The sequence below is a fragment of the Janthinobacterium violaceinigrum genome, from assembly GCF_009208555.1.
Taxonomy (GTDB): domain Bacteria; phylum Pseudomonadota; class Gammaproteobacteria; order Burkholderiales; family Burkholderiaceae_D; genus Janthinobacterium; species Janthinobacterium violaceinigrum.
The window spans coordinates 1-56,387 of the sequence record NZ_WFLI01000031.1; the positions used below are offsets into that span (position 1 = coordinate 1).

The following is a 56,387-nucleotide window of genomic DNA, read 5'->3' on the forward strand; positions in this document are numbered from 1 at the left end:
TGCCTGCTGCTGTGCGGCCTGCTGGCCTGGCCGCTGGCCGGCCACCTGCGCCAGCCCGGCTTCCAGCACGACTACAGCACGGCGCGCGGCCAGTTCGCCACGCAGATCCTGCCCGATGGCAGCCGCATCGACCTCGATAGCGGCAGCGCCGTCGACGTGGCCCTGTACCGCGACCGGCGCAGCGTGCGCCTGCTGCGCGGCCAGGCCATGTTCCATGTGCACGCCGATGCCGAGCGGCCATTCGAGGTCGTGGCGGGAGCGGCGACGGCGACGGTGCTGGGCACGCATTTTTCCGTGCGCCATGTGGACAGCGCCACGCAAGTCAGCGTGGCGCAAGGCACGGTGCGCGTGGAAGGTGCCAGCGGCGCGCCAGCCGCCATGCTGCAGGCCGGCGACACCGTCACCGTCACGCCGCACGGCATGCAAGCGCCGGCCAGGGTCAATGCGCAAGCCGTGGGCAACTGGCGCACAGGGCGCCTCGATTTCGAGGATGCCACCCTGGCCGAGGCGCTGGCCGAATTCGAGCGCTATGGCGACACGGGCCTCGTGCTCGGCGATCCCGCGCTGGCGGGCCTGCGCCTGAACGGCAGCTTCGACGCCAGGCTGCCCGCGCAATTTGCCGCCGCCCTGCCGCTGGCCCTGCCCGTGCGCCTGCTGCGCCAGGACGGCAAGCTGCATATCCTCGCCCGCTGATTTTTTGAATATGCAAGGAAATAAAATCAATCCGCACGTCAGGGTAAATGATACTCATTCGTTTTAACTATGAATGATCACCACATCACCATAGGAAAAACATGCACATGACTTTACCGCGCCATCGCTTGCACGCCCGCCTCTCTCCCCTGTTCCTGGCCATCGGCCTGGCCTTCGCCACGCCCGCCCTGCATGCCGCCGCCGCGCCGGCGCCGCAGGTGGAATGGCGCATCCCCGCGCAGCCTTTGAGCCGCGCCCTGAATGAACTGGCGCGCCAGGCCGGCATGGTGCTGCTGGCCGATGCGCGCCTGACGGAAGGCCGGCACAGCGCGCCGCTGCAGGGCCGCCATTCGCTGCCCGATGCGCTGCGCCAGCTGCTGGCCGGCAGCGGCCTGCAGGCGCAGCTGCAGGGCGGCACGACCATCATCATCAGCGCCGCCGCGCCCGTCGCTGCCGGCGCCGTACAGATCGGCACCCTGCGCGTGAATGGCCAGGGCGGCAGCGGCACGTTCGAGGCCGATGACACGGACCCGGCCGACCTGCCCTACCTGACGCCGGCCGCCTCCGTGTACATCGGCCGCGAGCAGATCGAGCGCTTCCGCGGTACCTCGCCGGCCGACATCTTCAAGGGCGTGGCCGGCGTGCAGGTGGGCGACAGCCGCAACAGCGGCGCCGTCGACGTCAACGTGCGCGGCATGCAGGGCCAGGGCCGCGTGCCCGTGCTGATCGACGGCAGCCTGCAATCGTCGACCGTCTACCGCGGCTACGCGGGCATCGCCGACCGCAGCTACATCGACCCGGACCTGATCAGTGCCATCCGCATCGACAAGGGCCCGAACCTGTCGGCGCAGGGCGCGGGCGCCATCGGCGGCATGGTCAGCATGCAGACCCTGCGCCCGGAAGATATTTTGCTGGCGGGCCAGCGCACGGGCGTGCGCCTGCGCGGCGGCATCCAGGACAACAGCGTCACGGCGCCCACGGATTTCGGCAGCGCGCCGCGCACGCACCGCAACAAGCTGGGCGACCCGCGCAGCGGCTTTGGCAGCATCGCCGTGGCCACGCGCCAGGACGACTACGACCTGGTGGCCGCCGTCAGCCACCGCAGCATCGGCAATTACTTTTCCGGCACGCAGGGCTTCGAACGCTACCAGCTGCCCAATGCATGGGGCGGCGACGATGGCGTGACGCAGTTCTTCAAGAAGGGCGACGAAGTGCTGAACACGGCCAACCGCACCACCTCGGCCCTGCTGAAGGCCAACCTGCGCCTGCCGCACGAACAGAAACTGGAGCTGGGCTACCGCTATTTCGACAGCAGCTACGGCGAAATCATGCCCTCGCAAATCTACCGCAACAGCACCGGCAGCATTCCCCAATGGGACCCCAGCCAGGTGCGCACGAACGCGCTGACGGCGCGCTACGAATGGAAACCCGAAGGCCAGAACCTGATCGACCTGAAGGCCAACCTGTGGCTGACGGACATGCAGAGCAAGTCGCGCAACGGCGACATCTTCAGCAATCCGCTGGAAGGCAAGCCCAATCCGGGCGACCACGAATGCAAGGAATGTGTGGAAGTGCTGTACCTGGCGAAGAACCAGGCGCGCCGCGTGGGCGCGGACCTGACGAATACCTCGCGCTTCGCCACCGGCATCGGCGCGCTCAAGCTCGACTACGGCCTGTCCCTGCAAAATGAAGATATCGGCCCGGCCGACAGCGTGCGCATCCTCGATGAAGACCTGAACGCCAATCACACGCTGCGCAACGGCAAGCGCCAGGAACAGAGCGTGTTCGCCTCGCTGCAGTGGCAGGCGCGCGACTGGCTGACCGTCGACGCGGGCGGCCGCTTCCAGCGCTTCGAGACGCGCGACCGCAACCGTCGCGCGGAACAGCAATACCACCCGCAGGGCTGGCAATGGGTCACCATGTGGGACAAGGACGGCGAGCAGATCGGCGCGGCGAAGTGGTACCAGGATGCGCAGGGCCAGTTCACGCCCGCCACCAATCCCGCGCTGGTGGGCGGCATGGTGGAAAACTATGGCACCGACCCCGTGCCGCTGGACGTCGCGCGCGTCGACGACTGGAGCGGCAACGGCTATGTCTTCCGCGACGCCATCCCCGGCCAGTTCAAGTACAGCACGCCGATCCGCCGCAAGGACCACGGCTTCTCGCCCACCGTCGCGCTGACGGCGCGCCTGTCCGACAGCGTCAGCCTGTTCCTGCGCGACGCGCGCGGCTTGCGCATGCCCAGCCTGTACGAATCGACGATGGGCTTTTCGGCCACCTATTCGTCGCCGCTCAAGCCCGAGCGCAGCCACAACCGCGAAATCGGCGTCAGCGTGGTCAAGGACGGCGTGTGGAGCGCCAGCGACAAGCTGCGCCTGCGCGTGTCCTACTTCGACAACGTCACGCACGGCTACATCACGCGCCGCCCGATCCCGGACCTGCCGGCCTATGCGCAAAACTTCTCGATGGCGAACACGGACAAATACAGCGTCTCGGGCGTCGAGCTGCAATCGGCATATGACCGCGGCACGGTGTTCGCCGATTTTTCCGGCACCTGGAACCGCAAGACGATGATCTGCGACGCGGCCACGGCAGCCTATCTGCGCAAGGCCAGCAGCTGGAAATCCGATATCTGGAACACGCCAGACTGCTCGCCCATCGGCTTTACCAGTTCCTACGTGAGCAACCACATCCAGCCCAAGCTGAGCGCCAACCTGACCCTGGGCACGCGCTGGCTGCAGGAAAAGCTCACGGTGGGCACGCGCCTGACGCACGTGGGCCATCCGCTGGCGCGCCAGGACGACAAGGCCGTATGGCAGACGTGGACGGGCACCTCGCCGCAGGTGCTGACGCAGGCCTACACCCTGGCCGACCTGTTCGCCAGCTACAAGATCACGCCCAACGCCACCCTCGACGTGGCGGTGGACAACCTGACGGACCGCTACTACCTCGATCCGCTGACCCTGAGCCTGATGCCGGGACCGGGCCGCACGGCACGCGTCACCTTCGGCATGCGATTTTAATGTGATTCATCCTTATAATAGAGAGCAGAAACGACCCATCATGAATGCAGCAAGCGATACCAGCATCACCCATAACGCCATCCCGACCAACCCTGCGCCGACCCGCAGCCAGCGCCTGAAAGCCGACACCATGGCCACCCACGACCTGCTGGACCAGCGCATCATGGCCAGCGCCCCGTTCTCCAGCCGCGCCAGCTACGCGCGCTTCCTGCAGGCGCAGTACGCGTTCTTGCGCGACGTCGATGCGCTGTACGACAACGCGCAGCTGGCCGCCCTGCTGCCGGACCTGGAACAGCGCCGCCGCTACGCCAGCATCGCGGCCGACCTGCACGACCTGGACACGGCCCTGCCGGCCGATGCGGCCACGCCGCCATTCGACGCGCAGCTGGACCTGGCCACGGCGCTGGGCTGGCTGTATGTAAGCGAAGGCTCGAAGCTGGGCGCGGCCATCCTGTACAAGCTGGCCGGCAAGATAGGCCTGGACGAGCATCACGGCGCGCGCCACCTGGCCGGCCATCCGGACGGGCGCGCGCGTCACTGGCGCGAGTTCACGTCCGTGCTCGACACGGCCACCCTCGACAGCGCCGGCGAAGCGCGCATGATCGACGGCGCGCGCGCCGCCTTCCTGCTCATGCATGGCCACGTGGAGGCCTGCGCCTGATGGAAGAGCCAGTGACCCGGGCAGGCGCGGAAGCCCACACGGCACGCCTGCGCCGCTGGGCGTGGACGGCCGCCGGCATGCTGATGGTGGCGCTGGGCGTGATCGGCGCCCTGCTGCCCGTCATGCCGACGACGATCTTCCTGATCCTGGCGCTGGCCTGTTTCAGCCGCGCCTCGCCGCGCCTGGAGCACTGGCTGCTGCACCATCCGCGCTTCGGCGCGCCGCTGCGCCAGTGGCGCGAACACCGCGCCGTGTCGCGGCGCGGCAAGGCCATGGCCTGTCTGGGCATGGCCATCGGCTTTGTCGCCATGTGCCTGGGCCATCCGCCATGGTGGGTGATCGCCATGGTGGGCGCGATGGAAATCGCCGTCATCATCTATCTGCTGCGCCGCCCGAACGGACCGCCGCCAGCGGCCGGCGCAACACCGGCGCCGCCCACGGACTGGCGCCGTCCGCTGACGGTTGCCGCCGTCTTCGCCATGCACGGCGCCCTGCTGGGCTGGGCGCTGTACCAGCGCGCACCCGCCACGCCCGTGCTGGCCATCGTGCCCGACGCCGCGCAGCCGGCCATGCTGCTGTTGCTGCCCGCCGCCCCGCCCCGGCCTTTGGAGCAGAATCTTGCTGAACAGGTCAGCGCGGCCGCGACACCGTCCGCCGCCATTGTCAAAAAAATAGCACCAGCCATCCGCCAATTCGTGCTGCCGCAGCCCGAGGCGGCGCCCATGCCGCCGCAAGCGGAGAGCCTCGCCGCCGTCGCCGAGGTGCGCCATGCGCCCGTGACGCCGGCGCCGGCCGCGGCGCTTTCCGTGGCGGCGGCGCCCCCTTCGCCCGCCCTGCCGCCCGCGCCGCAGGAGCAGCACAGCGGCGTTTCCAGCTGGGAAGGCAAGGTACTGGCGCGCATGGAACGCTTCCGCCGCTATCCGACCGCCTCGCGCGCAAGACAGGAACAGGGCGTGGTGTATCTGCGCTGCCGCATAGACCGCGATGGCCAGGTGCTGGCCGCCGCCATCGAGCACAGTTCCGGTTCCGCGGCGCTGGACCAGGCCGCGCTGGACACCTTGCAGCGCGCCGCGCCGCTGCCGCGCATCCCCAAGGAACGGCCGGATCCGCTCGAATTGTCGATCCCCGTCGAATTTTCTATCGGCTGAGCGCCAAAAATCCGCTTTTGCTCTTGCAAAACATCCGTATAGACATTATTTGCATATTCAAAGCAAGATTCTGTCGTAGGAGTAATAACACGATCGGAGGTATACTACGCAACCGACGTTTCAGGCCGGCCCGATCCATCCCGATCCGGCCCCTTTACCCGCCTGTCACGGTCCAATAAAAAAGGAAACACTGCATGACCACACCACACCGTACGCCGGTGATTCGCATCGATGGCGCAAACAAGACCTTCGCGCTGCCCAAAGGCGAACAATTCCACGCGGTCAAATCGGTCACGCTGGAAGTCTATCCCGGTGATATTTTCGGCCTGATCGGCAAGAGCGGCGCCGGCAAATCGACTTTGCTGCGCCTGATTAACCTGCTCGAACGCCCCGACAGCGGCACCATTACCGTGGCCGGGCGCGAACTGACAAGCCTGAGCAAAAGCGCCTTGCGCGACGCGCGCCAGAATATCGGCATGATTTTCCAGCAATTCAATCTGCTGCAAAACGCCAGCGTCTTCGACAACGTCGCCTTCCCATTGAAAATCCATGGCACGGCCAAGGGCGAGCAGATCGCCGCCAGGGTCGAGGAATGCCTGGCGCTGGTGGGCCTGTCCGACAAGCTGCACAGCTATCCCGCGCAATTATCGGGCGGGCAAAAGCAGCGCGTGGCCATCGCCCGCGCGCTGGCCAGCCACCCGGACGTGCTGCTGTGCGACGAACCGACGTCCGCGCTGGACGCGGAAACGACGCGCGCCCTGCTCGACACCCTGCGCGACATCAACGCGCGTCTGGGCGTGACCATCGTCATCGTCAGCCATGAGCTATCGGTGCTGGGCGCCATCTGCAACCGCGTGGCCGTCGTGGAAAACGGCGCCATCGCCGAACAATTCGACCTGAGCGACACGGCCACCCCGCGCAAGACGGCGCTGGGACGCGAGCTGGCTTACTACGGCACCGAGGCGTTTGAAGCCACCGCATGGAAGGATGCAACACATGTTTGAAGAATCGATCAATAACGTCATCAACCTGCTGCCGGAAATCTGGGTGGCCCTGGGCCAGACCATGACCATGCTGGGCATCGGCCTGACGGCCGCCATCCTGATCGGCGGCCCGCTGGGCATCCTGCTGTTCCTCGTCTCGGAAGGCCAGTCGCTGGAAAACCGCCCCCTGTCGACGATCCTGGGCTGGCTGGTCAATACCGTGCGCAGCTTCCCCTTCATCATCCTGCTCGTCGCCCTGACGCCGTTTACACGCATCATCGCGGGCACTTCGATCGGCCCGCTGGCAGCCAGCGTGCCGCTGTCGTTTGCCGCCATTCCCTACCTGGCGCGCCTGGTGGAACAGAACCTGCGCGAAGTGCCGCGCGGCGTGATCGAGGCGGCGCATGCCATGGGCGCGTCGGAGATGCAGATCATCTTCCGCGTGCTGCTGGTGGAAGCGCGCTCCGGCCTCGTGCTGGCCCTGACCGTGCTGTCGATCAGCTTCCTGTCGTATTCGGCCGTGGCCGGCGTGGTGGGCGGCGGCGGCATCGGCGACCTGGCCATCCGCTACGGCTACTACCGCTTCGAGACGGACATCATGGTCGCCACCGTGGCCATCCTGATCGTGCTGGTGCAAACCATCCAGTTCGCCGGCACGCGCATCGCCAAGCGCCTCGACAAACGTTAATCCCCATTCAGAAACAAGGACATACATGAACCACATACGCCGCAACCTGCTCCTGGCCGCCGCCAGCCTGGCCTTCGCCACCGCCGCCCATGCCAAGGACCAGAAAGAACTCGTCATCGGCACCAGCTCCGGTCCGTATTCCGACCAGCTGAAGCTGGGCATCAAGCCTATCCTGGAAAAACAGGGCTACAAGGTCAAGATCGTGGAATTCAACGACTATGTGCAGCCGAACTACGCGCTGGCCGAAGGTTCGCTGGACGCCAACGTGTTCCAGCACATCGTGTATCTGACCAAGTTCGCCACCGATAACAAGCTGCCATTGAGCTCCTTGATCACCGTGCCGACCATGCCGATCGGCCTGTACGGCGGCAAGCAGAAAACGCTGGCGGACGTCAAGAACGGCGCCACAATCACCATGCCAAACGATCCCACCAACCAGGCGCGCGCGCTGGTGATGCTGGGCAAGATGGGCTGGATCAAGCTGAAACCGAACGTCGACCCGCTGCGCGCATCCGAGCGCGACGTGCTGGAAAACCCGAAGAAGCTGAAACTGGTGCCGCTGGAAGCGGCGCAGCTGCCACGTTCGCTGGCCGACGCCGACTACGCTTTTGTGAACGGTAACTTCGCCCTGGCCGCCGGCATGAAGCTGACGTCCGCCCTGAGCGTGGAAAAGATCTCGGACAGCTACATCAACCTGGTGGCCATCCGCACGGCCGACAAGGCCAAGCCATGGGTCAAGGACCTGGAAGCGGCCTACCGCTCGCGCGCCTTCCTCGACGCGACGAACAAATACCTGCCCGGCTACGAAAAGACGGACTACCAGCTGGCACTGGAAAAGACGCTGAAAAAATAAACCGCTGCATGCCATGCAAAAAGGACGGCCAAGGCCGTCCTTTTTTATTGTCCGCACCGCGCGGGCGCAGTCATGCCATGCTTAGAAGCGGTAGCCGACGCCGACGCCGATCAGCAGCGGATCCACCTTGACTTCGCTGGCCTTGGCGCCGCCGATGAAGACGTCGCTGCGGATCTGCACTTTCTTGATGTCGAAGTTCAGCGACCAGTTTTTATCGAGCTTGTAGTCGACGCCAGCTTGCAGCGCGAAGCCCCAGCTGTCGTGTTCCAGGCGGCCGGCGCCGTTCAGCAATTTCACATCGGAAATATTCGTGTAGTTCACGCCTGCGCCCACGTAAGGGCTGAACTGTTTTTCAGGCATGAAGTGATATTGCAGCGACAGGGTCGGCGGCAGGTGCTTGAACGTGCCGATATTGTTACCGTCGAGCTTGACGTCATGCTTTTGCGGATACGTCAGGATCAGTTCGGCAGCGATATTGGGGGTAAAGAAATACGAGATATCGATTTCAGGAATCGTCTTGCTGCTGACATGCAAACGGTCGGATGCGCCCACGCCGCCGATCGGAGCAGATTTGTCGGCCGGGTCGAGGTGCACGGCGCGTGCACGAACCAGCCATGGGCCTTCCTGTGCCATTGCGTTACCGGCGAATGCGCCAATGGCGGCCAGGACGATTGCTGCTGCAGTTGCGGACTTCTTCATTCTAGTTCCCTCTTTTTGTCGTTAAGTAACGCTGCGAAGTCTAAGAGTGCAGCGCAACAAAAACTTTGATCCACATCAAATAGGGCCAGAAGGGCTGGAAAGAGGGATTTTTTCCTTTGCACAGGTCAAGAAATGCCGCATTGCAAAATTAGTTCGCTGCGATAAACAGGCTGGCGACCCAGTCGGCAAACACGCGCACGCGCGGCGACAATTGCCGGTGATGGGGATACAGCACGGACACGGGCAGCGGGTCGGGCCGCAAGTCGCGCAGCACTTCCACCAGTTCGCCGGCCGCCAGCGCCTGCTCCAGGTGATAGCGGGGCGCCTGGATCAAGCCCATGCCCGCGCGGCAGCAGGCGTGATACGCGTCGGCATTGTTGACAGACACCGTGCCCCCCAAGGCCACGCTGTGGCGCTGCCCCGCCACCTTGAAATCGAAGGGCCAGACCTTGCCCGTCTGGGCGGAAAAGAAATTGACGGCGCGGTGGCCGTCCAGCTGCGCCAGATGCTCCGGCGTGCCGTGCGCGGCCAGGTAGGCGGGGCTGGCGCACGTCACCTGCTCGAGCAGCGCCACGCGGCGCGCCACCATGGACGAGTCGCCCAGTTCGCCCACGCGCAGCACGCAATCGACGCCTTCGCGCACCAAATCGACGAGGCGGTCGCCCATGCCGATTTCCAGTTCGATCAGTGGATAGCGGGCGCAGAAACGGTCCAGCACGGGCATCACGAAATGCATGGCGAGGGTGGCGTGCAAGTCGACGCGCAGCTTGCCGGCCGGCTGCTGCGCCGCCGAGGAAAACACGGCTTCCGTTTCTTCCAGGTCCGCCAGCAGGCGCACGCAGCGCTGGTAGTACGCGTCGCCATCGGGCGTGGGCGTCACTTGCCGCGTGGTCCGCTGCAGCAGGCGCGCTTCGAGTTGCTTGATGGCATGCGTGACGGTGGCCTTCGGATAACCGAGGTCATGCGCCGCCTGCGTGAAACTGCGCAGTTCGACGATGCGCGTAAAAATGCGCATCGCATCAAATCGGTCCATGCCCCGCTCCATTGTTATTGCTTGCTGCACAGTATAGCGATTCGAGCGCGATTTTTTATCCTCAGCCATAGCGCAGGCACAAGTTGCTCCTGGCGCAAGCGCCACTTGCGCCGATGTCACTGGTTGCCAGGCCAGCTAGCCAGCATAATATTTCCACTACGCACAATACAAATGAGAATAGTAATGATTATCATTTGCGATATAATGCACTACCTCGCTCAGGCGACTACAAAAAGGAATGGGAGACATGGATATATTGAGGGAACTGCGTGAATCGGGCTTGAAAGTGACCATCCCCCGCTTGCGGATTCTGCAGCTGTTTCAAGAAGGCACGATCAAGCACCTGAGTGCGGACGATGTCTACAAACTCTTGCTGGCTGAAAAGATCGACGTGGGCCTGGCCACCATCTACCGCGTGCTGATGCAGTTTGCCGAAGCGGGCATCCTGTTTCGCCGGCATTTCGAATCGGGCCACGCCGTCTTTGAATTGAACGAAGGCCAGCACCACGACCACCTGGTCTGCACGGGTTGCGGCAAGGTCGATGAATTCGTCGACGAAGGCATCGAACTGCGCCAGAACGAGATCGCCGCCGAACGGGGCTTCGTGCTGCACGAACACGCGCTGTCGCTGTACGGCACCTGCGCAGAGTGCACGGCCAAGAAAATCCCGCCGCGCCGGGCCTGAGCGCGCCGGGGCGGCGCGGCGTTCCGCCCTGCCCCGTCTTGCGCTACACTGCGCCCGCCCATGCTCAAGAAAGGACAGCCATGTACATCGGAGAAATCGCCCGCCTGACGGGCACCTCGCCCAAGGCCTTGCGCCACTATGAGACCCTGGGCTTGCTGGGCGACGTGCGCCGTTCCGGCGCCTACCGCGTCTATACGCAGCAGGACCTGGCGCAAGTGAGGCTGATACGCCAGGCGCAGACCCTGGGCTTCCGCCTGGCCGAACTGCTCCCCATCCTGGCCGGCGACGATACCGACTGGGCCGCCCTGTCGCGGCACATCGCCGCCAAGCGCGCGCAGGTGCAGCAGGATATCGCCCGCCTGCGCCAGCTCGACGCGGAACTGGCCGGCATCGATACGGAAATCCGCGATTGCCTGGCGCGCCAGCAGCCGCAGGCAGCGTAACACGACGCGCTTGACTCTGCCCCCAGGGGCAGGCTTTAGCATGCAAGCTCTTCTTTAATGGAAAGCCTGCATCATGAGCAAGACGACACCCAAGCGCATTCTCATCCTCCTCGGCCACCCGTCCAGCGACAGTTTCTGCGCCGCCCTCGCCGAGGCCTATGCCGAATCGGCCCGCGCGCAGGGCCACGCGGTGCGCGAACTGCGCCTGGGCCAGCTGGACTTCGACCCCGTCCTGCATGAAGGCTACCGCCAGGTGCAGCCGCTGGAACCGGACTTGCTGGCCGCGCAGGAAGCCATCCGCTGGGCCGAACACCTGGTGTTTGCCTATCCGATCTGGTGGGGCGGCGCGCCGGCCCTGCTGAAAGGCTTTGTCGACCGCGTCTTCCTGCCCGGCTACGCCTTCAAGTACCGCCCCGGCAAGGCGTTCCCGGCGCAGCTGCTGACGGGCCGCACGGCGCAGCTGCTGGTGGCGATGGACACGCCGCCGTGGTATTTCCGCTGGATCTACCGCATGCCCGGCATCCACCAGCTGCGCAAGACGACGCTGGAATTTTGCGGCGTCAAGCCCGTCAGGGTGGCCAGTTTCGGCCCCCTCATCGATTCCACAGAAGCACAAAGACAGCGCTGGCTGGCACAGGCGCAGAGGCTGGCCCGGCGCCCGTGAGGTGCTTGCCATGCAGCCATCTTGCATACGGTTTTGACAAGCTGGTAATCAAGCCGTCATATTCGGCAGCTACCATGATGATATTGCCTGTTTGTCAGTCGCCTTGCCGCCGCGACAACAAGGGTCCGATCGTCATGTAAAGGTAGCCGCTGTGGAGTTCAACGCTTCTCGATTGCATCTTCCCCGTTATCGCACGTCCGTGGCGCTTGACCTGTGCATTCCCACGGAATCGGTGCAGGCCGACGCCAGCAATTTCGCCGTGCTGGAACTGTTCACGGAACGGCGCGACATGATGAGCCTGCCCGTCACGGAACAGCAGCGCCCCATCGGCTTAATCAGCCGCAACATCTTCATGTCGCAGATGTCCAAGCCCTTCTATCACGAGGTGTACGGCAAGAAGAGCTGCATCGCCTTCATGGACAAGGAACCGCTGATCGTCGACGGCGCCATGAGCATCGAAGACCTGACCTTCCGCGCCGTGGAAGCGGGCGAAAAGGCGCTGGCCGACGGCTTCATCATCACCGAGGATGGCGCGCTGGCTGGCGTGGGCTTCGGCTTGCAGCTGATGAACGTGGTGGCCACCATGCAGGCGGAAAAGAACCGGCAGATCATGCACAGCATCGATTACGCCAGCGTGATCCAGCGCGCGCTGCTGCGCACCTCGGACGCGGAATTGCGCGCCACCCTGCCCGACGCGCACCTGGAATGGCAGCCGCGCGACGTGGTCGGCGGCGACTTCTATTTTTTCGAACGCTACGAAGGCGGCTGGTTCGCCGCCATCGCCGACTGCACGGGCCACGGCGTGCCGGGCGCCTTCATGACCCTGATCGCCTCGTCGGCCCTGAGCCAGGCCTTGCGCGAACTGGGCCCGCGCGATCCGGCCGCCCTGATCGGCGCCGTCAGCCGCGCCATCAAGACCTTGCTGGGCCAGGATGCGGGCAGCGGCGAAGCCACGGGCCACGCCGGCTCGAACGACGGCATGGATTGCGCCTTCCTGTGCCATGACGCGGCCAGCGCCAGCCTGCGCTTCGCGGGCGCGAAACTGGCGCTGCATGTGGTCGCGCCAGGCGAAGACGCCGTGCGCGCCATCGACGGCGCGCGCATGGGCGTGGGCTATGTCGACACGCCGGCCGGCTACTGCTGGCACAACGAAACGCTCGACATTCCCGCCGGCAGCCTGCTGTTCATCACCACGGACGGCTTGCTCGACCAGATCGGCGGCGCGCGCGACATCGCCTACGGCAAGCGGCGCATGCGCGAACAGCTGCTGGCGCAGCGCGACGCACCCGCCAGCGACGTGGCGGCGGCGCTGCTGCAGGACAGCGCCGCCTGGCAAGGCAAGCAGCCGCGCCGCGACGACCTGACCTTTTTCTGTTTCCGCCTGTAGTTTTGACGCCATCGAGCCACCTTATCAACAAGAAACCGGGTCACCGGCTAGCCAGGAGCACGGACGTGCTGTACGAAGAATTCAACGAGTTTTGGGATGTGGCGCGCAAGCGCAACATCATCTTTTTTTACGTGGGCTATTTCTCGCAGCACGTGGTCAGCGCCATTTCCGAAACCATCAAGGCGCGCCTCGATACGGCGGGAGCGGCCGGCCCCACGCGGCGGCGCATCTTTTCCTCGTTCATCGAGATGTCGCAAAACATCATGCACTATTCGGCGGACAGCCTGACGCCCGATGCGCAGCTGGACCAGCAGATGCGGCGCGGCTCGTTCTGCATCGGCACGCGCGGCGACAGCTTTTTCCTGCTGTGCGCCAACCCCGTCTCGACGGACAACGTGGCGCAGATCCGCGCCCGGCTGGAACCGCTGCACACCATGACGATGGAGGAAATCCGGCTCGCCTACAAGAAGGCCCTGCGCGAGGAAACGCCGGCCGACAGCAAGGGCGCGGGCCTGGGCTTCCTCACCATGGCGCGCGACGCCAGCGAACCGCTGGAATTCGAATTCGTCCAGGATCCCCAGGAGCCGGGGCACACCATCTTCTGCATCAAAGCCATCATTTGAAAGAGCCGACTCAGGAAAGCATATGCAATTACCGTCACCACTGTTCATCGCCGCGACCCCGAGTTCGCCCGAAATCGACTTCCGTTTCGAGCAGCACACCCTGTCGATCAAGGGCGAGTCGTATCCGGAAAACGCGGCCGCCTTCTACGGCCCGCTGATCGCCGCCGTACGCGCCTACCTGGAAGGCTGCCGCGAGAGCGCCATCACCGTCAACGTCTCGCTGGCCTACTTCAACAGCTCCAGCACGAAGATGCTGTTTACCCTGTTCGACACCCTGAACCAGGCGGCCATGGACGGCAACCAGGTGCGCCTGAACTGGTATCACGACGAGGACGATGACACCATCCTGGAATTCGGCCAGGAGCTGCAGCAGGATTTCACGGCGCTCGATTTCCGCGACCATCCCGTGCAGGGCAGCTAGAGCATGCGCGCCGCCATCTCCGAGGCCGAACTGGAGCCCGACCTGTTCACCGTGGAAGCGGCCGCGCTGGCCGCCGCGCGCCGCATGCACGCCGACGGCCATGCCAGCGGCGAGGCGCAGCGCCGCGTGCTCGGCGAACTGATTGTCCACTACGAGCGGCTGATGCGCGAGACGCGGCGCCTGATCGGCCGCAGCGACCGCGCCGAGCGCGACATGCATTTGCTGAACCGGCAATTGCAGACCCTGGCCGGCCAGCTCGAATACCGCGCCACGCACGACCCGCTGACGGGCGCCCTGAACCGCGGCGCCGTGATCGACCACGCCTCGCGCTGCCTGGCGCAGGGCGACATGGCCTTGATCGTGCTCGACATCGATCTGTTCAAGCAGGTCAACGACGACTTCGGCCACCCGGCCGGCGACGGCGTGATCCAGGCCGTGGTCGACTGCCTGAAGGAGTTGCTGGGACAGGAAACGGCCATCGGCCGCGTGGGCGGCGAAGAATTTTCCGTGGTCTGGCCCACGTCCTCGCGCGACGACGCGGCCGCTATCGCGCAGCGCATCTGCGACACCGTCGGCCGCCAGCGCCATGCGGCGCCCATCACGCGCGCCATCACCGTCAGCGTGGGCCTGAGCTGGAACCGCGCCGGCACGGCGTTCGAGACGGCCTACAGCCATGCCGACCAGGCCCTGTACCAGGCCAAGCGCGAAGGGCGCAACTGCGTGCGCCAGTGGCTGGAGAGCTGAACCGGCGCAGCGGATCAGCGCAGCTGTTCGCGCGCCATGCTGCCGTCGCGGCGCATGGCGGCAGCGGCGCGCTGCATGGCCGCCACCTGCGCCTCGGGCAATTGCTTGTTGCAGGCCAGATAGGTCTGCACGCGGTTAAAGGTCAGCAGCGGCACCACCTTGCCCTCCCACTGCTTGCCGGCAAACGGCTTGCTGCCCACCGCCATGCCCACGGCCCACAGGTCGATGCGCCCGAGCAGCAGCTTTTGCGGATTGAGCCATTCCTGCGTGACGGGCGCCACGCTCAGGCCCCGCTGGCGCAGGTAGTCGTCGCGCGCGTCGCCCAGCACCGTGCCGATCACCAGTCCGCGCGCATCGTCGAGCGTGCGCAGCGCCAGGTGCCGTTCGGCCAGGCCGTACAACACCCATTCCGCTTCGTTCAGCGGGCCGATCCAGCGAAACTGCGCTTCGCGCTCCTGCGTGCGCGTGGTGGAAAAGATGCAGGTGTCCGCTTCGCGCAGCGCCTGCGCATACGCGCGCTTCCACGGCAGCAGTTCGATACCGTAGGAAAGGCCCGCGCGCGCCATGATCTCGCGCACCTTGAGCGTTTCACGTCCGACGACGACATTGCCTTCCATCATGCTCGATGGCGGCAAGTGCTCGCCGACGACGCGCACGTCCGCCGCCGCGGCCAGCGCCGGCATCAGCGCCACCACTGCCAGCAGCCGTGCCATGCTTGCTTGTTTCATGCTTGCTTTCATCTGCTACGGAGGATTCAAGCCGATGTTACCATCGGCCCGCGCCGGCATCGCAGCATATTGCCAATTAAACCATTTATTTTCCGCAACGTGGCAACAGGCCAACGCCGGGACGGTCTGCTTGCGGGGGAAAGGAAGAGAGGAGCAAGTGGCGGAAAACAGTAGGAGTCGAACCTACGGGAGAACGTCTGACGCCCTCCACCGGGTTTGAAGCCCGGCCACATCACCGGATGAGTGTGCTTTCCGCGGTGCCTGAGCTAGCTGCTGGGCAAGGCTGCAGCGTAGGACCACAGCGCCTGCGGGCGTAATAGATGCCCATTGCCAACACGTCGAGTATAACCGACGCGGTCGAAGAACTCCAGAACCTGGATCGCCCGCTTGCGGCCCAGGCCGCTTGCGTCGCGGAAGGTGGCCGCCCCGACGGCGCCGCTGCCGGCTGGCAAGCCGCCATCGTCTTCGGCCTTTTGCGCCAGTTCCCGCACCAGCTGCGCCAGCTCGGCCAGCGCCGCCTGGTGATAAAACAGGTCGTGCACCACCTGGCTGATCTGGCCTGCCTTGGCCAGTTTGCGCAGCAGCCGGCGCGTTTCATCCTCGGCCAGGCCGAAGTGGCGCGCCAGGTCGCGCGTCCAGGGCGGATCGAAGCGCCCTTGCACCAGGGCTGCCAGCAAGGGCTCGGCCATGGCCTGTTCCTGCGGCGTCAGTTCCACGCTGTGGGTGGGCAAGTGCAGGCTGGCGCCGCGCGCCTGCACCTTGTCCTGCGCCAGCAAGCCTTCGACCAGGTGGCTCCACAAGGCGTCTTCCATTTCCGCGTCGACGATGCGCTTCAGGCGCCACAGCTCCGGCCCCGCTTCATCCGGCGCGCGCGCGTGGAACTGGGCCAGCGCGGCCAGCATCCGCTCTTCCAGCACGGCCCGCGCCGCCGGTGCCAGCAGCAGGGCGTCGCCGGCACGCAAGCCGATGCGTTGCGTGTCGGGCGGCAGCGCGATGGCAGCGGCCGGCAGCAGCGACAAACGCACGAGCAGCGACTCGCGCAGGCCCAGCGGGCTTTGCGCCAGCAGGGCCGCATAATCGCCGTGCGCGACGAACACCGCCAGCGCGTCCAGCCAGGCCAGGCGCACGGGGCTGCGCCGCTTGCGCGCGGGGCCGAACGGATCGAGCACCATGCCGCCGCCCACCGTCTGCGTGGCTTGCGCATTGCGCACGACGAAGCGGTCGCCCGGCACGCCGTGCATGGGCGCATCGAACACCAGTTGCACCCTGCCCGTCTGCCCCGGCGACAGGGTCTCGCCATCGAGCATGACGGCGCGCGCCAGCTGGTGCGCCGCGCCCAGGTGCACGTGCAGCGGCGACCAGGCTTTTAATTGCACGCCCGCGTCGGGCAGCAGGGTCAGTTCCACGTCGAGACGCTCGGAACACTGCGCCAGTTCCGGCGCGACGATCCAGTTGCCCCGCTCGATGCGTTCGCGGTCGATGCCGGCCAGGTTCAGCGCCAGGCGCTGGCCCGCCATGCCCGTCTCGGCCGCGCGGTTCTGCGCATGGATGCTGCGCACGCGCGCTTGCGCGCCGCCGGGCGCCAGCTGCAAGGTAGCGCCCACTGTGGCCATGCCGGCCAGCGCCGTGCCGGTGACGATGGTGCCCTGCCCCGACAAGGTGAATACGCGGTCCACGCCCAGGCGGAACAGGCGCCGCTCGTCGCGCCGCGGCAAGCTGCGCGCCACCTGCGTCAAATGCGCGAGCAGGGCCGCCACGCCCGGGTCATGCTCCTGGCTGGCGGCCGTGGGGAAGATGGGACTGCCCGCCAGCGGCGTGCCGGCCAGCAGCGCCTCGATATCGGCTTCCACCTGCGCCACGCGGGCGCCATCGGCGCGGTCGACCTTGGTCAACGCCACGGCGCCCCGCGCCACGCCCAGCAGCTGCAAGATCGCCAGGTGCTCGTGCGTCTGCGGCATGATGCCGTCGTCGGCTGCCACCACCAGCAGGGCGAAGTCGATGCCCGTCACGCCGGAAGCCATGGTGCGGATGAATTTTTCGTGGCCGGGCACGTCGATCACGCCCAGCACCGTGCCGTCAAGCAGCGGCAGGTAGGCATAGCCCAGTTCTATCGAGATGCCGCGCGCCTGCTCTTCCTTCAGGCGGTCCGTGTGCACGCCCGTGAGCGCGCGCGTCAAGGTCGTCTTGCCATGGTCGATATGGCCTGCGGTGCCGACGATCATGCGCGCAACTCGCCGAGCTGCCCGATGAAGGCCGCCTCGTGCGCCGCTTCCAGGCAGCGCAGGTCCAGCCACAGGGTGTCCTGGCCAATGCGCCCGATCACGGGGCACGGCAAGGCACGCAGCCGCTGTTCCAGCGCGCCCAGCGGATTGCTCACGCGCGACGCGGGGGCGCTGCGGATGGCCAGGCCAAAGCTGGGCAGCTGGTCGACGGGCAAGGCGCCGCTACCGATCTGGCTGCGCATCGCTTCGGCCGTCACCACGTAGGAGGCGCCCAGCGCGCCCTGCAGCAGCGGCAGCAGGATCTCCGCCTGCGCGCGCATGGCGGCGGCGGGACGGGTCAGCAGGCGCAAGGTGGTCAGCCGCTCGGCCAGCAAGTCCGGCGCGCGGTACAGCCGCAGCACGGGCTCCAGGGCGGCCAGCGTCAGCTTGCCCACGCGCAGCGCGCGTTTCAGGGGATTGCGCTTGATCTTCGCGATCAGGTCGGCGCGCCCGACGATGACGCCGCATTGGGGGCCGCCCAGCAGCTTGTCGCCGCTGAACGTCACCAGGTCGGCGCCCGCTTCGATGGTTTCGCGTACCGTCGTTTCATGCGGCAGACCGTATTGCGCCAGGTCGACGAGGGTGCCGCTGCCCAGGTCCACGGCCGTGGGCACGCCGTGTTGCGCCGCCAGCGGCACCAGTTCGTCCAGCTCCACGCTTTTCGTGAAACCGGTGATCGCGTAATTGCTGCAATGGACCTTCATCAAGAGGGCCGTATCTGCATTCACGCCGTTCGCGTAATCGGCCAGGTGCGTGCGGTTGGTGCTGCCCACTTCGCGCAGCACGGCCCCGGCGCGCGTCATCACGTCGGGGATGCGGAAGGCGCCGCCGATTTCCACCAGTTCCCCGCGCGAGACGATCACTTCCCTGCCCTGCGCCAGGGTATTGAGCATCAGCAGCACGGCGGCCGCGTTGTTGTTGACGATGGTGGCCGCTTCGGCCCCCGTCAGTTCGCGCAGCAGTTCCTCGACCAGGTCGTCGCGGTCGCCCCGCTTGCCCGTCTCCAGGTCGAATTCCAGGTTCATCGGCCATTGCAGCGCTTCCACCACGGCTTGCACGGCGGCGTCGGGCAGCAACGCCCGGCCCAGGTTCGTGTGCAGCACCGTGCCCGTCAGGTTGAAGACGGCGCGCAGCGGCGAGCGCGATTGCGCCTGCAGGCGTTCGTCCATCTGCGCGGCGATGGCGGCAATCGATGCGCCCTCCTCGCACACTGCGCCCGCCAGCATGGCCGTGCGCAGTTCGGCCAGCACGGCGCGCGCGCAGGCCAGCGTCTGCACGCGTCCATGCCGGACGATCAAATCAAGGCAAACCGCGTCGCCCAGGATGCGATCCACCGACGGCAGGCGCACGGTTTGCCCGGCCGTCATGCTGGCTGGCCCTCGCTGCTTTCGCTCTTCCCCAGCCACAGCAGCGGATTGCCGCTGGCGCGCTGGTAGCCCGCCTCGCCCACCAGCAGGTCGAGCATCAGGCTGGCCAGGTCGTCGGCCAGCGGCTCGACGTTGTAATCGTGCTCCTGGTTGAAGACCTTGCGGTAGGTGTGGCAGTCGTCGCAGGTTTCCGCGCGCGCCACCTTCTTCGGATCGTTGGCCTTGTTCGGCAATTTGTCGTCCTTCGCCGTCACGGGGTCGAACGGCGCCGCGTCGGCTGCGTCCAGGCCCTGGTAGGCGATCTTGCCATTCTGTTCGCACGTCGAGCACTTCACGCGCACCATATGCCATTCGCTTTCGCAGATGCCGCAGTGCAGATAGCGGTAGCCCTGCGAGCCGCCGCCGATGCGGATCACGCTGGCGACGGGGTGCGAGCCGCAGACGGGGCACAGGGTGCCCGTTTCCAGGTCCGGCACGCGCGTGGCGCGCAGCTGGCTGGCCGACGTCGACCACAGCACTTGCAGGGCGGCGGCGACGAACGGCGCATGCATGGGATTGAGGTTGTCGCCGTTCTCGTCGAGCACGGCATCGGCGCAGGCATCGAGCGCCGTGTCATCGAGCGCGCGCAGCTGCGCCAGCACCTGGTTCAAGCCGCCGGACAGGGCCGGCTGGCGGGCTGCCGTGGCGGCCAGTTCATCGAGCAGGCTGGCGAAAATAGCGCGCCACACGGGTGGCCGGGCGCCGTTGACGGGCAGCACGGGCATGCGGTGGGCCATGGCGCGGCGCAGCACTTCGGCGTCGGCCACGGGCACGGTGCCGGGCGGCAGCCTGGCGACGACAGCGGCCTGCGCATCGGCCAGCGCGGCCATCAGCACCAGGTAGCCCTGCATGCCCGCATCGACGGGGATGCCCTTGATCTTGCCCTGCGCCAGTTCGCGCAAGCGCAAGGCGCGCGCCGTAAACAGGCTGTCAGGCTGCGGCAGCAGCAGGCGCGGAATCGCGTTATGGTCCAGGCCTTCGATTTCGCCTGGCTGGAGTATGCGTTGTACCAATGGAGTTTTCCCATCAAAAAAGGCCGAGTACATTCGGCGAGCCCATCCGACGGATGCGGCTGTGTTTCGAAACTATTTTAATCGATAAAGAGAAAGGGGCCGATCCTGTGGGACCGGCCCCGGCTGTCGCTGGCATGCAAAAAATCCGCCGGCGAAGCATGTCGGCTTACGCAAAGCTAAGCCGACCTACCCTACGGCCTACTTTTCCGTATTGCGCATCTCCGCCTCAAACCACTTCGGATGGTGCTTGCGCGCCCAGCCGTAGGTGACGGTGCCGCGCACCATGGCGCCGATCGAGCCCTTGACCCACAGGGCCGCGTAGATGTGCACGATGATGGCGCAGATGATGCCGAACGCGCACACGGCATGCAGCAAGGCGGCCGCGCGGATGACGGGGATCGGGAAATAGAACGCGAAATACGCGCGCCAGATCACGATGCCCGACAACAGCAAACCGCACATGCATGCCAGCAAGGCGAAGAACAGCATCTTCTGGCCCGCATTGTACTTGCCGATCTTCGGCAGCTTTTCTTCGCGGTTGTTGAGCACGTCATCCATCTGTTTCAGCCACTGCTTGTCGCCGTCCTCGAACTTGTTGTGGTGCCAGAAGCGCACCACGAGGATTGCGAACGAAACAAACATCACCAGGCCGGCAAACGGATGCAGGATGCGCGTCCATTGCCCGCCGCCGAACAGGTTGGCCAGCCACGCCATCGACGGATGGAACATGGCCAGGCCGGACAGGGCCAGCATGACGAAGGTAATGGCGGTCACCCAGTGATTCGTGCGCTCGTTGGGGTTGTAGCGCTGGATCAGCGGATTGCCATCCTTGTCGTACAGCTTGCCATTGTGCAGTTCACTGTGCTGTTCATGATGATTCATGCTGCCCCTCCTTGATGCGCTTGGCCTCGTCCAGGGCTTCGCGTTCTTCATCCTTGCTCACTTCGTTCGGACCGACACGCGTGTAGTGGAACAGGCCCGCCAGCGCCGTGGCCGCCATGCCTGCCACGGCCAGCGGCTTGGCCCAGCCCTTCCAGAAGCCCACCATCAGGCTGATGCTCGGCTTGTCGGGCAGGTTGGAATACAGGCGCGGCTTGTCGGCATGGTGCAGCACGTACATCACGTGCGTGCCGCCCACGCCCAGCGGGTCGTACAGGCCCGCGTTCTCGAAACCGCGCGACTTCAGGTCGACGATGCGCTCTTCCGCATGCACCTTCATGTCTTCCTTGGTGCCGAACACGATGGCGCCCGTCGGACACGTCTTCACGCAGGCCGGTTCCTGGCCCACGGCCACGCGGTCCGAGCACAAGGTGCACTTGTAGGCGCGGTCATCCTTCTTCGAGATGCGGGGCACGTCGAAAGGACAGCCGGCCACGCAGTAGCCGCAGCCGATGCAGTTTTCCTGGTGGAAATCGACGATGCCGTTCGTGTATTGCACGATGGCGCCCGGCGCCGGGCAGGCTTTCAGGCAGCCCGGGTCCTCGCAGTGCATGCAGCCATCCTTGCGGATCAGCCACTCGAGGTTGCCATCGTTGCTTTCGTGTTCGGCAAAACGCATCACCGTCCACGATTGCGGCGTCAGGTCCGTCGGGTTGTCGTAGGTGCCATGGTTTTCGCCGACCTCGTCACGCAGGTCGTTCCATTCCATGCACGCCGTCTGGCAAGCCTTGCAGCCGATGCATTTCGACACGTCGATCAGCTTGGCCACGGTGCCCGTCACCGGGGTACGCGCCTGCGGCGGCGTCACCGTGGTGGCGGACAGGCGCCGGATATCTAAGGATTGCAGTGCCATTATCGATCTCCCATCATGCTTTTTCCACCTTCACGAGGAAGGACTTGAATTCCGGTGTCTGCGAATTCGCATCCCCCACGCCCGGTGTCAGGGAGTTGATCAGATACCCCGGCTTGGCCACCCCCGTGAAGCCCCAGTGCAATGGCAGGCCCACGGTATGCACCTGCTTGCCTTCGATCTTCAAGGCCTTGATGCGCTTGGTGACGACGGCCTTGGCGATGATGTGGCCCCGCTTGGAACTGACCCTGACCTTGCCGCCGGCTACCACGCCGATGCTGGCCGCCAGCTCTTCGCCGATTTCAACGAATTGCTCCGGCTGGATGATGGCATTCAGGCGCGCATGCTTGGTCCAGTAATGGAAATGCTCGGTCAAGCGGTAGCTGGTGGCCACATGCGGGTATTCCTCATGCGTGCCGAACAGCTTGCGGTCATCGGCAAACACGCGCGCGCCCGGATTGCTGGTCGCCTGCGGGTTTTTCGGATGCATGGGGTTGTAGCCGAGCGGATTTTCAAACGGCTCGTAGTGCTCGGGGAACGGCCCTTCGGCCATGGCACCGCGCGCAAAGAAGCGCGCCACGCCCTCGCCCAGCATGATGAACGGCCCCATGCCGTTTTCCGGCGGTTCGTCGACCTTGAAGTCGGGAATGTCGGCGCCCGTCCAGTTCGTGCCATTCCACTCGATCAGCTTGCGGGTGGGATCGAAAGGCTTGCCCTTCAAGTCGCACGAGGCACGGTTATACAGCACGCGGCGGTTGGCCGGCCATGCCCAGGCCCAGCCCAGGGTCTGGCCGATGCCCGTCGGGTCGCTGTTGTCGCGGCGCCCCATCTGGTTGCCTGCCTGCGTCCAGCTGCCGGCAAAGATCCAGCAGCCGCTGGTGGTCGTGCCATCGTCGCGCAATTGCGCAAACGACGCCAGCTGTTCACCCTTCTTGACCAGCAGCTTGGTCGGATCCTTGGGATCGTACAAGTCGGCCAGCGCCTTGCCGTTGAATTCACGGGCGATCTCTTCCGGCTGCGGATTATGCGGCTGCGCATAATTCCACGTCAGGTTGACGATCGGATCGGGGAACTTGCCGCCCTCTTTCTGGTACATGGTGCGCATGCGCAGGAACAGGCCCGACATGATCTCCAGGTCGCTGCGCGCCTGGCCCGGCGGTTCGGCCGCCTGCCAGTGCCACTGCAGCACGCGCGAGGAACTGACCAGCGAACCGCGCTCTTCGGCGAAGCAGCTGGTCGGCAGGCGGAACACTTCCGTCATGATCTTGGTGGGATCGACTTCGTGGAACTCGCCGTGCGGACGCCAGAATTCGCCCGTTTCCACGGCCAGCGGGTCCATGATGACGAGGAACTTCAGCTTCGACAGCGCTTCCGTGACCTTCTGCTTGTTCGGCGCGGACGCGATGACGTTGAAGCCCTGGCAGATATAGCCCGTCATCTTGCCTTGGTGCATGTTCTCGATCGCTTGCATCAAGTCATACGGCTTGTCCAGCTTGGGCAGGTAGTCGAACGCGTAGTTGTTCTCGGCCGTGGCGAAATCACCCCACCACGTCTTCATGAAACTGACGTGGAACTTGCGGTAATTGCTCCAGTAGCTGAGCTGGTTCGGCCGCAGCGGCTTGGTGGCGCGCGCGGCGATGTAGGCGTCGAAGTCCTGCTCGCCCTCGTTCGGCAGGGTCATATAGCCCGGCAACAAGTTCGACATCAGGCCCAGGTCGGTCAAGCCCTGGATGTTCGAGTGGCCGCGCAAGGCGTTCATGCCGCCGCCCGCGATACCCATATTGCCCAGCAACAGCTGCACCATGGCACCCGTGCGGATGGTCTGCGCGCCCGTCGAGTGGTGCGTCCAGCCCAGTGCGTACAGGATGGTACCGGCGCGTCCCGGCACGGCCGTCGAGGCCAGTGCCTCCGCCACCTTGTGGAACTTGTCGGGCGACACGCCGCACGTGCGCTCGACCATCTCGGTCGTGTAGCGCGCGTAGTGCTTCTTCATCATCTGGTAGACGCAGCGCGGGTGTTCCATGGTCGGGTCGACCTTGGCATAGCCATCGTCGCCGATCTCGTAATCCCAGGTGCTCTTGTTGGTGTACTTGCCTTTTTCCTTGTCGAAACCCGAGAACAGGCCGTCTTCGAACGCATAGTCTTCGCGCACGATGAAGGGCATGTCCGTGTAGTTGCGCACGTACTCATGCTGGATCTTGTCGTTCGTCAGCAGATAATTGATGATCGCGCCGAGGAAGACGATGTCCGTGCCGGTACGCGTGGCGCAGTAGTAATCTGCCACGGATGCGGTACGGGTAAAGCGCGGATCGACAACGATCAGCTTGGCCTTGTTATGCGCCTTCGCTTCCGTTACCCATTTGAATCCGCAAGGATGTGCTTCTGCTGCATTGCCGCCCATGACCAGAATCACATCGGCATTCTTGATATCGACCCAATGATTCGTCATCGCGCCACGGCCAAACGTCGGGGCAAGACCTGCCACCGTCGGTCCGTGTCATACACGCGCCTGATTATCAAAGGTCAGCATCCCCATGCTGCGCACTGTCTTATGGGTCAGATACCCCACCTCGTTGCTGCCGGCGGACGCGGCCAGCATGCCGGTGGAGAGCCAGCGGTTGACGGTCTTGCCGTCGGCATTCTTTTCGATCAGGTTGGCATCGCGGTCATCCTTCATCAGGCGCGCGATCTTGTCGAGCGCCACATCCCAGGAGATCGGTTGCCATTCCGTGCCGCCCGGTGCGCGGTACTCGGGCACTTTCAGGCGGTTCGGGCTGTGAATGAAGTCGACCAGACTGGCGCCCTTCGGGCACAGGGTGCCGCGGTTCACCGGGTGATCGGCATCGCCTTCCACGTGGATGATGCTGGAGACGGCGTTTTTCGCGCCATCGCCCAGTCCATACAGCAGAACGCCGCATCCTACCGAACAGTAAGGACAGGTATTGCGTGTCTCGGTCGTGCGAGACAGCTTGTATTGCCGCACTTCCGCCATCGCCTGGCCCGGTGCGAAACCGAGCAGGGCGAGGCTGGAACCAGCAATGGTCGCGCCAGTAACCCGAAGGAACTGGCGCCTGGACATCTGAACCATATTCAGGCCTCTATGATGTGAGTAAATAAAAAGTCATACGGCGTCGTGGTGGTGTCATATCACCAAGATATAAGCACCATGCCTGTACCGTATGACACCATTTTACCCCTCAAACTCAGACAAGGCTTAGTCCGCTGGAAAAAATTGCCTTTAGTCAACATTAATTTGACGATACCGAACATTCCCTCTAAACAATGCCAACCTGCCCGCACGCTTGCACTTCGCTACCCACCGACGAAAAAAAACCCGCTCGCGAGCGGGTTTTTGCTGTCTGCCCGAAGATCGGGCTCGACTTACAGGCTGTAGCGCAAGGTCAGCGCCACATTGCGCGGCGCACCCGGCAAGCTCAGGTTCGGGCTGGAACCGTGGCCCGAGACGATGTAGCGCGTGTCGCCGATATTGTTGACGTTCAGCTGCACTTCATAGCGGCCCGTGCGGTACGCGGCCATGGCGTCGGCCGTCACGTAGCCCGGCAGCACCACCGTGTTACCCGGATTGGCGAAGCGGCTGCCGACGGCGTTCGCGCCGCCGCCCACCGTGAAGCCGTGGCCCAGGTCTTTCGTCAGCCACAGATTGGCCGTATTGCGCGAGGTCAGGGTGGCGCGCTTGCCCTTGACGGCGACGGAACTGGCCGTCGTCGTGCCCGGCGTATTCACGCTCCTGTCGACGGCGATGGAATCGGTGATGGTGGCGTCCAGCCAGGCATAGCCGGCCATCATTTTCCAGCCGTCGTGCAAGTCTGCATTGAAGGTCAGTTCCAGGCCATCCGTGCGCTGCGTGCCCACAGGCACGATGCGGTTCGTGATCGGGTCGCTGGTCTTGATGTTGTCGCGCTCGAGGCGGAACAGCGACACGGTGGCGTTGGCGCGGCCACCCCACAAGTCGTACTTCGCGCCCACTTCCGTGTTGCGCGTGGTTTCCGGCGCCAGGTCCGCATTGTTGGCGGCCAGGGCGAAGTTCTCGCCGCTGGGCTGGAACGAACGGCTCCACGACGCGTAATACGATTGCGCCGCGCTCGGCTGCCAGACGAGGCCGGCGCGGGGGCTGTAGGCCGAATCCGTGCGCGACAGGTCTGCCGTCGTCACGCCCGCCGCATTGGCCAGGCGCGACTGCTGCTTGTAGCGGTCGTAGCGCAGGCCGGCCAGCGCCTTCCACTCGTCGCTGAAACTGATGGCATCCTGCACGTAGGCGGCGGCCGTGTCGTAGGTACCGAAAGTATCGCTGCGCGCGCCCAGCTTGCTGCGGTCGACGACGGGCAGCACGGGGTTGAAGATCGAGACATTCGTCGCCACCACGGTCGAAGCCCAGCTGCTGGCATCCTTGTTCTGCTTGCCGAACTCGGCGCCGTACAGCACTTCATGGCGCATGGAACCCGTGAGCAGTTTTTGCGTCAGTTCCGTCTGGTTGAACCAGCCGCTCTCGTCTCGGTTCAGCTTGGCGTGGCCAAAGTTCATCGTGCCTTTGACTTCGTTGACGTTGCCGGAAATATTCGTGTTGTTGCGGTCCAGGTGGTAATCGTAATAGCGGAAGGCATTACGCAGCGACAAGGTATCGCTGAACTTGTGCGTCAGGGTGGCGGCCGTGGACACCACGCGCGACTGGCTGAAATCGGCATCGCGGGCGTTGGCGGCGCCGTAATACGTGCCCGCATCGACGGCCACGGGACGGCCCTGGTAGGACGGGATGCCGAAGTCCGTCAGGCGGCGGTCTTCCAGGTATTCGCCCTGCAGCAGCAGTTTCGTCGCGCTCGACAGGCGGATGGCCGCCGATGGCGCCAGTGCCGTGCGGTTGATGAATTGCTGGTCGCGGTAGCTGTCCGACAATTCGCGCGCGCCCGTGAAACGCCAGTCCACCGTCTCGCCCACGCGGCCCACGTCGACTTCGCCGCGGCGGCCAGCCGTGTTCGTCAAGCTCAGCGCCACGTCCGTGATATCCACGCCCGGCTTCTTGGTGATGCGGTTGACCAGGCCGCCCGAGGAACCGCGGCCGTACAGCACGGCGGCCGGTCCCTTGATCACTTCCAGGCGCTCCACGTTCGACAGGTCGCGGAAATACAGGGCGTCATCGCGGAAGCCGTCAACGAACTGGTCGCCGATGGCCGTGAAGCCGCGGATGAACACCTGGTCGCGCTGGCCGTCGCCCGTGGACAGGCCCACGCCAGGGATGTTTTTCATGATGTCCTGGATCGACATGGCGTGCTGATCGCGGATGACGGCGGCCGGCACCACGTTGATCGTCTGCGGCACATCGCGCAAGGCCATTTCCGTCTTGGTGCCGCTGGCGGAGCTGCCGGCCACATAGCCATCCTTGTCCTTCGATGCCGTCACGGTCACGGCGGGCAGGCTTTCCTGCGCCCAGGCTGCCAATGGCGTGGCGCCAAAGGTCAAGGCGCCCAGTACGGCGATGGTGATCGGTTTGATTCCTGGCTTGCGCGGTTGCTGCATACAATTCCCTGGTCGATGTTTTAATACGAATGATTATCATTAGTATTTTATCAGCCGATGGGGGAAAAAGTAAGGCGGAATGTAAGTGATAGTACTTATATACACGCAACTTGATGTAAAAAAGCAACAGGAAATCAATATCAAAAAACAATTAAAATTGCCGCCAGAAACTATTTCCGTGCGTCAATGCTATACTTGCGGTTTGCTGGTTAGCGGCACCCCAGGCCGCTGCACCCCTTGCTTTACCTCTACGCCACGCTCAGCGCGGCGCGCCGCACAGCCATCACGCGGCACCCGAAGACCCCGATCCCCTGCGCCTTGCGGCGCCTGTCCGCCCCTGCTGGCGGCGGCGATCATGACTATTAAACTGTTAGGAATTACATGAAAAACCTGAACATCGGCAGCCGCCTTGGCGTCGGCTTTGCTGTCGTATTGCTGTTGCTTGCCGCCCTGACCATCACCGCCCTCGTGCGCATGCAAACGGCCAGCGACCTGACCTATCGCCTCATCAATACCAGCATCAAGAACCAGCGCATGGTGGCCGAATGGTCGAAGATCATCGAGCTCAACAGCGTGCGCGGCGTGGCCTCGTTCGAGATCACCGACCCGGTCGTGCGCGCCAAGATCGAGGAAGACTTGAAAGTCGATGCGGAGCGTTCCAGCAAGCTGCAGGACGACATCGTCGCGTCCCTGCTCAACCCGGCCGTGATCGAGCAGTTCAAGGTGGTGCGCAAGGTACGCACCGACTATGTGACGACGCGGGGACGCGCGTTCAAGATGAAGGCGGACGGCGACGTGGCGGGCGCCAAGGAAGTGTTCGACAAGGAAGTGACGCCCATCACCGTGGCTTACCTGGCCGAAGTGAAGCGCTTTGCCAACATGCAGATCAAGGCGGCCGACGGCGTCGGCGCCAGCATCATCGAAGCCTACAGCAGCACCCGCATCTTCCTGATCACCATGGGCGTGCTGGCCGTGCTGATGGGCATCGGTTTCGCGTGGTGGATCACGCGTTCCATCACGGGCCCCATCCGCGACGCCGTGAAGGTGGCGGAAACCGTGGCAGCGGGCGACCTGAGCAGCACCATCACGGCGCAAGGCCGCGATGAAACGGGCCAGCTGATGCACGCCCTGAAAACCATGAACGACAGCCTGGTGGGCATCGTGGGCCAGGTGCGCAGCGGCACCGACACCATCGCCACGGCCTCCGCGGAAATCGCCGCCGGCAACCAGGACCTGTCGTCGCGCACGGAACAGCAGGCCAGCTCGCTGGAAGAAACGGCGTCGTCGATGGAAGAGCTGACTTCGACGGTCAAGCAGAACGCGGACAATGCGCGCCAGGCAAATAAACTGGCCGGCGACGCGGCCGGCATCGCCAGCCGCGGCGGCGCCGTGGTGGCCGAAGTGGTCGCCACCATGAGCGAGATCAACACCTCGTCGAAGAAAATCGTCGACATTATCTCGGTCATCGACGGCATCGCCTTCCAGACCAACATCCTGGCCTTGAACGCGGCCGTAGAAGCGGCACGCGCCGGCGAACAGGGCCGCGGCTTCGCCGTGGTGGCAACAGAGGTGCGCAACCTGGCACAGCGCTCGGCCGCGGCAGCAAAAGAGATCAAGGGATTGATCGACGACTCCGTGCAAAAGGTCGACGTGGGCACGGACCTGGTCGACAAGGCGGGCAAGACGATGGAAGAAATCGTGCAAAGCATCGGCTTCGTCACCTCCATCATGAGCGAGATCAGCAATGCCAGCGAAGAACAGAGCGCAGGCATCGAGCAAGTCAACCAGGCCATTTCCGAAATGGACCAGGTAACGCAGCAGAATGCAGCTCTGGTGGAAGAAGCCTCGGCCGCAGCCGAAGCGATGCAGGAACAGGCGAGCGAACTGGCGCAAGTGGTCAGCGTCTTCCGCCTGGACGCCAACGCGGTGGCCAGCGACCGTTTCAGCGTGAAAGCGGCGCAGCGCAGCGCGCCCGCAGCACCGGCAGCCGCGCCGGCCCGCAAGGCTACGGCCCCTGCCCTGCGCCTGCCAGCGACGCGCGCCGGCAGCAAGGCAAGCGCACCGGCCGAAGGCGAGTGGGAAGAGTTTTAAAGTATGACGGTCCGGCGTGGCAGTAGCTGCCGCGCCTGGCCGGATGAGCGGCAATCAGCGCAAGCGCCGCTCAGGCGCGCACCACCTGCTTGCCCGCTGCATCCCAATAGCGCCAGTCGTCCGTTTCGACGCCGTCGCGATAGTGTCCTTCGGCGGCTGGCGCGCCCGTTTCATGGAAGTCGCGCCACAAGCCGTTCTCGCGGCCATGCTCGTAATGTCCCTCTGAAATCACCGTGCCGTTGCGATGGTATTCGCAGAACAGGCCATGGCGTATCCAGCGCGTGCCGTCGTCCGACAGCATGCGCGTGTAACGGAAACGCAATTCGCCCGTGTCGTACGGGATTTCCGCCAGGTGCAGCTCCGCTTCCATTTTCTCTGCTTGTGCTTGCTTCAAGCCAGCGCGGCCTGTGCATCGCCAATTAATGTCGCCAGCTCGCGCGGCACGGATTGTCCCAGAAATTCCAGCGCCAGTGCATCGGGGTCGATGGCGGCATCGGCCGGCAAGCCATGCTCGAAGCCGCCCACCATGTAGCGGCAGAAGTACGGCGATTCCGCCCGCGTTTCCACGTACCAGCAGCCCGCGTGGCCTTGCACGAAGTATTCGCCGATGAAGTAGCCGAGCATGGTTTTCACCCATTGCCAGCTTTCATCGCGGATGGCGATGGTGCGCATGGCCGCATCGATGTACGGCAGGTATTCGGCCGCGTTCGTCAACACTTCGTGCGCGGGCTGGATGCCCAGGCGCTCGACAAAATTCACCAGCGAGGCGCCAAGCGCGTCATAGTAGGCATCGAAACCCGCCTGGCTTTGTTGCAACAATTGTTCTTGTTCGTTCGACAGCATTCACACTCCACAGACATTCAACAATCCCGCCCATCCCGGGGAATTGCGGGGATCAGACCATTGCATATTTTACGCCACGCGCACGTCCACGCCCGCGCGCTGCAGCAGGGCCTGGCTGCGGCCGGACAGATGCATCACCTGCAGATGCTTGCCGGCCCTTGCATAGCGGTCATACAGCGCCTCGATGGCGGCGATGGCCGAGTGATCGGCCAGATGCAGGTGGCGGCAATCGAGGATGACGCGGGCCGGGTCGGCAGCCGGCTGGAACAGTTCCTGGAAATGCGCGGCCGACGCGAAGAACAGGGTGCCGTGCGGCAGGTAGACGCGCACGCCCGGCGTGCCGTCGTCCGTCTCGGCGCGCATGTCGCGCGCATGTTGCCAGGCAAAATTCAAGGCAGCGATGACGATGCCGCACAGCACGGCCATCGCCAGGTCCGTAAACACCGTGATCACCGTCACGGCAACGATCACCAGCGCATCCTGCAGCGGCACCTTGCCCAGCACGCGCAGGGAACCCCAGGCAAACGTCTGCTGCGCCACCACGAACATCACGCCCACGAGGGCGGCCAGGGGAATGCGCTCGATCAGCGGCGACAGGAACAGGATGAACAATAAAATCATCACGCCCGCCGTCACGCCGGACAGGCGCGAGCGCCCGCCCGAGCTCAGGTTGATCATGGTCTGCCCGATCATGGCGCAGCCGCCCATGCCGCCAAACAGGCCCGAGACGACGTTGGCCGCGCCCAGCGCAAGGCATTCGCGGTTCGGCTGGCCCCGCGTTTCCGTCATCTCGTCCGTGAGATTAAAGGTGAGCAAGGTTTCCAGCAGCCCCACCATGGCCATCAGCGCCGCGTACGGGAAGATGATGTGCAAGGTGGCCATGTCCAGCGGCACGGTGGGAAAATGCAGCGACGGCAAGCCGCCCGCGATGTGCGCGAGGTCGCCCAGGGTGCGCGTGGGCAGCTGCAGGAAATGGCTGAGCACGCCCACGCCGAGGATGGCCACCAGCGCGGGCGGCACGGCCCGCGTGATGCGCGGCAGCACGTAGACGATGGCCATGGTGAGAAGCACCAGTGCGCCCATCACGAGCAAGGGCGTGCCTTGCAGCCAGGTCTCGCCTTGCGGCGTAGCCTGGCGGAAATGCTCCAGCTGGGCCATGGCGATGACGATGGCCAGGCCATTCACAAAACCCAGCATCACGGGATGGGGCACCATGCGGATCAGTTTTCCCAGGCGCAAGATGCCGAACAGCGCCATCAGCATGCCGCTGAGCACCACGGTGGCCAGCAGGTACTGCACGCCATGTTGGGCCACCAGCGCCACGATGACGACGGCCATGGAGCCGGCGGCGCCCGAAATCATGCCGGGACGCCCGCCAAAGATGGCCGTCAGCGCACAGATGATGAAGGCGCCATACAGGCCCATCAGGGGATTGAGTTGCGCCACCAGGGCGAAGGCGATGCACTCGGGCACCAGGGCAAATGAGGTGGTCAATCCCGCCAGGACATTTTTTTGCAGGTTCGAGTACCACTCTTCTCGAAAAGTTGTGTTGATCATTGAGTCAAATCCAGGTTCGGAACGGAAAAATGCAGGCCTGCGCGAGCAGCATCAGGCGCAGCCATGCCGGCGGACGCCAAAGGAAGGCCGCGCGTGTCTGACGGAGAGTGAAACTCGGCAATGACTACATGGGGATGGCGGAAAGGGGAAGATCGATCAGCGCACCGGGTAACGCGGCTGAGCCTGCGGGCATTATACAAGATGCACGGCCGGCGAAAACGCGGACAAAAAAATAGCCCACTCGAGAGCGGGCTATTTTTTTCATCTGGAGGCGAGGACGGGAATCGAACCCGTCTAAACGGCTTTGCAGGCCGCTGCATAACCTCTTTGCTACCTCGCCAGAGGAACTGCTTGGATGCGCCTTGCGGCCCACCTTGAAAACTGGAGCGGGAGAAGAGTCTCGAACTCTCGACCTCAACCTTGGCAAGGTTGCGCTCTACCAACTGAGCTACTCCCGCATTGGAGCTTGGTTGCTGCTTAATCGCGCCACGTACCGCGGCGGATAAAAAAAGGAAGCCAGCTTAGCTTCCCTTTAGAATTCTGGAGCGGGAGAAGAGTCTCGAACTCTCGACCTCAACCTTGGCAAGGTTGCGCTCTACCAACTGAGCTACTCCCGCATTGGAGCTTCTATTTTCTGCTACTGCCATCTTGCTTGACTGCTGCCAGCTTGCGCTGGAGCGGGAGAAGAGTCTCGAACTCTCGACCTCAACCTTGGCAAGGTTGCGCTCTACCAACTGAGCTACTCCCGCATTTCGAACCGCTATTTTACTGCCTTTTACTACCGTTTACCAGTGCTACTTTACTGCTGATCCAGTATTCACTGGAGCGGGAGAAGAGTCTCGAACTCTCGACCTCAACCTTGGCAAGGTTGCGCTCTACCAACTGAGCTACTCCCGCAGTGGACAACATTGTATCAGAAGCTCTACTACATCGCCAGTACTACTTTTTACTGCATTTGCTGTTTTCACCTATGACACGATCCAGAAAACTGGAGCGGGAGAAGAGTCTCGAACTCTCGACCTCAACCTTGGCAAGGTTGCGCTCTACCAACTGAGCTACTCCCGCGTCATCAACAACAGGCCAGCATTATAGATGGATTACAGGGGCTGTCAACGGGCAATATCTGGTCTTTTGCAAAATATTTCGGTCAGACGGGGACGCCGAGTTCCTTTGGGTCTGACCCCAGCTCTTGCGTTTGGGTTAAAAAGACGCCAGACCAATGCTATCGGCGTCCACCACCTCAATGCAAGTTGCCCGCTTTTTCCTTGATGAGAGGCCACGCCAGACGCAGGTAATAGAACATCGACCACACCGTCAGCACGCAGGCTATCCACAGCAGCTTTTCGCCCCACACATGGGTATCGATCGCGCCGAAGACCACTTCGTGGTACAGCAGCAAGGGAATGGCCGTCATTTGCGCGGCCGTCTTGATCTTGCCGATCGAACTGACGGCCACCGATTTCGATGCGCCGATCTGCGCCATCCATTCGCGCAATGCGGAAATCGTGATTTCGCGGCCGATGATGATGAAGGCCAGCACGGCATTGACACGGTCCAGCTGCACCAGCACCAGCAAGGCGCCCGCCACCATCAGCTTGTCGGCCACGGGGTCGAGGAAGGCGCCGAAGGCCGACGTCTGGTTCCAGCGCCGCGCGAGGAAACCATCGAACCAGTCGGTGACGGCGGCAACGATGAAGACCAGGGTGGCGACCAGGTTCTGGTCGCCATGCAGCAGCATCGACGGCGGCAGGTAAAACACGCCGACGACGAGCGGGATCAGGGCCACGCGCAGCCAGGTCAGAAGGATGGGAATATTAAAAGGCATAAGGAAGCAATCGGCCGACGGGTAAATTGAACATGAAGAAAGCGTGAAGAAAGCGCCACTAGTCTACATGGCCCAGGGGTATTAGCCTAGTCCGGTTGCGGCAGCGCCGGACCAGGCCATCGATTCATCAGTGCAACTGCTTGTAAATCTCTTCGGCCAGCTGGGTCGACATCCCCTCCACCGACATCAGGTCTTCGACACTGGCATCGACAACACCGCGCAAGCCACCAAAGCGCGACAGCAGCTTCTGGCGGCGCTTGGCGCCGCATTGTGCCCCCTCTCGATTTCTTCCAGGCGCGCGGTATGGCGCACCCGTTCGAGCATTAATGCAACTGCTTGTAAATCTCTTCGGCCAGCTGCGTGGAAATCCCCTCCACCGACATCAGATCCTCGACGCTGGCGTCGACCACGCCCCGCAAGCCGCCAAAGCGCGACAGCAGTTTCTGGCGGCGCTTGGCGCCGATGCCTTCGATTTCCTCCAGCCGCGACGTCTGGCGCGTCTTGGCGCGCTTGGCCCGCATGCCCGTAATGGCAAAGCGGTGCGCCTCGTCGCGGATTTGCGCGATCAGCATCAGCGCCGCCGATTCCTTGCCCAGCTCCTGCGCCGCGCGGCCATCGACGAACAGCAGGGTTTCCAGGCCCACCTTGCGCCCCTCCCCCTTGGCCACGCCGACAATCAAGCTGATATCGAGTCCCAGCTCGGCAAACACCTGGCGCGCCATTTCGATCTGTCCCTTGCCGCCGTCGATCAAGACCACGTCGGGCATCACGCCGTCGCCATTCGCCACTTTTTCATAGCGGCGCATCAGGACCTGGCGCATGGCCGCGTAATCGTCGCCGGGCGTGATGTCGTTGATGTTGTAGCGCCGGTATTCGCCGTTCTGCATGGCGTGGTGGTGGAATACCACGCACGACGCCTGCGTCGCCTCGCCCTGCGTGTGGCTGATGTCGAAGCATTCCACGCGCAGGCCGTCGAGGTCTTCCGTTTCCAGGCGCAGCGCTTCGGCCAGCGCACGCGTGCGCGACTGCTGCGAACCCTGCTCCGACAGCAGGCGCGCCAGCGAAATCTCGGCGCCCTTCTGCGCCATTTCCAGCCACTGGCGGCGCTGCCCCTGCGGCTGGAAGATCAGATTGATGCGGTGGCCGCACTGCTCCATCAGCGCCACCATCAGGGCTGGCTGGTCGAACTCGATATTCAGGATCAGGGTGCCGGGGATGAATTTTTCCGTGTAGTGCTGGGCCAGGAAGGCGGCCAGCACTTCCACCTCGATGGGTTCTTCGGCGATGGCCGCCGCATCGCTGAGCTGGCTGGGGAAGTAGGCGCGGTCGCCCAGGTGGCGCCCGCCGCGCACCATGGCCAGGTTGACGCAGGCGCGTCCGCCCTGCACCAGCACGGCGAGGATGTCCACGTCCGCGTCGCCCGTCGTTTCCATGCTCTGCTGGTGCAGCACGCGCGACAGCGAAGCGATCTGATTGCGCACCACGACGGCCTGCTCGAATTTCAGCTCGGCGGCAAACGCGTGCATCTTCTTTTCCAGGTCCGCCAGCACTTCGCTCTGGCGCCCGCGCAGGAAGCGCGCCGCGTTTTCCACGTCGTTCTTGTAGTCTTCCTTGCTGATCAGGTCCACGCAGGGCGCGCTGCAGCGGCCGATCTGGTGCAGCAGGCACGGCCGCGTGCGGTTGGCGTACACGCTATCCTCGCAGGTGCGGATCAAAAACACCTTTTGCAGGATCTGCATCGATTCCTTGACGGCCCAGGAACTGGGAAACGGCCCGAAATACTGGTTTTTCTTGTCCACCGCACCCCGGTAATACACCATGCGCGGCGCATCGCCGTTCGTGATTTTCAGATACGGATACGACTTGTCGTCGCGGAACAGAATGTTGTAGCGGGGCTGCAGCGCCTTGATCAGGTTGTTTTCCAGGATCAGCGCTTCCGCCTCGCTGTGCGTGACGGTCGTTTCCAGGCGCGCGATGCGCTCGACCATCATGGCGATGCGGGGGCTGGCCAGGTTTTTCTGGAAGTAACTGGACACGCGCTTTTTCAGGTCGCGCGCCTTGCCGACGTAAAGCACCTTGTCGGCGGCGTCGAAATAGCGGTACACGCCGGGCAAATTCGGCAGCTTGGCGACGGTGGCCAGCACCTGCGCGCGCGGGTCGGGTTGCGTTTCCGCAGAATTAAGGTCGGATATTGCTTCAGTCATTGCTGGCTCTTAAATGGGGTCAGACCCGCCGGGGGAATACGTCCCAATGGGACGCATTCCGATCGAAAAGACTGCCCCCGGCATCTCATTGCTACTCCGCCTGCTCCACGATCACGAACGCGACCGCATACTCTTCTTCATCGCTGATCGTCACCTGCGCGCTCAGCCGGTGCTTTTCCATGAATTCGGCCAGCACGCCGCTGCAGACGATCATCGGCTTGCCGCTGGGGTGGTTCAGCATCTGCGCGGCGGGCCAGGTCATCGGCATGCGCAAGCCCAGGCCGATGGCCTTGGAAAACGCCTCTTTTGCCGCAAAGCGCGTGGCGAGGAAGCGCACGCCGCGCACGGCATTCTTGGCACTGCGGGCGCGGAATTTTTCCATCTCCTGCGGCCCCAGTATCTTTTGCGCGAAACGCTCGCCATGCCGGGCCAGCGCCGCCTCGATGCGGGGAATCTTGCAGATATCGGTACCGATGCCGTAGATCATGCTGCCTCCTTCGCGCGCGTTTATGCCGTACGGGCCAGGCGCGTGGCCACCATGATGGCCTTCATTTCGCGCACGGCGTTTTCCCAGCCGACAAACACGGCATGCGCGACGATGGCGTGGCCAATGTTCAATTCGGTAATATCGGGAATGGCGGCAATCGCCTGTACATTGGTGTAATGCAAGCCGTGGCCCGCATTGACTTTCAAGCCGCGGCCCACGCCGAACAGCACGCCCGCCTTGATGCGTTCCAGTTCGGCCAATTGCTCGGCACCTTGCGTATCGGCATAACGGCCCGTGTGCAGCTCGATCACGGGCGCGCCAAGCTCGGCCGCGGCGGCGATCTGCTGCTCGTCCGCATCGATGAACAGGCTCACGCGGATGCCCTCGCCTTGCAACTGCTGCACGGCCGCCTGCACTTCCTTGAAGTAGCGCACCACGTCCAGGCCACCCTCGGTCGTCACTTCCGTGCGTTTTTCAGGCACCAGGCACACGTCCGCGGGGCGGATGCGGCAGGCGAAATCGATCATCTCGGCCGTCACGGCCGCTTCCAGGTTCATACGCGTGAGCAATTGCGGCGCGATGGCGATCACGTCCGCATCCTTGATGTGGCGGCGGTCTTCGCGCAAATGCAGGGTGATGGCGTCGGCACCCGCCTGTTCGGCCAGCAGGGCAGCGCGGATCGGGTCCGGGTACGCGGTGCCGCGCGCGTTGCGCAAGGTGGCCACGTGGTCGATATTGACGCCCAGGTCGATGACGGGGCCGGAAGGCTGCAAAAAGCTCATAGTGATGGTATCCGTAAAGTGCCGCAGGGCCACAAGGCCGCTACAGCTGCATTAAATCGATCAGTATCTGGCGCGTATTCAAGGTGGCGCCGCCCAGTTGATGGGCCAGCAAAAAACGCATCAGCAGCTTGCTTTGCGCCTGCGTGGCCCCGTCAAGATAATCTTCGCGCTCCATGTCGAGCAGGGTCTTGCCCGTGATCCTGGGCCAGGCGTCGGCAGCGCGCGCCGGACGCGGTCCCCGTTCCGGGTCGACCACGTACACCTGCCCCGCATCGACGGCCTGGCGCGTGGCCGTGCAGCGCGTGAGGTCGGCCGCCACGCCCGTTTCCTTGAGCAGCGCGCGCTCGAACTTGCGCAGCACGATGGGCGGCGGCTCATTGTGCGCCAGTTGATTCAAGGTGGCAACGTAGTGGTCGAACAGGACGGGGTGCGGGTCGTCGCGCGCCAGCAGTTTCACCAGCAGTTCATTCAGGTAAAAGCCGCACAGCAGCGCCGTCTTTTCCAGCGGCAACATGCCGCCCACCCATTCCGCGCCCGTCAGGATGCGCAGTTCGGATTTCCCAGTCCAGCCCGCCTGCAGGGGCTGGAAGGTCTGCAGCACGCCGCGCAACTGCGAATGGGGCCGCTTGGCGCCCTTGGCGACGAGCGCGATGCGGCCGTATTCGCGTGTAAACACGTCGACGATGAGGCTGGTTTCTTTATGGGGATAGCTGTGCAGCACGAAGGCGGGCTGGCCCGTGATCTTGCCGTCGCGCGCGGGCGGACGGCTGCGCCGGGGCGCGGCAGGCGCGACAGAGGGGGCGGCCGGCGGCGCGATGGCCGCCGGTGCGGGAACGACGATGGAGGCTGGCGCAGGATCGTGCAGCGCTGGCGTGGTGGTGCTCATGCGTGTGGTGTCGCCCCCGGGTTGCGGATTACTCGTAGCCGTAGGCGCGCAAGCCCGCCTCGTTGTCGGCCCAGCCCGATTTGACCTTGACCCAGATTTCCAGGTACACAGGACCGCCGAACAGCTTTTCCATGTCCAGGCGGGCCTGGGTGGAGACTTCCTTCAGGCGCGCGCCCTTGTTGCCGATAATCATGGATTTATGCGTATCGCGCTCGACCAGGATGGCGGCAAACACGCGGCGCAGATCGCCTTCCTGCTCGAATTTCTCGATCAGCACGGTGCTCGTGTACGGCAGTTCGTCACCGACAAAGCGGAACAGTTTTTCGCGCACGATTTCCGAGGCGAGGAATTTCTCGCTGCGGTCCGTGATGTCGTCCGGCCCGAAGATGGGCTGGTTTTCCGGCAAGAAGCGCTTGATCTCGTTCTGCAAGCCTTCCAGCTGGAAGTGCAGCTTGGCCGAGACGGGCACGATGGCGGCGAAGTCGCGCATGGCGGCGATCTTTTGCGCGAACGGCAGCAAGACCGCCTTGTCCTTCACGCGGTCGGACTTATTGATGACGAGGATGCACGGCACTTCCTTCGGCAGCAGGTCCATCACTTGCTGGTCGGCCGGGCCGAAGGTGCCCGCCTCGATCACGTACAGGATGACGTCCGAGGAAATCAGGGTGTTGGTGACGGTCTTGTTCAGCGTCTTGTTCAGTGCGTTCGAGTGGCGCGTCTGGAAGCCAGGCGTGTCGACATAGATGAACTGCGCGTCCGGCACCGTCTGGATGCCCGTGATGCGGTGGCGCGTCGTTTGCGCCTTGCGCGAAGTGATGCTGACCTTCGCGCCGATCAGCACGTTCATCAGGGTCGATTTGCCCACGTTGGGGCGGCCCACGATGGCGATATAGCCACAGCGGAAGTTGTCGGGCATTTTGGTGGTGGTCATGCTAGTGTCGATTCTGTTTAGTGTGAGCGGCGATCGCCGGGGCAGCCGGGGCTTGCGCGTCGTCGCTCTGGATGGTGGCAATGCCGGCCAGCTTGAGCTGGGCGGCGCGCGGTTTGGGCTTGCGGCTGGCGGCAGGCGACTTCAACAGTGCCTGCTCGGCCACGTCCAGCGCCAGTTTGGCGGCGGCTTGCTCACCGGCGCGGCGGCTTCCGCCACGGCCGTAAACCTGGATGTTCAATTTCGGCACCAGGCATTCGATCTCGAATTCCTGGCTGTGGGCGGCGCCGTGGGTGGCCACCACGTTGTATTGTGGCAGCGAGATTTTCTTGCTTTGCAAAAACTCCTGCAGCAGGGTCTTGGCATCCTTGCCCAGGGTTTGCGGGTCGACCGAGTCGAGGATGGGAATGTAGAAGGCGCGGATCACCGTGCTGGCCGCATCGAAGCCCGTGTCGAGGAAAATCGCGCCCAGCAGGGCTTCCAGGGTATCGGCAAGGATGGACGGACGGCGGAAACCGCCCGACTTCAGTTCGCCTTCGCCCAGGCGCAGGAATTGCGACAATTCCAGCTTTTGCGCGATTTCATACAGCGACTGCTGCTTGACCAGGTTGGCGCGCAGGCGCGACAGGTCACCCTCGTCGATGGACTTGAAGCGTTCGTACAGGATGGAGGCGACCACGCAGTTGAGGATGGAGTCGCCCAGGAATTCCAGCCGCTCATTATGCAAACTGCTGTGGCTACGATGCGTCAAGGCTTGCTGCAACAGGCCAGCATCCTGGAACGTATAGCCTAGACGGGTTTGCAATAGCTGAAGATTCATTGTTGTTTCTGTATCATCTGAGTAATTCGGCTGGCCGCCGCGCGGGGAATCGGCGCGGCAGCCATAGGGCGGCTTAGTGTATGCCGCCCACGCGTTTCGGATTGCTGAAGTTCATCCACACCAGGAAAGCCTTGCCGACGATGTTCTCGTTCGGCACGAAACCCCAGTAGCGGCTGTCCGCGCTGTTGTCGCGGTTGTCGCCCATCATGAAGTAATTGCCTTCTGGCACCACACACGTGAAACCGTCTTCGTTGTAGTTGCACGCATCCTTGTGCGGGAAATCCTTCACTTCGCGCAAGTTCAACGTGGGAGCAGGCTCGTCGTTGAGGATGCGGTGGCTCACGCCCGTCAGGTTTTCTTCCAGCTGCTTGTGATAGATGGTGCTTTCGTCATCGAGGTAGTCGTCCAGCGGGGTGTACTGCACTTCCTTGCCATTCACCGTCAAGCGCTTGTTTTCATAGGTGATTTTATCACCGGGCACGCCGATCACGCGCTTGATATAGTCTTGCGACATATCTTTCGGGTACTTGAACACCATCACGTCGCCACGCTGCGGATCGTTGACTTCAATGATGCGCTTGTTGACGATCGGCAAACGAATGCCATAGGTGAACTTGTTGACCAGGATCAAATCGCCCACCAGCAAGGTCGGCACCATCGAGCTCGACGGGATCTTGAATGGCTCGTACAGGAACGAGCGCAGGCAGAACACGAGGGCGATGACGGGGAAGAAACTGCCCGAATACTCGACCCAGGTCGGCTGGCGCAACAGGGCCGCCTCGATGGTCGCGCGGCTGCCGCCCGCATCGGACTTGATGCCCTCGGCGGCCAGCTTGGACTGGCGCGCATCGAATTCGGCCAGGGCGCGGTCGGCCGCCTTGCGGCGCTGCTTGGACAGATAGAACACATCCAGGCACCAGACCAGGCCCGTCAACACCATCAGCACGAACAGGATTAAAGCGAAATTTCCTAAAATCACTTGCAGGTTCATGTATTAACCATCCACTTGTAAAATTGCCAGGAATGCTTCTTGCGGGATCTCCACGGAACCCACTTGCTTCATGCGTTTCTTACCCGCTTTTTGTTTTTCCAGCAATTTCTTCTTGCGGCTGATGTCGCCGCCATAGCACTTGGCCAGCACGTTCTTGCGCAAGGCTTTCACGTTCTCGCGCGAAATGATGTTGGCGCCGATCGTGGCCTGGATGGCCACGTCGAACATCTGGCGCGGGATCAGTTCACGCATCTTGGCAGCCACCTGGCGGCCACGGTACTGGCTGTTCGAACGGTGGACGATGATGGCCAGCGCATCGACTTTTTCGCTGTTGATCAGCATGTCGACCTTGACCACGTCGGCCGCGCGGTATTCCTTGAACTCGTAATCCATCGAGGCATAGCCGCGCGACGTCGATTTCAGGCGGTCGAAGAAGTCCAGCACGATCTCGGCCATCGGCATTTCGTACACCAGCTTGACCTGGCGGCCGTGGTAGCTCATGTCCATCTGGATACCGCGCTTGCCGATACACAGGGTGATCACGGAGCCCACGTATTCCTGCGGCATGTACAGATTGACCGTGACGATAGGCTCGCGCACTTCCTCGATGCGCGACGGATCGGGCATCTTCGATGGATTGTCGACGTTGATCATGGTGCCGTCGCGCTGGATCACTTCGTACACCACGGTTGGCGCCGTCGTGATCAGGTCCATGTCGAATTCGCGCTCGAGGCGTTCCTGCACGATTTCCATGTGCAGCAAGCCCAGGAAGCCGCAGCGGAAGCCGAAGCCCAGCGCCTGCGACACTTCCGGCTCGTACATCAGCGCCGCGTCGTTCAGTTTCAGTTTTTCCAGCGAGTCGCGCAGCGCGTCGTACTGGTTCGCTTCCACGGGGAACAGGCCCGCAAACACTTGCGGCTGCACTTCCTTGAAGCCAGGCAATGGCGCGGCGGCTGGACGGTTGGCCAGGGTGACCGTGTCGCCCACTTTCGCTGCCTTCAATTCCTTGATGCCGGCGATGATGAAGCCCACCTGGCCTGCCGACAATTGCGGCAGCGATTGCGAACGGGGCGAGAACACGCCGATGTCTTCCACCAGCTGCACCGAATCGGTGGCCATCAGGCGGATCTTGTCTTTCGGTTTCAGGGTACCGTTGACCACGCGCACCAGCATGACCACGCCCACATAGGCGTCATACCAGGAGTCGACGATCAGCGCCTGCAGCGGCGCATCGGGGTCGCCCTTCGGCGGCGGTACCTTGACGATCAGTTGCTCGAGCACGTCCAGCACGCCAAAGCCCGTCTTGGCCGAGCAATGCACGGCGTCGGCCGCATCGATGCCGATCACGTCTTCGATCTCGGCGATGGCCGTCGGCGGGTCCGCATTCGGCAAGTCGATCTTGTTCAGGACGGGCACCACTTCCACGCCCAGGTCCAGCGCCGTGTAGCAGTTGGCGACCGTTTGCGCTTCCACGCCTTGCGACGCGTCAACTACCAGCAGCGCGCCTTCGCAGGCGGACAGCGAGCGCGACACTTCATAGCTGAAGTCGACGTGGCCCGGTGTATCGATCAGGTTCAGGTTGTAGATCTGGCCGTCGCGCGCCTTGTAGTGCAGGGCCGCCGTTTGCGCCTTGATGGTGATGCCGCGCTCGCGCTCCAGATCCATCGAATCGAGCACCTGCGCCTCCATCTCGCGGTCGGACAAGCCGCCGCACAATTGAATGATGCGGTCAGCCAGGGTCGATTTACCGTGGTCAATATGGGCGATGATGGAGAAGTTGCGTATGTTATTCATTAACTAATATATGTGCGAGTGACAACACTGCTTTAACAGGAATCAAGGGGATCATGTCCGGGCCAAACAGGGCCAAAACGGGGCGCCCCACTCATGATGAAAAAAGCGCTCCGAGCAGGACATCTGCATGCCCAGGCGAGCGCTTTTGAAGCGACAGAAGCTGCTGCCTCGGACAGTAGCTTTTTCGACCTCCCCATTTTACCGGATTTCAGAGCGGAAAGCCCGTCTTATGAGGGTGGCACGGGGGCAAGGCGACATTTTCAGCTGTTTTCAGCACCAGAATGGTGCAATGCAGTGTCAATATTGGCATTTAAGCTACGCCAGGCAGCGCCGTACGGCAGCCTCGTCCAGGAAATAATGGCAGAGCTCCGGCTGCGCCAGGTCGCCAAACAGCACGGGCACCAGTTCGTCGAAACGGGCCAGCAAGGTCGCATCGGCGGAATCGTCGATATCGATCACCTCCACCGTGAACGGCTTGTCAGGCGGCTGCAGCAGGAGCAAGGCGTCGAGCATATCCTGGCAAAGGTGGCAATAACTGCGGGAATAGAGGGTGAAGTGCATGAAGAAAGGGGAAAAAGCATCCCGGCCGACGCCGGGATGCAGATGACATCAAAAACTTACTTGGCCGATGGACGCAGCGAAACGAATTGCGCCGTATCGCCACGGCGCACCAGCACGGCCGACGATTTCTTCGGATCGAGCTTGGCCACCAGCGCGTTGAACTGCTTGGCATCTTTGACGGCAACGTTATTCAACTGCAAGATCACGTCGCCAGGCTGCAGGCCGGCCAGGGCCGCCACGCCATCGGCATCGTCGACCAGCACGCCCGCGTCGATCTTCAATTCCTGTTTCTTCGCGGCCGGCACGTCGCTGACCTTCAGGCCCAGCGCATTGACGGCTTGCGCTTCCGGCTCCTTGGCGCCCTTCTTGGCCGTCTTCTCGCCTTCCAGCTCGACCACGGTGACGGGGATGTCCTGCTGCGCACCCTTGCGCCACACGGTGACGGTGGACTTGCCGTTGACGGCGGCGCCGCCGACCAGGCGCGGCAGGTCGGAGGAACGCTCGATGGCCGCGCCGTTGAATTTCAGGATGATGTCGCCCGGCTTGATGCCCGCCTTGTCGGCCGGACCGCCCGGCTCCACCATCGACACTTGCGCGCCCTTGGCATTCGGCAAGCCCAGCGATTCCGCCACGTCCTTGCTCACTTCGCCGATCTGCACGCCGATACGCCCGCGCACGACCTTGCCCGTCTTTTTCAACTGCTCGCCCACGCGCATGGCTTCATCGATGGGCACGGCAAACGAGATGCCATTGTAGGCGCCGGACAAGGTGGCGATTTGCGAATTGATGCCGATCACTTCACCGCGCATATTGATCAGCGGACCGCCCGAGTTGCCCGGGTTGACGGCCACGTCGCTCTGGATCAACGGCAGGTAGTCGCCCGTATCGCGGGACTTGGCGGAAATGATGCCGGCCGTCACCGTGTTTTCCAGGTTGAATGGCGAGCCGATGGCGATCACCCACTCGCCCACGCGTATCTTGTCCGAGTCGCCGATGGTCAGGCGCGGCAGGTTGCCGCCCTCGATCTTCAGCAGCGCCACGTCCGTGCGCGCATCGGCGCCGATCACCTTGGCCTTGAATTCGCGCTTGTCCGTCAGGGTCACATACACCTCGTCGGCGCCATCGACCACGTGGGCATTGCTCAGCACGTAACCGTCGGCCGAGATGATGAAGCCGGAGCCCACGCCGCGCTGCACTTCCTGCTCTTGCGGCACGGCGCGACGGCCGCCGCGCGGCGCCTGCTGGCGCGGCGTCGGCATGGCACCGCCAAAGAAGCGGCGCAGGAATTCCTGCATTTCCTGCTCGTCCTGGCTGCCCGCGCCGGCGCCGCCCATCTTCAGGCGCTCGGTGGTGCGGATATTTACCACGGCCGGGCCCACGGCATCGACCAGGTCGGAAAAATCAGGCAGCTTCACGGCCGCCACGGCGGCCTGCGCCTGTGGCGCCAAGCCCAGCATGGTCGGTGCGAAAAAGACGCCAGCCGTACCGAACAATAAAGCGGAAAGCGTCTTCACTGAAAACGACTTGCTGGCGACACACATGTTTTTTTTCATGGAAAGGATCTTTTCGAGTATATAAACGGATCAAAACACGGATCAGGCGATTGCCTGCGCGCATGATTGGCCGTCATGACGTAGCCTCAGGGGCAAACCCACCTGACGGCGCGCATGGCAAACAATGCAACAATATATCGCAAAAGCAAGATATTGCCTGCGCACAGTGTCAATCGTACCGAAGGCCAGTGTCAAGGGGGCGAGGCGGAGGTTAAGCCAGGCATAAGATGGACAAGGCGCCAGCTAGCGCTGCGCCAGCGGTCCCGCCTCCAGCGGTTCGGTGGCGCCCGGCGGCACGATGCCGGCGGCAAGCGGTGGCAGCGCTTCCGCATGGGCAGCGGGCTCTTCGGGCGCCGCCTCCGCGGCCAGGCGGCTGGCCAGGCGCGCATCGAATTGCGCGCTCAGCGCATGGCCGCATTGCTCCGAGCGCAGCACGTCGCCGATATGGCGATAGGCATCCCAGGCTTGCCGTCCCGATGGCGTATCGAGGGCGGCAAACGCCAGTTCGAGTTCGCCCGCCGCCAGCTCGCCATCGGCCAGGGCGGAAATAATCTCGTGCAATCGTGTGTGCGTATCCATGATGGGCCCTGCCATTTCAAGAAGATCGGTGCGGAAACCGGACGCAGCCATGCCAACCTCATACTCTCCAGATTACCAGCGCTTGTCAATCGGCATGTCCAGCAAAGGTTTCAATTTCTCCGCAATCACTTCGCGCGCGCGGAAAATACGGCTGCGCACGGTACCGATGGGGCACGCCATGATTTCCGATATCTCTTCATAGCTCAGGCCCTCGATCTCGCGCAGCACGATGGCCGTGCGCAGCTCGATGGGCAGCACATCCATGGCCGCATTGACGGTGGCCGCAATCTGCTTGCTGGCCAGCACCGATTCGGGAGTATTGTTGTCGCGCAATTTATTGCCGTCATCGAAGGATTCCGCCTGCTCGGCATCGGCATCGCTGGACGTGGCGGCACGCCGCCCCTGCGTGACGAGATAATTCTTGGCCGTATTGATGCCGATGCGATACAACCAGGTATAAAAGGCGGCATCGCCGCGAAAATGGCGCAGCGCCCGGTATGCCTTGATAAAGGTTTCCTGCACTACATCTTCGGCCTCCGCCGGATCATGCACGAGGCGCGACACCAGGCGCATCAAGCGGCGCTGATATTTCGATACCAGCACATCGAATGCCCGTTTGTCGCCAGCCTGCACCCGCTCGACCAGTAACTGATCATACTCGCGCTCTGTCCTCACGCCCAATGTCCCTGTTGGCATGCAGCGTGGGCGCCTGTATGGATATAGAGTTGGCCCGCTGCAAGAAGTTCAGTGTTCATCCCACTTTTATTCTTCCCCACTCCGTGCCGCGATGGCCCGGCAAGCCACGGCCAGCGGGTGGAAGGCGGCGCAACTGCTGCCACGCTGCACCAGCACCTGCGTGCGCCGCCCGGCGGCATCAGCCAGGCACAGCACCAGCAACGACGGCCACAAGGTCGAGCCCGGCAACAGACGCTGTCCCGGCCGCACCAGGGACAGCGGCCCGGCCCGCTCCGCCGGTCCGCTGGCGCCCGCCGCCGGCACCCCGCCACGTTCCAGATATACCGCCAGCCGCAGCTGGCCAACCGGCGAAATATCAAGCGCCTGCAGCTTTCTGCGCCAACGCAGCAAAGCCAGCAAAAACACGCCTCCAGCCGCACTCAGCAAGGCACCGCTGCAGCCCAGCGCATAGCCGCCTACCAGCTGGCCAGGCACGGCCGCAGCGCGCCACGTGCCGCTCAAGGGCCAGGCAGCGAACACCGCACCTAGGCCCAGCACCGCTTGCAGCAGGCGCAAACAGACAGGCGAGCGAATGACAGCCGCTACCGCGATCGACATATTACAAACTCAATGGGAAAAACATCAGGCGCGCCAGCACCATGCCGGGCAAATTCAGGCGCCAACGAACGTTGGCGCCGAATCAGCGCTCACTACGGTTTGACCGTAGCGAGCGCTTGAAAGTTCCTGCTTATTTCGCTTTACCGAAAATCAGCGTGCCATTCGTTCCGCCGAAGCCGAACGAATTCTTCACTGCATAATCGATCTTCATATCACGCGCCGTGTTGGCACAGAAATCGAGATCGCAAGCGGGATCCTGGTTGAAGATGTTGATGGTCGGTGGCGACACCTGATGGTGCAATGCCAGGACCGTAAACACCGCTTCCAGACCGCCCGCGCCGCCCAGCAAATGGCCCGTCATCGACTTGGTCGAGTTGACGACCAGATTCTTGACATGGTCACCGAAGGTGCGCTTGATACCCATCACTTCCGCCACGTCGCCTTGCGGGGTCGACGTGCCGTGCGCGTTCAGGTACTGGATCTGATCCGCGTTCAAGCCGGCGTTGTTGAGGGCCGCGATCACCGATTTGCTGCCGCCGCTACCATCTTCCAGCGGCGAGGTCATGTGATAAGCATCTGCGCTCATCCCGAAACCATGCACTTCGGCATAGATCTTGGCACCACGGGCCACCGCGTGCTCGTACTCTTCCAGCACCATGACGCCAGCGCCCTCGCCCAGCACGAAACCGTCGCGGTCGGTATCCCACGGACGCGATGCCGTTGCCGGATCGTCGTTGCGGGTCGACAAGGCACGCGCCGAAGCGAAACCGCCCAGGCCCAGTGGCGACACGGTCGATTCAGCACCGCCGGCGATCATGACGTCGGCATCGCCGTACTCGATCATGCGCGCGGCAGCGCCGATGCTGTGCAAACCGGTGGTACACGCCGTAACGATCGCCAGGTTCGGGCCCTTCAGACCATATTTGATCGAAAGGTTGCCAGAGATCATGTTAATGATCGAGGCAGGCACGAAAAATGGCGAGATACGGCGCGGACCGCGCTTTTCGTACTCGGACTTGGTTTCTTCGATCAGCGGCAAGCCGCCGATACCGGAACCGATGATCACGCCGATACGCTCGGCGTTTTCTTCGGTCACTTCCAGGCCGGAGTCCTGGATCGCCTGGATGCCTGCAGCCATGCCGAAATGGATAAAGGTATCCATATGGCGGGCTTCTTTACCGGAGATGTACTCTTCGATATTGAAGCCTTTGACTTCACCGGCAAAATGCGTGGTGAATGGCTGTGCATCAAATTTGGTAATCGTGGCAATGCCGGATTTACCTTCGACGATTGCGCCCCACGCCTCGGCAATAGTATTGCCGACAGGTGAAACGCAGCCCAGGCCGGTTACAACAACACGACGGTTTTTAGAACGGCTCAAGCGATTCTCCTGAAGTCGGTCAGACAGGCTTAGGCCTTGACGTGTGCAGTGGCGTAGTCGATCGCCTGTTGCACGGTGGTGATTTTCTCAGCTTGTTCGTCAGGAATTTCCATTTCGAATTCGTCTTCCAGGGCCATCACCAGCTCCACGGTGTCCAGGGAATCGGCGCCCAGGTCGTCGACGAAGGAGGATCCGATTTTGATGTCTGCTTCTGCAACGCCCAGTTGCTCAGCGACGATTTTCTTAACGCGTTGTTCGATATCCGACATGTTATGGCTCCAAAGTGTGTGTTACGGAAAGTGCGCGCATTTTATCAGGTTTGCGCGTCCGAATACTAATTTCGGTGTCTGCTGCTAATTCGACCGAAGCTGCTGCTAAAAGATGCGATTATAGACAAAAACGGCCGTTGAATCATGCCACAAACGCCCGCCCTGTCTACCTTTCACATCAATTCATGTACATTCCGCCGTTCACGTGCAGGGTCGTGCCCGTGATATACGCCGCTTGCGGCGAGGCCAGAAAGGCCACGGCCGCTGCCACGTCTTCCGGTTTGCCCAGGCGGGACAGGGGAATTTGCGTCAACAGGGCCGCGTGCTGCTCTTCGCTCAGCGCCTTCGTCATGTCGGTATCGATGAAGCCCGGGGCGATACAGTTCACGGTAATGTTGCGGCTGCCGATTTCACGCGCCAGCGCGCGGCTCATGCCTTCCACGCCGGCTTTGGCCGCCGCGTAGTTCATTTGCCCCGGATTGCCCGACGAAGCCACTACCGAGGTGATATTAATGATACGCCCAGTTTTGGCTTTCATCATGCCGCGCAGTACGGCGCGCGACAGGCGACCGACGGCCGACAGGTTGGTGGAAATGACGCTGTCCCACTCCTCATCCTTCATGCGCATGGCCAGCTGGTCTTGCGTGATGCCCGCATTGTTGACCAGGATCGACAGGCTGCCGTAGGTTTTCTGCACTTCGTCGACGACGGCCGCGCAGCGCGCCGCATCGGTCACGTTCAGGACCACGCCCTTGCCCGCCACGCCTTCGGCGGCCAGGTAATCGGTGATCGCCTGCGCGCCGCTTTCCGAGGTGGCGGTGCCGACCACGGTGGCACCCTGCTTGCCCAGTTCGGTGGCGATGGCGCGGCCGATGCCGCGCGAAGCGCCCGTGACCAGCACGACTTGATTTGCTAAATTCATGAGTATCCTTAAGTGCAACCGCGGCAACCAGGCTGCCGCGGTCTGATGTTTATTTGAGCTGCGTCAAAATACGTTCCAGCGAAGCCTGGTCGACGATGGCGTCGCCCACCAGCACGGGATCGATGCGCTTGGCCAGGCCCATCAGGACCTTGCCCGGACCGCATTCGATCACTTGCGTGATGCCGTCGGCAGCGACCTTCTGCATGGTTTCCACCCAGCGCACGGGGCTGGCTGCCTGGCGCACCAGCGCATCCTTGATGCCGGCGACGTCGTTGACGATGGCCACGTCGACGTTATTGATCAGGGCGATTTGCGGCGCCGAGAACGTCAGGCCGGCCATGTATTCGCGCAAGCGGTCCGATGCGGGTTTGAGCAGCGACGAGTGGAAGGGCGCGGAGACGGGCAGCTTCATGGCGCGCTTGGCGCCCTTGGCCTTGGCCAGTTCGCAGGCGCGCTCGACCGCAGCCGTATGGCCGGCGATGACGACTTGCGCTGGCGCATTGAAATTGACGGGCTCGACCACCAGGGCCGGGGCTTCCGCCGCCGCTTCCGCACAGGCGGCGCGCACGTCGTCGTCCGACAGGCCCAGCACGACAGCCATCGTACCTTGCCCGACGGGCACGGCTTCCTGCATGGCTTGCGCGCGGAAACGCACGAGCGGCACGGCATCCTTGAAGGAAATGACGCCGGCGGCAACCAGCGCCGAGTATTCACCCAGGCTATGGCCGGCGACGACCGTCGGCACGGGGCCGCCCGCTGCCAGCCAGGCGCGGTAGAAGGCCACGGCCGCCGTCAGCATCACGGGTTGCGTGTTGGTGGTCAGGTCCAGCTCTTCCTTCGGACCTTCGGCGATCAGCTTGCCCAGGTCGAATTGCAGGGCGTCCGACGCTTCGGCCACGGTCTGCGCAACCACGGGGTTGCCGGCGAAACCGTCGAGCATCGCGATCGCTTGCGAGCCTTGGCCTGGGAAAACAAATGCAAATTGTGTCATGGTGACTCCGTTTTTTTAATAGTATTGCGGGATTACATGCGCGCCAGCACGGCGCCCCAGGTAAAGCCGCCGCCCACGCCTTCCATCATGACGTTGTCGCCCTTCTTGACGCGGCCGTCGCGCACGGCGATGTCGAGCGCCAGCGGAATCGAGGCGGCCGAGGTGTTGCCATGCTGGTCGACGGTGACGACCATCTTGTCCAGTGGCAAGCCGAGTTTCTTGGCCGTGCTGTTCATGATGCGGATGTTCGCCTGGTGCGGGATCAGCCAGTCGATCTGGTCCGAGGTCATGTTGGCATGTTCCAGCGCTTCGTGCGCGACTTTTTCCAGTACGGACACGGCCAGCTTGAACACGGCCGGACCATCCATGTACAGGAAGGCGCTGCCGTCGAGCGCGCCGCCAGCCAGGCTGCCCGGCACGCTGAGGATGTTCGAGTGGCGGCCGTCCGCGTGCAGCTTGGTGGCCAGGATGCCCGGCTCTTTTGACGCCGTCATGACGATGGCGCCGGCGCCGTCGCCGAACAGCACGCAGGTGCCGCGGTCATCGAAATTGAGGATGCGCGAAAACACTTCGGCGCCGATCACCAGCACGTTCTTGTGCATGCCCGACTGGATGAAGCTGTCGGCCGTGGCCACCGCATACACGAAGCCGCTGCACACGGCCTGCACGTCGACGGCGGCGCAGTTGTTGGTGATGCCCAGCTTGTTTTGCACGATGCAGGCGGTGCTGGGGAAGCTGCCGAAGAAATCGGGGGTCGAGCTGGCGACGATGATCAGGTCGAGGTCATTGCCGTTCAGGTCGGCCATTTCCAGGGCCTTCCTGGCCGCTTCCACGCCCAGGTCCGAGGAATTCTGCGTCGGCGCCGCGTAATGGCGCGCCGAAATGCCGCTGCGCGACACGATCCATTCATCCGACGTCTCGATGCCCTTGGCGGCGAGCTGTTCGGTCAAATCCTGGTTAGTGACACGCTTCTCCGGCAGGTAGCTGCCGGTACCGATAATTTTGCTGTAGATTTTGCTAAAAACAGTCATGCAAGTACCCGTCCACTAAATGGTAGAGCTTGTTGATGTAGGTTCGTCCGGTACTGGCGTGCGCGGCATCAGCTCGGCGATCAGGCTGGCCAGGTGTGCTTGCACGTCATTTTTTGCCGCATCAAAGGCGCGGCGCAAGGCCCATTCGAAGGAATAGGCATCGGCGCTGCCATGGCTCTTGAAGACGAGACCACGCAAGCCCAGCAGGCTGGCGCCGTTGTAACGCGAGGGATTCAGGCGGTTGCCGATGGCTTTCAGGGCACCGCGGGCGATCAGCGCGCCCAGCATCGTGATCGGATTGCGCTTGAATTCGGAAGTGAGCACGTCTTTCATGAAGCGCGCCAGGCCCTCGATGGCTTTCAGGGTGACGTTGCCGACAAAGCCGTCGCAGACGACGATATCGGTCGTGCCCTTGAAGATGTCGTTGCCTTCCACGTTGCCGTAGAAGTTCAGCGCGCCACGCTCGTGGTCGGCCTGCAGCAGCTTCGAGGTGAGTTTCACCACTTCATTGCCCTTGATATCTTCCGTGCCCACGTTCAGCAAGCCGATCGTGGGGCGTGCTATGCCTTCCATGGCGGACACGAGCACGGAGCCCATGATGGCGAACTGGTGCAGGTGATGCGGTTCGCAATCAACGTTGGCGCCCAGGTCCAGCATGTAGGTGGGGCCGTTCTTTTGGTTCGGCAAGATGCTGCAGATGGCCGGGCGGTCGACGCCGGACATGGTTTTCAATACATAGCGCGACACGGCCATCAGGGCTGCCGTATTACCGGCGGAAACGGAGGCTTGCGCCACGCCGCTCTTGACCTGTTCGATGGCCACGCGCATGGAGGAATCCTTCTTGCGGCGCAGGGCCACTTCCAGGGGATCGTCCATGGTAACTTGTTCGGAGGCATGCAATACCGACAGGCGCGGATGCGTGTCGGCTTTATGTTTCTTCAGTTCGGCACGGATCACATCTTCCAATCCAACAAGGATCAGTTCAGCTTCAGGCTCATGTTTTACGAAGGAAATTGCTGCGGGGATAGTGACTGAGGGACCGTGATCTCCGCCCATGCAGTCGATAGAAATTTTGATTGTCATTTGTGTTGATTCAATACCGCTGCGGGCGTGCGGCAAGATGTGAATCGGACTGGAGCATATGCAGGGCGCAGCATGTCATGCACAGACCTGGACAGCGTGATTCAAAATGACGGGTGTGCAAGATGAATTGCAGCCGATAAAAAAGAAGAAGCGGCGCCACGCCGAATAACCACGCAACACCGCTTTCATCTTACCCAACAAAAACGTCGATTACTCGTCGTTTTTGGTCTTCAACACTTTACGGCCACGATAGAAGCCGTTAGGGCTGATATGGTGACGCATGTGTGTTTCGCCGGTAACTGGCTCGACGCTCAATTGCGGCGCGACCAGGAAGTCGTGCGAACGGTGCATGCCGCGCTTGGAAGGGGTTTTCTTGTTCTGTTGAACTGCCATGATGACTCCTAATACATAAGTTCTAAAATTTTAGCACAATCGATTAGCAAATACATGCGAATCGAGTATCCCAGCGGCAAAGACTACCCGAAAATAGCCCGGACCGACATCGTTTATTACAATTACATTTCACTACACTTGCCATACTCGATTACTACACGCGTTTGACACGTTCTTTACAGGAAGCATAAAAAACCTACTGCGCCTCCCGCTATCGCCTTGGCGTTGCTCAGCGTACCTTCGTACGCTTGCGCTACTCAAGACGATATCGGGCCGCTCGCTACGGTTTTTTAAAGCTTCCTTCTTACACTACTTTATTCTGGCTTCAAGTCTTTCAGGGCCGCGAACGGCGACTTCTTTTCAGTCTTGAGAGCATCGAGCTGCGCCGTATCGGGGCAGACGTCGTGTTTGGGTACCTGCGGCAGGGCCAGCAAGGCTTCATCTTCGATCAGGGCCGAGGCATCCATGCTGCGGCTGCCGACGATCACGTCGATCGTTTCATCGTTGATGATTTCTTCGATCTCGTCCGCGTGCTCGTCATCCTTGCCCAGCATCAGAGTGGTCGTCGAATCAATTGCGTAAGCATACGGAGTCAGGCAGCGCTGGCAAACCAGCTGAACGGTGCCGTTGACCGACAAGGTCAGTTGTGGGTAGCCCAGCTTGCTGGTGCCGCCGACGATCTTCCAGGCGATCTCGCCGGAATTATCTGCACAATCCTTGGTCAACCGGGTCATTTCAGCGACAGGAGTTACACCCTCGCGGCTCCCGCTGATACGACAAAAATCAAAGGCGTCGATCACAAAAGCATTCATTGGTAGAAAATTTCCCCGGAAAACCTGCGATAATAACAGGGTTTTTAGCACCGAGTCAAAGACTAAGCATCTTTTTTGACGCAATGATTGCCGCATTCGTGACAAATTCATCAACACCGTCATGCCGCATGGAGCCTCAGTTAGAGGCTCTGCGCCCTGGAATTTGCGTGAAATTCCACTGACATCGACCAGCGCGGCCATGCCGGCCGCCATCCACTACCGAATGATACCAACTTCCGCCCCATTGCGCTTGATTCTTGCATCGAGTTCGACCTACCGCAAGGAACTGCTGGAACGCCTGCGCCTGCCTTTCGAGGTAGCCGTGCCCGATCTCGACGAAAGCCCCCTGCCAGGCGAAAGCCCCAGCGCCACGGCCCTGCGCCTGGCCCAGGCCAAGGCACAGGCCGTGCTCGACCGCCACCCTGGCAGCCTCGTCATCGGCTCCGACCAGGTCGCCACCCTCGATGGCGCGCAGATCGGCAAGCCCGGCAATCACGCCAACGCCCTGCGCCAGCTGCAAACCATGCGCGGGCGCCAGACCGTGTTTCACACGGCCCTGTGCCTGCTCGACGGACGCCAGTCGCCCGCCGTGGCGCAGGTGGAAGATATCCAGACCCTCGTCACCGTGCGCGACTTGCCCGATGCCGAGCTGGACGCCTACCTGCGCATCGAGCAACCATACGACTGCGCCGGCAGCGCCAAGAACGAGGGCCTGGGCATCGCCCTGCTCGAACGCATCGCCACCACCGACCCCACCGCCCTCACCGGCTTGCCGCTGATCGCCCTGACGGGCATGCTGCGCAAGGCGGGCGTGGCGTTTTTCACCCTTTAAATTTACCGACAATAAGAATATGACCGGCACCCTGTACCTGATCCCCAACCACCTCGGCCTGTCCGATGGCGCAAGCGACCCGCTGGCCCACATCATTCCAAGCCAAGTGCGGCAGATTACGTCGCAACTCGATTATTTCGTCGCGGAAAATGCCAAGACGGCGCGCGCCTTCCTGAAACTGATCGGCAGCGAGCATCCACTGGCCAAGCCCTTGCAGGAAATCACGATTTCCGAACTGAACGTCAATACCCCGGCGCAAGCGCTGGCCGGCTTGCTGGCGCCGTTGCTGGCGGGACGCGACGCGGGCCTCGTGTCGGAAGCGGGCGTGCCCGCCGTGGCCGACCCCGGCGCCGACCTGGTCCGCCTGGCGCATCAGCACGGTATCAAGGTGCGTCCGCTGGTGGGCCCGTCGTCGATCCTGCTGGCCGTGATGGCCAGCGGCTTGAACGGCCAGAGCTTCGCCTTCAACGGCTACCTGCCCACGGATGCGGCCCTGCGCGCCAAGCGCATCAAGGAACTGGAAAGCCGTTCGCGCAATGAAAAGCAGACCCAGCTGTTCATCGAAACGCCATACCGCAACGCCGCCATGCTCGAAGCGCTCGTGGCGCAATGCGCGCCATCGACCCTGATCTGCGTCGCCACGGACCTGAGCCTGGACACGGAAAGCGTGCAGACGTGGAATGGCGGACAGTGGAAGAAACAGCTGGCCGCAGGCAAGGCGCCGGACTTCCACAAGAAGCCCACCGTGTTCTTGCTGCTGGGACAGTAATCCCCCATCCATAAAAAAACGCCACGGGCACATCACCCGTGGCGTTTCTTTATTGCAGCACGACCAGCACAAGTATGATTACACTCTTCTAGTGCCCGTATTCTTCTGTCCGCCCTTGCCTGTTTCCAGCACGAATTTGGCGCCATCGTCACGGCCCAGCACCTTGACCAGGTACGGCATGACTTCGCGCAACATCGGCTCCAGCGTGTACGGCGGGTTCAGGATGAACATGCCGCTGCTGTGCAGACCGAAGCCATCCGGCGACGGGGTGTTGACCGTCAGGGTCACGTGCAGCCAGTCCGCGCAGGGCAACTGCTTGAGCTTGTCGGCGAACTGGCGCGATTCCATGCGCTGCAGCACCGGGTACCAGACGGCATACATGCCCGACGGGAAGCGCACGAGCGCGTCGGCCAGGGTGTCCTTGACCTTGCGGTAATCCATCTTGTCTTCATACGGCGGGTCGATCAGCACCAGCGCGCGGCGCGATGGGGGCGGCAGCAGGGCTTTCAGGCTCTGGAAACCGTCCGCCTTGGTGATGATGACGCGCTTGCCGCGCACGGTAGGACGCTCGCCCTGGGCCAGCGCATGGGCCTCGACCTTGCGGAAGTTGTCGGCCAGAATCTTGGCATCGGCGGGATGCAGCTCGAAGAGGCGCAGACGGTCTTGCTCGCGGCTGACCTTGTCGGCGCAATAAGGCGAACCCGGGTAATAGCGCATCTTGCCGCTCGGATTCATTTCCTTGATTAGCTTCATGTACTCGGCCAGCGAGGCCGGCAGGTCCGTACGGTCCCACAGGGGCGCGATGCCCGTTTCGTACTCGGCATTTTTCGACGCATAACCGCCGTCGAGCGCATACACGCCCGCGCCGGAGTGGGTATCGATATAACTGTAGGCGGTATCTTTTTGATTCAGATATTGCAACAACTGAATCTGCACATAATGTTTCAACACATCGGCGTGATTACCCGCGTGAAAGGCGTGGCGGTAACTCAACATAAGCTGGCTAATTCCATAATAAAAATAAATAAAGGCGGGAGCGCTGACACCGGGCAGGGCATGAAAACAGACTGGAGGGGTCAGGCTGCGGGGCCAGGAAACAGCATGGACCAGCGTAATCAGCGCGCAATTACCAGCATTATCCACCAGAAAGGTGCGTTGCATCAAAAAACACGGATAAACAAGCTCATGCATTCCCGCGACTGGCGTGGCCGGGCGCGGTAGAATACGCGCATC

At 62.9% G+C, this 56,387-nt stretch carries 54 protein-coding genes, 7 tRNA genes and 1 pseudogene; 18 read left to right on the forward strand and 44 right to left on the reverse strand.

Features of this window, described 5'->3' with window-relative positions; genetic code table 11:
- The 7 genes from GCN75_RS21625 to GCN75_RS21655 all read left to right on the forward strand — a co-directional run.
- The coding region (locus GCN75_RS21625) for a FecR family protein (protein WP_152284244.1) at positions 1-693 on the forward strand (693 nt) is incomplete at its 5' end.
- Positions 694-794: 101 nt separating this feature from the next.
- A complete protein-coding gene (locus GCN75_RS21630) occupies positions 795-3,716 on the forward strand; it encodes a TonB-dependent receptor (protein ID WP_152284245.1) in 2,922 nt (973 codons plus the stop codon).
- 40 nt (positions 3,717-3,756) lie between these two features.
- Positions 3,757-4,377 carry a biliverdin-producing heme oxygenase gene (locus GCN75_RS21635; protein WP_152284246.1) on the forward strand — a complete coding sequence of 207 codons (621 nt, stop codon included), beginning with the start codon at positions 3,757-3,759 and terminating at the stop codon, positions 4,375-4,377.
- Complete coding sequence (locus GCN75_RS29980) at positions 4,377-5,525, forward strand: TonB family protein (RefSeq protein ID WP_152284247.1); 1,149 nt, start codon at positions 4,377-4,379, stop codon at positions 5,523-5,525. The genes GCN75_RS21635 and GCN75_RS29980 overlap by 1 nt, the downstream gene beginning before the upstream one ends.
- Positions 5,526-5,719: 194 nt before the next feature.
- On the forward strand, positions 5,720-6,529 hold the full coding sequence (locus GCN75_RS21645) for a methionine ABC transporter ATP-binding protein (protein ID WP_152284248.1): 810 nt from the start codon (positions 5,720-5,722) through the stop codon (positions 6,527-6,529).
- The gene (locus GCN75_RS21650; protein WP_046683994.1) at positions 6,522-7,196 is read left to right on the forward strand and encodes a methionine ABC transporter permease; all 675 of its coding nucleotides are present in this window, start codon (positions 6,522-6,524) and stop codon (positions 7,194-7,196) included. The genes GCN75_RS21645 and GCN75_RS21650 overlap by 8 nt, the downstream gene beginning before the upstream one ends.
- 25 nt (positions 7,197-7,221) lie before the next feature.
- A complete protein-coding gene (locus GCN75_RS21655) occupies positions 7,222-8,049 on the forward strand; it encodes a MetQ/NlpA family ABC transporter substrate-binding protein (RefSeq protein WP_152284249.1) in 828 nt (275 codons plus the stop codon).
- 81 nt (positions 8,050-8,130) lie between these two features.
- On the opposite strand, the gene GCN75_RS21660 is transcribed toward GCN75_RS21655, so the two are convergent.
- Together GCN75_RS21660 and GCN75_RS21665 are read right to left on the reverse strand one after the other, a co-directional pair.
- Positions 8,131-8,748, reverse strand: a complete 618-nt coding sequence (locus tag GCN75_RS21660) for an OmpW/AlkL family protein (protein WP_152284250.1) — start codon at positions 8,746-8,748, stop codon at positions 8,131-8,133.
- A 148-nt stretch (positions 8,749-8,896) separates the two neighbouring features.
- Positions 8,897-9,781: a LysR family transcriptional regulator gene (locus GCN75_RS21665; protein WP_152284251.1), complete on the reverse strand. Its 885-nt coding sequence runs from the start codon at positions 9,779-9,781 to the stop codon at positions 8,897-8,899.
- Between the two features lie 247 nt (positions 9,782-10,028).
- Here GCN75_RS21665 and fur point away from each other — a divergent pair, with 247 nt between their 5' ends.
- From fur to GCN75_RS21700, 7 genes are all read left to right on the forward strand, one after another.
- Entirely contained in the window at positions 10,029-10,466 is a 438-nt protein-coding gene (gene fur / locus GCN75_RS21670; protein WP_152258217.1) for a ferric iron uptake transcriptional regulator, read from the forward strand.
- Positions 10,467-10,546: 80 nt separating this feature from the next.
- On the forward strand, positions 10,547-10,909 hold the full coding sequence (locus tag GCN75_RS21675; RefSeq protein ID WP_152284252.1) for a MerR family transcriptional regulator: 363 nt from the start codon (positions 10,547-10,549) through the stop codon (positions 10,907-10,909).
- A 73-nt stretch (positions 10,910-10,982) separates the two neighbouring features.
- Positions 10,983-11,573, forward strand: coding sequence for an NAD(P)H-dependent oxidoreductase (locus GCN75_RS21680; protein ID WP_152284253.1), 591 nt, complete (start codon positions 10,983-10,985; stop codon positions 11,571-11,573).
- Between the two features lie 172 nt (positions 11,574-11,745).
- Positions 11,746-12,960 carry a SpoIIE family protein phosphatase gene (locus tag GCN75_RS21685; protein WP_193317597.1) on the forward strand — a complete coding sequence of 405 codons (1,215 nt, stop codon included), beginning with the start codon at positions 11,746-11,748 and terminating at the stop codon, positions 12,958-12,960.
- Positions 12,961-13,025: 65 nt separating this feature from the next.
- A complete protein-coding gene (locus tag GCN75_RS21690) occupies positions 13,026-13,583 on the forward strand; it encodes a SiaB family protein kinase (RefSeq protein WP_071322933.1) in 558 nt (185 codons plus the stop codon).
- Positions 13,584-13,605: 22 nt separating this feature from the next.
- Positions 13,606-14,004, forward strand: coding sequence for a DUF1987 domain-containing protein (locus tag GCN75_RS21695; RefSeq protein ID WP_152258221.1), 399 nt, complete (start codon positions 13,606-13,608; stop codon positions 14,002-14,004).
- Between the two features lie 3 nt (positions 14,005-14,007).
- Entirely contained in the window at positions 14,008-14,748 is a 741-nt protein-coding gene (locus tag GCN75_RS21700; protein ID WP_152284255.1) for a GGDEF domain-containing protein, read from the forward strand.
- Positions 14,749-14,762: 14 nt separating this feature from the next.
- Here GCN75_RS21700 and GCN75_RS21705 read toward each other — a convergent pair whose 3' ends face one another.
- The 9 genes from GCN75_RS21705 to GCN75_RS21745 all read right to left on the reverse strand — a co-directional run bounded on the left by GCN75_RS21705 (position 14,763) and on the right by GCN75_RS21745 (position 27,477).
- Positions 14,763-15,476, reverse strand: a complete 714-nt coding sequence (locus GCN75_RS21705; RefSeq protein WP_226941512.1) for a substrate-binding periplasmic protein — start codon at positions 15,474-15,476, stop codon at positions 14,763-14,765.
- 158 nt (positions 15,477-15,634) lie between these two features.
- A tRNA-Sec gene (locus tag GCN75_RS21710) sits at positions 15,635-15,730 on the reverse strand.
- Between the two features lie 12 nt (positions 15,731-15,742).
- Positions 15,743-17,698, reverse strand: coding sequence for a selenocysteine-specific translation elongation factor (gene selB, locus GCN75_RS21715; RefSeq protein WP_152284256.1), 1,956 nt, complete (start codon positions 17,696-17,698; stop codon positions 15,743-15,745).
- Positions 17,695-19,104, reverse strand: coding sequence for an L-seryl-tRNA(Sec) selenium transferase (gene selA, locus GCN75_RS21720; RefSeq protein WP_152284257.1), 1,410 nt, complete (start codon positions 19,102-19,104; stop codon positions 17,695-17,697). Before selA ends, selB begins: the two co-directional genes overlap by 4 nt.
- Positions 19,101-20,156 carry a formate dehydrogenase accessory protein FdhE gene (gene fdhE, locus GCN75_RS21725; protein WP_152284258.1) on the reverse strand — a complete coding sequence of 352 codons (1,056 nt, stop codon included), beginning with the start codon at positions 20,154-20,156 and terminating at the stop codon, positions 19,101-19,103. The genes selA and fdhE overlap by 4 nt, the downstream gene beginning before the upstream one ends.
- A 198-nt stretch (positions 20,157-20,354) precedes the next feature.
- Positions 20,355-21,038 carry a formate dehydrogenase subunit gamma gene (locus tag GCN75_RS21730; RefSeq protein WP_226941513.1) on the reverse strand — a complete coding sequence of 228 codons (684 nt, stop codon included), beginning with the start codon at positions 21,036-21,038 and terminating at the stop codon, positions 20,355-20,357.
- On the reverse strand, positions 21,025-21,948 hold the full coding sequence (fdxH, locus tag GCN75_RS21735; protein WP_152284259.1) for a formate dehydrogenase subunit beta: 924 nt from the start codon (positions 21,946-21,948) through the stop codon (positions 21,025-21,027). Before fdxH ends, GCN75_RS21730 begins: the two co-directional genes overlap by 14 nt.
- A gap of 13 nt (positions 21,949-21,961) precedes the next feature.
- Positions 21,962-25,033 (reverse strand): formate dehydrogenase-N subunit alpha, encoded by a 3,072-nt coding sequence (gene fdnG / locus GCN75_RS21740; protein ID WP_152284260.1) that lies wholly within the window; start codon positions 25,031-25,033, stop codon positions 21,962-21,964.
- Between the two features lie 293 nt (positions 25,034-25,326).
- Positions 25,327-27,477: a TonB-dependent receptor gene (locus tag GCN75_RS21745; RefSeq protein ID WP_152284261.1), complete on the reverse strand. Its 2,151-nt coding sequence runs from the start codon at positions 27,475-27,477 to the stop codon at positions 25,327-25,329.
- Positions 27,478-27,858: 381 nt separating this feature from the next.
- On the opposite strand from GCN75_RS21745, the gene GCN75_RS21750 reads away from it, so the two are divergent.
- Entirely contained in the window at positions 27,859-29,568 is a 1,710-nt protein-coding gene (locus GCN75_RS21750; protein WP_152284262.1) for a methyl-accepting chemotaxis protein, read from the forward strand.
- Between the two features lie 70 nt (positions 29,569-29,638).
- On the opposite strand, the gene GCN75_RS21755 is transcribed toward GCN75_RS21750, so the two are convergent.
- The 32 genes and pseudogenes from GCN75_RS21755 to GCN75_RS21905 form a co-directional block, all read right to left on the reverse strand.
- Complete coding sequence (locus GCN75_RS21755; RefSeq protein ID WP_226941514.1) at positions 29,639-29,962, reverse strand: toxin-antitoxin system YwqK family antitoxin; 324 nt, start codon at positions 29,960-29,962, stop codon at positions 29,639-29,641.
- The gene (locus tag GCN75_RS21760) at positions 29,959-30,411 is read right to left on the reverse strand and encodes a hypothetical protein (RefSeq protein ID WP_152284263.1); all 453 of its coding nucleotides are present in this window, start codon (positions 30,409-30,411) and stop codon (positions 29,959-29,961) included. Before GCN75_RS21760 ends, GCN75_RS21755 begins: the two co-directional genes overlap by 4 nt.
- A gap of 69 nt (positions 30,412-30,480) precedes the next feature.
- Entirely contained in the window at positions 30,481-31,968 is a 1,488-nt protein-coding gene (locus GCN75_RS21765) for a SulP family inorganic anion transporter (protein WP_152284264.1), read from the reverse strand.
- A 266-nt stretch (positions 31,969-32,234) separates the two neighbouring features.
- A tRNA-Cys gene (locus GCN75_RS21770) sits at positions 32,235-32,308 on the reverse strand.
- A gap of 42 nt (positions 32,309-32,350) precedes the next feature.
- Positions 32,351-32,426: transfer RNA gene (locus tag GCN75_RS21775), tRNA-Gly, on the reverse strand.
- 83 nt (positions 32,427-32,509) lie between these two features.
- Positions 32,510-32,585, reverse strand: a tRNA-Gly gene (locus GCN75_RS21780).
- A gap of 56 nt (positions 32,586-32,641) precedes the next feature.
- Positions 32,642-32,717 (reverse strand) — tRNA-Gly (locus GCN75_RS21785).
- Between the two features lie 72 nt (positions 32,718-32,789).
- Positions 32,790-32,865: transfer RNA gene (locus GCN75_RS21790), tRNA-Gly, on the reverse strand.
- A gap of 92 nt (positions 32,866-32,957) precedes the next feature.
- A tRNA-Gly gene (locus tag GCN75_RS21795) sits at positions 32,958-33,033 on the reverse strand.
- A 175-nt stretch (positions 33,034-33,208) separates the two neighbouring features.
- The gene (pgsA, locus tag GCN75_RS21800) at positions 33,209-33,793 is read right to left on the reverse strand and encodes a CDP-diacylglycerol--glycerol-3-phosphate 3-phosphatidyltransferase (RefSeq protein ID WP_152284265.1); all 585 of its coding nucleotides are present in this window, start codon (positions 33,791-33,793) and stop codon (positions 33,209-33,211) included.
- 127 nt (positions 33,794-33,920) lie between these two features.
- A pseudogene (locus GCN75_RS29985) lies at positions 33,921-34,108 on the reverse strand (hypothetical protein); the annotation flags it as partial.
- Between the two features lie 8 nt (positions 34,109-34,116).
- Positions 34,117-35,997 (reverse strand): excinuclease ABC subunit UvrC, encoded by a 1,881-nt coding sequence (gene uvrC / locus GCN75_RS21805; RefSeq protein ID WP_152284266.1) that lies wholly within the window; start codon positions 35,995-35,997, stop codon positions 34,117-34,119.
- Between the two features lie 91 nt (positions 35,998-36,088).
- Complete coding sequence (gene acpS, locus GCN75_RS21810; RefSeq protein WP_152284267.1) at positions 36,089-36,484, reverse strand: holo-ACP synthase; 396 nt, start codon at positions 36,482-36,484, stop codon at positions 36,089-36,091.
- Positions 36,485-36,504: 20 nt separating this feature from the next.
- Positions 36,505-37,266, reverse strand: a complete 762-nt coding sequence (gene pdxJ, locus GCN75_RS21815; RefSeq protein ID WP_152284268.1) for a pyridoxine 5'-phosphate synthase — start codon at positions 37,264-37,266, stop codon at positions 36,505-36,507.
- 40 nt (positions 37,267-37,306) lie between these two features.
- Entirely contained in the window at positions 37,307-38,152 is an 846-nt protein-coding gene (gene recO / locus GCN75_RS21820; protein ID WP_152284269.1) for a DNA repair protein RecO, read from the reverse strand.
- A 28-nt stretch (positions 38,153-38,180) separates the two neighbouring features.
- Entirely contained in the window at positions 38,181-39,083 is a 903-nt protein-coding gene (gene era / locus GCN75_RS21825; protein ID WP_152251114.1) for a GTPase Era, read from the reverse strand.
- 1 nt (position 39,084) lies between these two features.
- Complete coding sequence (rnc, locus tag GCN75_RS21830; protein ID WP_034749615.1) at positions 39,085-39,900, reverse strand: ribonuclease III; 816 nt, start codon at positions 39,898-39,900, stop codon at positions 39,085-39,087.
- A gap of 73 nt (positions 39,901-39,973) precedes the next feature.
- Complete coding sequence (gene lepB, locus GCN75_RS21835; protein ID WP_152284270.1) at positions 39,974-40,891, reverse strand: signal peptidase I; 918 nt, start codon at positions 40,889-40,891, stop codon at positions 39,974-39,976.
- 3 nt (positions 40,892-40,894) lie between these two features.
- A complete protein-coding gene (gene lepA, locus GCN75_RS21840) occupies positions 40,895-42,685 on the reverse strand; it encodes a translation elongation factor 4 (protein WP_152284271.1) in 1,791 nt (596 codons plus the stop codon).
- 315 nt (positions 42,686-43,000) lie between these two features.
- Positions 43,001-43,246 (reverse strand): glutaredoxin family protein, encoded by a 246-nt coding sequence (locus GCN75_RS21845; RefSeq protein ID WP_152284272.1) that lies wholly within the window; start codon positions 43,244-43,246, stop codon positions 43,001-43,003.
- A gap of 56 nt (positions 43,247-43,302) precedes the next feature.
- Positions 43,303-44,799 (reverse strand): DegQ family serine endoprotease, encoded by a 1,497-nt coding sequence (locus GCN75_RS21850; RefSeq protein WP_152284273.1) that lies wholly within the window; start codon positions 44,797-44,799, stop codon positions 43,303-43,305.
- A 243-nt stretch (positions 44,800-45,042) separates the two neighbouring features.
- Entirely contained in the window at positions 45,043-45,378 is a 336-nt protein-coding gene (locus GCN75_RS21855; RefSeq protein WP_152284274.1) for a sigma-E factor negative regulatory protein, read from the reverse strand.
- 72 nt (positions 45,379-45,450) lie between these two features.
- A complete protein-coding gene (rpoE, locus tag GCN75_RS21860; protein ID WP_083286994.1) occupies positions 45,451-46,053 on the reverse strand; it encodes an RNA polymerase sigma factor RpoE in 603 nt (200 codons plus the stop codon).
- 87 nt (positions 46,054-46,140) lie between these two features.
- The gene (locus GCN75_RS21865) at positions 46,141-46,671 is read right to left on the reverse strand and encodes a hypothetical protein (protein ID WP_152284275.1); all 531 of its coding nucleotides are present in this window, start codon (positions 46,669-46,671) and stop codon (positions 46,141-46,143) included.
- Positions 46,672-46,801: 130 nt separating this feature from the next.
- Entirely contained in the window at positions 46,802-48,052 is a 1,251-nt protein-coding gene (gene fabF / locus GCN75_RS21870; protein WP_152284276.1) for a beta-ketoacyl-ACP synthase II, read from the reverse strand.
- A 29-nt stretch (positions 48,053-48,081) separates the two neighbouring features.
- Positions 48,082-48,321, reverse strand: coding sequence for an acyl carrier protein (gene acpP / locus GCN75_RS21875; protein ID WP_152258244.1), 240 nt, complete (start codon positions 48,319-48,321; stop codon positions 48,082-48,084).
- Positions 48,322-48,499: 178 nt separating this feature from the next.
- The gene (fabG, locus tag GCN75_RS21880; protein ID WP_152284277.1) at positions 48,500-49,243 is read right to left on the reverse strand and encodes a 3-oxoacyl-ACP reductase FabG; all 744 of its coding nucleotides are present in this window, start codon (positions 49,241-49,243) and stop codon (positions 48,500-48,502) included.
- Positions 49,244-49,292: 49 nt separating this feature from the next.
- The gene (gene fabD, locus GCN75_RS21885; protein ID WP_152284278.1) at positions 49,293-50,234 is read right to left on the reverse strand and encodes an ACP S-malonyltransferase; all 942 of its coding nucleotides are present in this window, start codon (positions 50,232-50,234) and stop codon (positions 49,293-49,295) included.
- Positions 50,235-50,266: 32 nt separating this feature from the next.
- Entirely contained in the window at positions 50,267-51,265 is a 999-nt protein-coding gene (locus GCN75_RS21890) for a beta-ketoacyl-ACP synthase III (RefSeq protein WP_152284279.1), read from the reverse strand.
- Positions 51,266-51,280: 15 nt separating this feature from the next.
- Complete coding sequence (plsX, locus tag GCN75_RS21895; protein ID WP_102294926.1) at positions 51,281-52,348, reverse strand: phosphate acyltransferase PlsX; 1,068 nt, start codon at positions 52,346-52,348, stop codon at positions 51,281-51,283.
- 210 nt (positions 52,349-52,558) lie between these two features.
- Positions 52,559-52,741, reverse strand: coding sequence for a 50S ribosomal protein L32 (rpmF, locus tag GCN75_RS21900; protein WP_034749653.1), 183 nt, complete (start codon positions 52,739-52,741; stop codon positions 52,559-52,561).
- Positions 52,742-53,055: 314 nt separating this feature from the next.
- Complete coding sequence (locus GCN75_RS21905) at positions 53,056-53,553, reverse strand: YceD family protein (RefSeq protein WP_152284295.1); 498 nt, start codon at positions 53,551-53,553, stop codon at positions 53,056-53,058.
- Between the two features lie 223 nt (positions 53,554-53,776).
- Here GCN75_RS21905 and GCN75_RS21910 point away from each other — a divergent pair, with 223 nt between their 5' ends.
- Together GCN75_RS21910 and GCN75_RS21915 are read left to right on the forward strand one after the other, a co-directional pair.
- On the forward strand, positions 53,777-54,385 hold the full coding sequence (locus GCN75_RS21910) for a Maf-like protein (protein WP_152284280.1): 609 nt from the start codon (positions 53,777-53,779) through the stop codon (positions 54,383-54,385).
- A gap of 19 nt (positions 54,386-54,404) precedes the next feature.
- Entirely contained in the window at positions 54,405-55,154 is a 750-nt protein-coding gene (locus tag GCN75_RS21915) for an SAM-dependent methyltransferase (RefSeq protein ID WP_152284281.1), read from the forward strand.
- A gap of 78 nt (positions 55,155-55,232) precedes the next feature.
- Here GCN75_RS21915 and GCN75_RS21920 read toward each other — a convergent pair whose 3' ends face one another.
- Positions 55,233-56,150 carry a 23S rRNA (adenine(2030)-N(6))-methyltransferase RlmJ gene (locus tag GCN75_RS21920; protein ID WP_152284282.1) on the reverse strand — a complete coding sequence of 306 codons (918 nt, stop codon included), beginning with the start codon at positions 56,148-56,150 and terminating at the stop codon, positions 55,233-55,235.
- Between GCN75_RS21920 and GCN75_RS29280 the strand changes: the two genes are divergently transcribed.
- Positions 56,094-56,375, forward strand: a complete 282-nt coding sequence (locus GCN75_RS29280; RefSeq protein ID WP_193317602.1) for a hypothetical protein — start codon at positions 56,094-56,096, stop codon at positions 56,373-56,375. The two genes, GCN75_RS21920 and GCN75_RS29280, sit on opposite strands and share 57 nt — an antisense overlap.
- Positions 56,376-56,387: the final 12 nt, after the last annotated feature.

Bases quoted from the DNA above. Each gene is read 5' to 3' on its own strand.
- GCN75_RS21630 (WP_152284245.1), top strand. From the start codon at position 795: ATGCACATGACTTTACCGCGCCATCGCTTGCACGCCCGCCTCTCTCCC.
- GCN75_RS21635 (WP_152284246.1), top strand. From the start codon at position 3,757: ATGAATGCAGCAAGCGATACCAGCATCACCCATAACGCCATCCCGACC.
- GCN75_RS29980 (WP_152284247.1), top strand. From the start codon at position 4,377: ATGGAAGAGCCAGTGACCCGGGCAGGCGCGGAAGCCCACACGGCACGC.
- GCN75_RS21645 (WP_152284248.1), top strand. From the start codon at position 5,720: ATGACCACACCACACCGTACGCCGGTGATTCGCATCGATGGCGCAAAC.
- GCN75_RS21650 (WP_046683994.1), top strand. From the start codon at position 6,522: ATGTTTGAAGAATCGATCAATAACGTCATCAACCTGCTGCCGGAAATC.
- GCN75_RS21655 (WP_152284249.1), top strand. From the start codon at position 7,222: ATGAACCACATACGCCGCAACCTGCTCCTGGCCGCCGCCAGCCTGGCC.
- GCN75_RS21660 (WP_152284250.1), bottom strand. From the start codon at position 8,748: ATGAAGAAGTCCGCAACTGCAGCAGCAATCGTCCTGGCCGCCATTGGC.
- GCN75_RS21665 (WP_152284251.1), bottom strand. From the start codon at position 9,781: ATGGACCGATTTGATGCGATGCGCATTTTTACGCGCATCGTCGAACTG.
- fur (WP_152258217.1), top strand. From the start codon at position 10,029: ATGGATATATTGAGGGAACTGCGTGAATCGGGCTTGAAAGTGACCATC.
- GCN75_RS21675 (WP_152284252.1), top strand. From the start codon at position 10,547: ATGTACATCGGAGAAATCGCCCGCCTGACGGGCACCTCGCCCAAGGCC.
- GCN75_RS21680 (WP_152284253.1), top strand. From the start codon at position 10,983: ATGAGCAAGACGACACCCAAGCGCATTCTCATCCTCCTCGGCCACCCG.
- GCN75_RS21695 (WP_152258221.1), top strand. From the start codon at position 13,606: ATGCAATTACCGTCACCACTGTTCATCGCCGCGACCCCGAGTTCGCCC.
- GCN75_RS21700 (WP_152284255.1), top strand. From the start codon at position 14,008: ATGCGCGCCGCCATCTCCGAGGCCGAACTGGAGCCCGACCTGTTCACC.
- GCN75_RS21705 (WP_226941512.1), bottom strand. From the start codon at position 15,476: ATGAAACAAGCAAGCATGGCACGGCTGCTGGCAGTGGTGGCGCTGATG.
- selB (WP_152284256.1), bottom strand. From the start codon at position 17,698: ATGATCGTCGGCACCGCAGGCCATATCGACCATGGCAAGACGACCTTG.
- selA (WP_152284257.1), bottom strand. From the start codon at position 19,104: ATGACGGCCGGGCAAACCGTGCGCCTGCCGTCGGTGGATCGCATCCTG.
- GCN75_RS21730 (WP_226941513.1), bottom strand. From the start codon at position 21,038: ATGAATCATCATGAACAGCACAGTGAACTGCACAATGGCAAGCTGTAC.
- fdxH (WP_152284259.1), bottom strand. From the start codon at position 21,948: ATGGCACTGCAATCCTTAGATATCCGGCGCCTGTCCGCCACCACGGTG.
- GCN75_RS21745 (WP_152284261.1), bottom strand. From the start codon at position 27,477: ATGCAGCAACCGCGCAAGCCAGGAATCAAACCGATCACCATCGCCGTA.
- GCN75_RS21750 (WP_152284262.1), top strand. From the start codon at position 27,859: ATGAAAAACCTGAACATCGGCAGCCGCCTTGGCGTCGGCTTTGCTGTC.
- GCN75_RS21760 (WP_152284263.1), bottom strand. From the start codon at position 30,411: ATGCTGTCGAACGAACAAGAACAATTGTTGCAACAAAGCCAGGCGGGT.
- GCN75_RS21765 (WP_152284264.1), bottom strand. From the start codon at position 31,968: ATGATCAACACAACTTTTCGAGAAGAGTGGTACTCGAACCTGCAAAAA.
- pgsA (WP_152284265.1), bottom strand. From the start codon at position 33,793: ATGCCTTTTAATATTCCCATCCTTCTGACCTGGCTGCGCGTGGCCCTG.
- uvrC (WP_152284266.1), bottom strand. From the start codon at position 35,997: ATGACTGAAGCAATATCCGACCTTAATTCTGCGGAAACGCAACCCGAC.
- acpS (WP_152284267.1), bottom strand. From the start codon at position 36,484: ATGATCTACGGCATCGGTACCGATATCTGCAAGATTCCCCGCATCGAG.
- pdxJ (WP_152284268.1), bottom strand. From the start codon at position 37,266: ATGAGCTTTTTGCAGCCTTCCGGCCCCGTCATCGACCTGGGCGTCAAT.
- recO (WP_152284269.1), bottom strand. From the start codon at position 38,152: ATGAGCACCACCACGCCAGCGCTGCACGATCCTGCGCCAGCCTCCATC.
- era (WP_152251114.1), bottom strand. From the start codon at position 39,083: ATGACCACCACCAAAATGCCCGACAACTTCCGCTGTGGCTATATCGCC.
- rnc (WP_034749615.1), bottom strand. From the start codon at position 39,900: ATGAATCTTCAGCTATTGCAAACCCGTCTAGGCTATACGTTCCAGGAT.
- lepB (WP_152284270.1), bottom strand. From the start codon at position 40,891: ATGAACCTGCAAGTGATTTTAGGAAATTTCGCTTTAATCCTGTTCGTG.
- lepA (WP_152284271.1), bottom strand. From the start codon at position 42,685: ATGAATAACATACGCAACTTCTCCATCATCGCCCATATTGACCACGGT.
- GCN75_RS21845 (WP_152284272.1), bottom strand. From the start codon at position 43,246: ATGCACTTCACCCTCTATTCCCGCAGTTATTGCCACCTTTGCCAGGAT.
- GCN75_RS21850 (WP_152284273.1), bottom strand. From the start codon at position 44,799: ATGAAAAAAAACATGTGTGTCGCCAGCAAGTCGTTTTCAGTGAAGACG.
- GCN75_RS21855 (WP_152284274.1), bottom strand. From the start codon at position 45,378: ATGGATACGCACACACGATTGCACGAGATTATTTCCGCCCTGGCCGAT.
- GCN75_RS21865 (WP_152284275.1), bottom strand. From the start codon at position 46,671: ATGTCGATCGCGGTAGCGGCTGTCATTCGCTCGCCTGTCTGTTTGCGC.
- acpP (WP_152258244.1), bottom strand. From the start codon at position 48,321: ATGTCGGATATCGAACAACGCGTTAAGAAAATCGTCGCTGAGCAACTG.
- fabG (WP_152284277.1), bottom strand. From the start codon at position 49,243: ATGAATTTAGCAAATCAAGTCGTGCTGGTCACGGGCGCTTCGCGCGGC.
- fabD (WP_152284278.1), bottom strand. From the start codon at position 50,234: ATGACACAATTTGCATTTGTTTTCCCAGGCCAAGGCTCGCAAGCGATC.
- GCN75_RS21890 (WP_152284279.1), bottom strand. From the start codon at position 51,265: ATGACTGTTTTTAGCAAAATCTACAGCAAAATTATCGGTACCGGCAGC.
- plsX (WP_102294926.1), bottom strand. From the start codon at position 52,348: ATGACAATCAAAATTTCTATCGACTGCATGGGCGGAGATCACGGTCCC.
- rpmF (WP_034749653.1), bottom strand. From the start codon at position 52,741: ATGGCAGTTCAACAGAACAAGAAAACCCCTTCCAAGCGCGGCATGCAC.
- GCN75_RS21905 (WP_152284295.1), bottom strand. From the start codon at position 53,553: ATGAATGCTTTTGTGATCGACGCCTTTGATTTTTGTCGTATCAGCGGG.
- GCN75_RS21910 (WP_152284280.1), top strand. From the start codon at position 53,777: ATGATACCAACTTCCGCCCCATTGCGCTTGATTCTTGCATCGAGTTCG.
- GCN75_RS21915 (WP_152284281.1), top strand. From the start codon at position 54,405: ATGACCGGCACCCTGTACCTGATCCCCAACCACCTCGGCCTGTCCGAT.
- GCN75_RS29280 (WP_193317602.1), top strand. From the start codon at position 56,094: ATGTTTCAACACATCGGCGTGATTACCCGCGTGAAAGGCGTGGCGGTA.
- GCN75_RS21920 (WP_152284282.1), bottom strand. From the start codon at position 56,150: ATGTTGAGTTACCGCCACGCCTTTCACGCGGGTAATCACGCCGATGTG.